The sequence below is a fragment of the Thermogutta sp. genome (assembly GCF_039793925.1).
Classification (GTDB): domain Bacteria; phylum Planctomycetota; class Planctomycetia; order Pirellulales; family Thermoguttaceae; genus Thermogutta.
In genome coordinates this window covers 7115-63897 of sequence record NZ_JBAMME010000059.1, presented here as the reverse complement: position 1 = coordinate 63897, position 56783 = coordinate 7115, and the positions used below count along the sequence as shown (strand labels likewise).

Sequence of the window (56783 nt, the reverse complement as noted above, 5' to 3'; positions counted from 1 at the left end):
TGTGGAAACCAGATGCAGTGTCGGATTCATAAACATCCAGCATAAGATGGCGACTGCATTGAGGCCGGCTGCCATGACAAAGAAAAGACCGGCCTGCCCGGTTGCGGAATCCTGAAGAATTGGGAAGACGATGGCGCCAAGCGCTGCACCGATGTTTCCTACCATGTTCATCGCAGCGGAGATCGTTCCCGAATATTTTCCACCCAGGTCGTTGCAAAACGCCCAACTTGGACTGAGCGTCATATCAACCCCGAACGTCGTAATACTGAAAAAGGTCACGAACCAGAAGAGGTTATCCGTCTGTGCGGCAAACAACAGTCCGACTGTCGCAAGTCCAAATCCGATGATGGCTGTGATGCGGCGCGACGCCACGGGATAACCGAGGGAGTGCAAACGGGTCACCATCCCCGCGGCAACCCAGTTTGCTGCTATCGCACACAGAAGGGGAACAGCCGACCAGTGGATGGCCGAACAATCATCAGACCACTGCCGCTTGAGGTAGGTCGGCAACCAAGTAAGCGTCACGAAGAATGCGACATTGCTTGCAAAATACTGAACCATAGCGATAAACATGCTGCCTGAGGTGATCAGTACCGCCAGCAGAATTGTTTCCGCATGACCTGCTTTGCTTTCACCCTTTTGGATGTGCTCAATTTTCTTCTCTGTCATCCAAGGATGAGCGCGCGGATCGTCACGATAAGTCCACAGCCACCAGGCCACCCAGAGCAAGCCCACCAGACCGTTCACAAGAAACATATCGCGCCAGCCCAGTTGGCCGATCAACCACGGCATCAGAAACAGCGAGACCGCAGCCCCCAGGCGGCTGGCAGAAAACGTGACTCCGTGGGCCAGCCCTTGCTCGTGAGATGGCAACCAGCGGTAGTATGCCTGAGCAATGCCGGGAAAGGCCCCGCCTCACTGGCCCCGAAAAGAAACCTTACCGCAAGAAGCTGCCAGAATCGCGAGACAAGACCCGTTACGGCTGTGAGCGCACTCCAAGCCGTCACCACAATGGCCACCGTCTTCTTTGCCCCGTACCTATCAGCAAACTAGCCCGCTCGCACCTGGAACAGAGCATATCCCAAAGCAAAGATACCCAGCACAGGCCCCATGACTTCGTCCGACAAGTGAAGATCATGACGAATCGCCTCAACCGCAGACGCGACGCTAGCACGATCCAGATAAGTGTTGAGACTACAGAAAAACAGGATGGTGACCACCCAGATACGAATACGTGATTGTCGCTGCGGGATATTCATCAGCCCAGACCTCGTCGCACGCTACGTTGGTCCCACTCTTCAATGGCCACAGCACGGACGGGAGGGCCATCACGGTCTTTGATCTTCAACGGAAATGCTGCAAATATCACCCGCGAGCTGGAGATCGCTTCCAGATTGGTTAACCCTTCGATAATGATGACGCCGCCGTTCAGGAGGATCGCGTGGATTTGTTCGACTTCCTCTCGGTTGTTCACATCCGCCACAGAAGGTGGTTCAACGCCCAGAATACGGACCTGACGATTGACACACCATAATGCCAGATCACGGCTGACGCGGGGCAGTTCGTCCCCATACTGAGGCGTTCCCCAACGGGAACCCCAACCGGTCGCAAGAAGCAGTCCGTCACCTGGTTGCAATTGTTCGGCAACGCTTCCCAGGCATTCGGTCCCAATGAGACTTTTTGGAGCTACATTCGGGATTCGCACGACCCAAGCCGGGCCATAACATCGATCCAGGGGAATTAAGTCAATCCCGCGGGCCCGATCATCCACGTGGGCTGGAGCATCCATGTGTGTGCCACAATGGGAATAGAGATTCAGCACCGTCGAATTCCAGGCATTCTGAGGACGTCGATGTCGCGGGCTTAACTCGACTCCAGGCATGTCGTTGCTGATTGTTAATGTCAGATCGTGGATGCGCAACACAGTTTTTCAATTTCTTTGCCGATCAGGTATCCCATCTCAGTTGTTCGCAACGATCCGCCTAAATCTGGCGTCCTCAATCCTGGTTCTTGAAGCGTTCGCTTGACCGCATTGCGAATCCACTTGGCCCCGCGAACGGTTGAGGGGTGTTTCAGCCATTCCAGCATCATGGCCGCCGAGAGAATCGCAGCCACCGGATTGGCAATGCCGCGTCCTGCGATGTCGGGCGCCGAACCGTGCGCCGGTTGAAAGAGTGCCCTTCTGTTACCGACATCGGTCGAGGGAGCCATCCCCATCCCTCCCACAAGCCCAGCCGCCAAGTCTGAAAGAATGTCACCGAACATATTCTCTGTGACAATCACGTCAAACCGCTGCGGCGACTTGAGAAGGTACAGGGCTGTGGCATCGACATAACAACAATCGGTCGAGACATCTGGGTATTCCGCAGCGACTTCTTCGAACACCTGGTGAAAGAACGCCATCGAGGGTAGAACGTTCGGTTTATCCACCAGGGTTAGATGTCGGCGGCGTGTCCGAGCCAGTTCGAAGGCCGCACGAAAGACCCTCGACGCGCCGGTCCTGGTAATCCGCAAGATATCCCAAACAGCCTCGCCGTTGGAACTGTTGTTGGCCGTTCGGCTCGAGAACAATCGTTCCGTGTTCTCCCAGACAATCACGAAGTCAATCTCCCCCGCACTGTATCCCTTCAGAGGTGTGTCCGAAGGATGATACAGATAGACTGGTCGAATCCCACAGTACAGGTCGAGTTTTTCGCGCAAATCGAGCTGGCGAGTAATATCCCGGCCATCAGGTAAGCGAACGGAAGGCAATCCCGTGGCCCCTAACAGGATTGCATCGGCCTGCCGGCACGCCTCGAAGGTCTCCCCCAACAAGGCTTCACCTGTGGCCAGGAAACACGACGCGCCGCAGGGATAATCAGTCAAGCTAAATTTGATATCTGGCAGATGCGATTCAACTGCCTTCAGAACCTTAACTGCCTCGTTAATGACTTTTGGACCGATCCCGCCCCGGGCAGGACAGCGATTGTGAATGTCGTCTCCATCATGTGGTTATTTCCGAATGAGAATGACCCAATCTTCTTTTTCCTCTGCTGGCGGCCAACCTAGGTCCACCTTGCCGCCGCCTGAAACTTCCTTTACCGAACCCGCCAGCAATTCTCCCCCACGACGGGGATCATACCACCTGACGGAGAAGATTCCCGATGTTCCGGAGAGGTCCAGTTGACATGTCCCACCAGTCGGCAGATAGACGACGTATACCTCACCCGGCAAGGCCAGGCAATAACGGGAGTTGTCGTTCTTTGCGTTGCCTACCAGCCCATTTGCATTCGTCATGCTCCAAAACGGGACATGGAACTTGGTAAAGAACTCGAGAGCAACACGACAGTAATCCCAGGAGCAGTCGCGACTTCGGTAGTCTTCACATGTTAGATCATTCTGAGGAAGCTTGTAACCGAAGTAATATTCGACCCCCGCACCACCCGCCATAAGATTCCCCCACAGCGTGTATTTGCGGATATCATGGAGGGTATATCCGGGATCTTCGGGTTTCGAGCGCGCCACGCCCTCGAAGCCTTCGTAGCCGGGATCGGGTGGAACGCCCAAATCCGCCGGCCCCTGTTCGTCATTCGCCACCACCCATGGACGACCCGCCTTGGCCGACGCCCGCACCCATTGCAGCGTACGTCGATGAACTTCGCGCCAACCATTTTGCAACGAAGCACCTGTTAACAGCGATTTGTCGCCCAAAAGCTCAGAATAAACCCGATCCTGCCAGTGTGGAAACGTGTGAACGACGATGTGATGTTTGTACGGGTCCGTCTCCCACAAATACTGAATCATCGCCCGTTGCTCTTCCGGAGACTGCGTGTTTTCCTCCCCGATATTCCAGTTCAGCGCCAAGTTGTGGGCGAACCTGGCGATCAATTCCCGGCAGTAGAGTTTGCGTTCCGGGCCGAGAGCTCCACCATCCAGAGACTCCGGGACAACCTTCTTGTCTGCCTTATCGCCCACGCGATTATCGTCCATTTCCTGTTCTTGGAGTTTGAAATGCAGATACAACCCCAGGGCCGTCGCGTGATCAAACACGATACCCCACTGGTCCAGTTTCGAACAGTCATAATGGAGCTTGTCATTGCGTTCCACAAACGGCCAGACATTATCACCATCTCCTCCGGCGTTGTAAGTTAAAAAAGAAACAGCATTAACGCCTTTGGATGCTAGATAGTTGAGTGCCCCGATGATCCCTTTGCCTTTGCCACCCTTCCAATTTGGGTCGCCTGGCCGCCAATCGCGGACATGAGGGGACCAACGGTGAAGGGGAACGTTCTTTTTCGTCGCAACCGTGCCATCAAAGTCTTCGTAGGCCAAGAAAGTTTCAGGAGCATCCGCCCCGGCCTTCAGGAAATATTCTCCACTACCCAGAAATTGCAAATGGTGTTTCCCCACGTATGCTAACCGCCCTTTGGCGCGAAAATCACGTCCTACCTTGTCCGTTTCTGTGATCGTAAATTGTCCGGTGATCCCATGATAGGGCGCCAACGGTTCTCCGGTTCCTCCAATCGCTGCGTGTTTGCCCTTCAAAAAGGAAATTCGATAACTCCAGCCCCCTGTTTTGTCAGGCGCTAAATGGGCACGCCAGCAATTCCCCGCCTCGGCTGAGCTCTCTGCGGCCTGACCATCAGCCGTAAAATAACCCGGTACATGGTACACCGGTTCGCCGGACTCATGCCGAAACTCCACCGTGAAGTTGTAATCGGTGAACGGATTCGGGTCATTGTCCCGCTCATGCGCAAAAGGACCCGCCAGAGTCAATGTGACCTTATGCCATCGCTTCAACTCCCCGGAAATTGTCACTGTCCCGTTGCCGTCGCGATGGTTTTCGCCAAGCACAGGATTTACCCGGGCACTCCAAATAATACCCCCTGCCACGACAAAACCGAGAACCACATGGACATGTTTTCCGCCGATCATGAGCACCTCTCCTTTCGATTCAGACATTGCCGCACCGCCGGCCAGCAATACTGTGGCTACGACATGGTTGGCCGTTCCACAAGCTGCGAAAGGCCCCGCTTGCTTAATAATCTATGAACTAATGTAATTTCCGCGAGCGCCACTGACCATGTAAAAAAGCCCAATTTTTCTACGATTTTTCGTCACCTCGCCTGATGCTAACCCGGGAGCATCTCATTGTCAGCCGGATTTTCCTCGATAAGCCTTGCGAAAATCCCGTGGTGCTTGCCCCATAAAACGATGAAAGACGCTACTCATGTACTCGGCCGAGGAGAAGCCACTGAGTGTTGCAACGTTCTCGATCGTCAGATCTGTTTGGATGAGCAACTCCTGAGCGCGGCGCAACCGCGTCCGAACGATCAGATCGTGCGGGGTACAATTGAGAAACTTCTTGAACTTTCGTTCTAACATGCTTCGAGAAATATTGACAGCCGTAACAAGATCCCCCACATCGATCCCCTGACAGGCGTAATCGCGTATGTACCGAACGGCCGCCGAGACATCTTCGTCCGGTACAGCCACCACGTCGGTCGAGCGCCTCGCCGCAACCCAAATCGGCGGAACACGGTAAACCTCACCGGGCACTCGTTACCCCTTCAACATCCGGTCCAGCAAAGATGCCGCCAAGTAGCCAGCCAACCGGGGATTGGGAATCACACTCGAAAGCAGTGGATCACAGAATTCGCAGATGGTCTCATCATTGTGCTGACCAATCACTGCCCGTTGGTCCGGGACGTGAATCCCCAGTTCCCGACAAGCGACCCAAAGCTGCTGACCGCGCAAGTCGTAACATGCCATCACCCCAATTAGCTTGGGCAAATGCCTTACCCAGCCAATGAGTTCTTCCAGGGCACGTCCCCAATGACGCGCAGCCGATTTCGTTCCCGATAACCGACGACACGAAAATCCCCGCTCCTCAACGTATCGGACAAAATGCTTTTCATGGCTTTTCGACCATTCAAATCGGGGATCTCCGCAATACCCGAATTGCGTGAAGCCACATTCCAACAGGTGATCCGCGGCAGCCTGTGCAATCGCCTCGCTGTCGCTGATCACTGTCGGGAAGACGAGGCCAAATCCGGAAGCACTCACGTTGACTACCGGCACACCGAGCGCAGGTATCACCAGCTGTCGATCCTGCCGATGATTCCATCGCCTTTCCATTTGGAAAGCCATGAAGGTACCGTCTGCCCCCGGGCTTGCTCACCCAATTGAAAAGACCAGGCTTCATCTTCGCGAACGCAGTCGCGAATCCCCAGGAGCAACCGTCGCCCGTATTCATTGGACGTTTGGATCAAAAGGGCGACTCGCGGCAAACGCTGTTTTCGTGAACCGCTAGTGCGATGAACATCTCGCCGGTGACTTCTCGTCCTGCTCGCCGTACGGATTGCAAACAAGTGCTCGAATTTGTTGAGCCGTAGGCCCCACCATCGCCTGGCACGCTGCCCTCTTGACGATTTTATTCGGTGCTCCTGTCAAGTCCAAATGGGGCGAAAAATGAAGCAAAATCTAAGAAAAAATACGTAGACATTTTACGAGGTCTTTATTCAATATTCGGGGATGTTCGATTAGGCCCTTATTTTGGAGGTTCGGTACATGAAATGGTCGCCCGTTGTTTCGTCGAATCGTGGCTTTACGCTTGTGGAGCGTCTAGTCGTCATTGCAGTTATTGGTATTCTGATTGCTTTGCTTCTTCCTGCGGTGCAAGCTGCGCGGGAAGCAGCTCGGCGGAGTCAATGCACCAATAACATGAAACAGATTGTCCTGGCGCCGCATATCAAGTCCCGAGCGGATGCCCTGATAGAAAAGGCAAACGCGCTTCCCGGAGAATTGGAAGAGGAAACGACAAGTTAGCGCCTCCGCTTGTGGTCATCCCCGCGATCGCTCGCCGGAAAGCTCAAAAGCCCCTGCGCTGCACCCGAGGTCCGAAACGCTTTCGGACCTTGTTTTTGTTTGCTGAAGTGTCTTATTGCTCGAATCGCAAGTCCCGTGCGAGGCTGTGATGAGTAGTTCAGCGCCCCAATGGCGAGGAGAGCCAGGAAGACCGAAAATCCGAGATCAGTGGGAGCCATAACTCAGGATCAATAGACACGAGGAGCCTGTGCATAACCGCTATGTAAGACGAGAACCATAGCTCAGCGGAACTCAGCTCCACCCGAAACAATTTGGCAAACCGGCACTTCCGTAGGCCGGGTGTGGGTGATCGTGTCCGACTCGTCTATCCCTGCACCGACATCTTGACACGAGCTTTCGGCGTCCGCGCGAATTTCATTGTTGAGAACACAAGGTACGTCAGGCGAAGCCCGGATGCACGACAACCTGTCGAGCATGGCAGTCCCAAACCACTGCATCCGTTGCCGTGTCACGCGGCTGCTGAAGAAGCCCATCGCCGAGTAAAAACGGCGTTCACGATTAAGACTTTCTGCAAGAAGGCCAGACTTTGCAGGGGGCCTAGGCCTCTCCGCTTCATGTTGCCGCATCAAGACCATTGAAGCTATGCTCAAAAATTTATGCCCGAAATATAAGCTGCCTATTTCTAATCCTTCCGACCGGTCTCGAACCATGCATGGTCCTCGGGTAAATTGTCAATGCGTTAGCTGAGATCAAGCATCTGGATGAGAACTCCTCTTTTGTGCTGCAGCATCGGAAAGTCATCTTGTTCTTTTCCACAGTCGTGTGCGCCGCGGGTGTGTACTGTGCGTATCACATGCCGTCTGCGGTGTTTCCTCAGACAGATTTTCCCCGGGTGGTGATTCTCATCGACAACGGTGTGATGCCTGCGGACGAAATGATGGCCACTATCACGCGACCTGTGGAGGAGGCCATGAAGAATATCCCGGGTACGGTCAATATCCGTTCCACGACGGGTTGAGGGTCGGCGGACATCAGCGTGTTCTTCGACTGGTCCACGGATATGGAACGCGCGGAATTGTATGTCTTGGGCCGTTTGGCCCAGATCCGGAGTGAATTGCCATCCACGACTCAGTTTGCGGTACACCGGTTGACGTTCGCAGCGTTTCCAATTCTCGGCGTCAGCCTCACCAGTTCTCAAAGAAAAACCACGGAGCTATGGGAGATAGCGCGTTATGAATTGAGCCCCGGCTCCTTCGGATTCCGGGTGTTGCTCAGGTCAAAATTGTTGGAGGACGTCAGCCCGAATACCACGTGGTGGTGGATACCGCAAAACTCGAGGCACGGCATTTGAGCCTGCAAGAGGTCGTCGATGCCCTGGAGAAAACCAACCAGCTCCTCCCCACCGGAATGCACGAAGAAAATCGCCAGCTTTATTTAGCAGTTCTTGACAATCGGGTCCGGCGGCCGGAGGAATTGGAAAATGTGGTGCTTGCCTGGACGGAGCACGGTCCGGTTTATCTGCGGGAAGTGGCGGAGATCAAACCAGGTGAGGCACCGCAGTTCAATGTGGTGACAGCCGATGGTCGTCCCGCCGTGCTCATGAACATTTACAGCCAGCCCAACAATGCCAGCACCACGCGAATTGCGGACGCCCTCCATGAGGAATTGAATCGTATCAGGCGAGACTATCCGTCCGATCTCCACCTGCCTTCTTCTACGATCAATCGGTGTTTGTTAAGGAAGGGGAGCGGAGCGTGTGGGAGGCAATTATTGTTGGACTGGCTCTCTCGGTGGTTGTTCTTTTCTTGTTCTTGCGCAATCTATGGACGACAGTTGTGGCAGTGGCAGTCATTCCGGCAACGGTTCTGATTACGCTGGTGGGGCTTCGCCTCTTTGGAATGGGTTTCAACCTCATGACACTCGGGGGCATCGCTGCAGCGGTGGGCATCATTATCGATGACGCAATTGTCGTTTCGGAAGCGACTTATGCGAAACTACTGGCAGGCTACCAGCCAGCTCGTGCGATCAATGCAGCGGTCGTGGAGGTGGGACGTCCCCTCGTGGGGAGTACGCTCACGCCTGTGGTCGTGTTTTTCCCTCTGACGTACCTGAACGGCGTGGCCGGTGTGTTTTTCAGGGCGCTCGCCCTGCGATGGTGTTTTCCTTGTTGACTTCCCTTGTTTTGGCTGTCACGTTCACACCGGCCTTGGCCAGTCTCCTGCTTCGGCGTCGGCCGGGAGTCATCCAGGAGGAATTGGAACAGGGCGGGCCTATCCTGCGAATCTTCATCACCTTGTACGAGGTTGTGGCACGTTTCGCCCTTCGATGGTGGGGCGCAACACTTGTATTCATCTGCGTCTTTCCGCTGGGGGCCGTATGGTTGTACAACCACCTGGAAACGGGGTTCTTGCCCGATATGGACGAAGGGCCCTTTGTGCTCGACTACTTCACACGTCCTGGCACGAGCCTGTAAGAAACGGATTGGATTCTGCGGCATGTCGAGGAGATTCTTCTCGACACACCTGAGGTGGAAAGTTTTTCGCGGCGGACGGGAGCACGGTTGGCACTCGCCATCGCCGAGCCGAACACAGGAGACTTCCTTTTTAAGTTGCGTTCGGACCGAAAGCGAACGACGGCCGACGTCATCGCAGATCTGCGGCACAGGATCCAGTTGGCGGAGCCCGCCCTTCACACGGAGTTTCCCGGTGTGTTAAGCGACCTGATTGGCGACCTGACATGGTCACCTGAACCTTGTGAGATCAAGATCTTCTCCACCGACACCCAGGTTCTAAAGTCCAAGGCTCCCGAGATCGCGAAACTCATCGAGACGATCCCCGGTGTGGTGGATGTCAATAACGGCCTTGTCGTCGCTGGCCCTGTATTACGCTTTATGGCTCGTGGTGAGGAGACAGCCCGACTGGGGCTTTCCCCAGCTGATGTCGGTAATCTTCTCCACACAGCCCTGTTCGGGAGCGAGGCCTCAGTCCTCGTGAAAGGAGATCGGGTGGTTCCCGTGCGGGTCATCGTTCGGCTTCAGGAACGGGATAAGGAGGTGCGAATTCGCCAGATACCAGTGCGGGCCGATTCCCAGCGGACGACAACCCTCGAAGATGTCGTAAATGTGCAGTACGAGCCGGGTATGCTGGAAATGCACCGAGAGGACCTGCGACAGTTGGTGGCCGTCACCGGCCGCTTCGAAGGCATTAATCTGGGAACGGGAATGCGGCGAATTCAGCAACATCTCCGCGATCGAGTCCAACTTCCTCCCAGAGCATGGCTCGAATATGGGGGACTCTATGAACAGCAACAACGCTCTTTCCATAATTTGACCCTTGTCCTGATAGCGGCGGTCTTCCTGGTCTTCACGGTGCTTCTCGTGGAATTTCGTGCCTTCCTTCGGCCGCTGGCCATCGCGGTAGGCTCGGTCCTTGCGCTCTTCGGGGTGCTTGTTGCTCTCTACGTAACGGGTATTACCCTGAATATCGTCTCGTTTCTCGGCGCCATCATTGGAATGGGAATTGTTGCAAAAAACGGAATTCTGATGATGGACTATGTCGAGCATCTTCAGAGCCGGGGACTGTCCCTTACAGAAGCCCTGGTTCAGTCCGGACGACGGCGTTTGCGACCTGTCCTCATGACGTCCGTCACGACTTTTTTGGGATTATTGCCCCTCGCTTACGGCATCGGTGCCGGGGCCGATATGCTGCGTCCCCTAGCGGTGGCGGTGATCGGGGCCCTTGCGTTTTCGCTCTTACTCTCTCTCGTGGCAACGCCGGTCCTCTATGAAACGTTGCTTCGAATCCTCGGTCTGGGACAAAACCGTTCTTCGTGAGTGGGAAAGTTCGTATGATGGCAAGCGGTATCCTTCGCAATCGTAGGCCTTATGTTGGATGGTTTGAGTTATTGGCTGTAATCTTCACGGTGACTCACACAATCATCACGGGCTGTCACTTTTGGAGTGATGAGAAAACCCGAGATGTGCTCAAGCCAGTGCCGGTCAAGGCGGTCAAGGTCACACGACAAAGTTTCGCACCAACACTGGAGCTGGTCGGACTGGTGAAGGCAATTCCCGAACGGGTGGTCGATATCTGTGCCCAGACAACTGGCTGGGTGGAGGAGTTGGCCGTGAACGAAGGGAGCGAGGTGCACACGGGTGATCTGCTGGTTCGCCTTGATCCCCGTCTGGCAGAAATCGAATTCAAGCGCGCCAAAGCCGAGCTTCAAAAAAAGAGGCCCATCTCGCTCGGCTTCGTCGCGGTTATCTTCCTCAGGAAGTGAGGATGGCCGAACAACAACTCCGCAAGGCGCAGGAAGAGCTCCGGTTGGCCGAGATGAAATGCCAGGCCTTGCGTCCTTTCCTGGAACGTCAGGAAATTCCATCGCTCCAAATGGAAGAGGCCGAAGCAGCTCGCCAGCAGGCCGAGGCGGCAGTCGGGGAGGCTGCCGCGCGGCTCGATCTTCACCGTACGGGGACGCCCCCGGAAGAAATCGCCGAAGCCGAGGCGGACGTGGCGGTGGCGCAAGCCCAGAGCGACCTCGCTGCGTTGGAACGGGACCTGTGCACAGTGACTAGTCCGTGCGATGGTCTCGTCACAATGTTGCCTATTCACCGCGGGATGTTTGTGGACAAGACGAGCCTCCTCTTGACGCTTACTGACCTCTCAAATGTTTTTGTCGAGGTTCGCGTGCCGGGAAACCACGTCGGACAAGTTGGCCTTGGTCTGCCGGGCGAAATCAACCTTCTAACAGGCCAAATGCAGGCTCAACCTGGCAAGATCACTCGATTGTCGCCGATCTCAGACCCAGCCACAGGAGACCTCATCGCGTACCTTGAGGTCGCCAATTCGGGGAAGCCTTTCCTTCGACCGGGAATGAGCTGCCGTGTGAAACTTACACTTGAGAACCGCGAAAATGTCCTTGTGATCCCTACTGCAGCGCTGGCCGATCATTCGGGAACCTCGGTTGTCACTGTTATTTCGAGAAGGCAAGGCGTACGAGGCCCCCGTCACAGTGGGTAGCCGCACCACCGAGCTGGTGGAAATCCTGTCAGGACTGTCCGAGGGGGATCTCGTTGCCGTGGAGGGTGGATACTCTCTCCCCGAGGGTTGCCCTGTAGAAATCAGCGAGAAGCCCAAAAGCGAGCAATAAGGACCGAACAGCTCTGTAGCCGAAGCCGCGTCTTGTTTTGTTCGTGCGCTGTCAGTGCGATAACAAAACATGCGTGTTATCCAATACCACCTAATCGTTGGGGCTTATTTTGCAAAGCCGAATCGATTTTCCAAAATCTTACGGCTAATTTGTGCCGAAGATGACGGTTAGGTGCTCTGTAGGGACAGCCAGAAGCTTTCTGCCCCTGAACATCAAGTTACATTTTGTCCTTGTTTGACGCACCCCACGTATCCATGTCCCGTCAACGACTTGGTCTGCCGTCACCGACAACAAATCCGTACGGCGGATCCTGGTCCTGACCATAGCAGGTTTTGTGGTCGGGATCTGTCTTATGGGGCCGACCGTTGTGGGACAGACGCTGACGCTCCAGGAGGCCCTTCAGGAAACTCTTACTCGGAATCCCAAGCTGGTTGTCCAACGCAGGGAGCAACGGGTGTCCTGGGCAGCATGGTGGGCGGCTCAGCGGTTTCCAACGAGTCTTAACCCGAGGATCTCGCTGGATGTACGCCCCTGGAACTTCGACCCAGAGACTGGCCAACCCCTCAGAACGAGTGTCACAGTGACCTTGCTGCAACCAGTAGACGTGAATGGAGCGCAGCGCCACCGGGTGGCCCAGGCCCGCGCCGAATATGACCTCGCTCAGTGGGAACTTGTCACCGCCGAATTGCAAGCCCTCATCGAGACGTACCGACTTTACGAGACCGCCGTTTACCGCCGGGAGCGTTATCGACTCACCGAAAAGTTGGCTGCGTTTCAGAAAGACTTGGTCGAAGCCATTCGCCGACGGGTTGAGAGTGGGTTGACAGCGCCATCCGACCTAGTCCTTAGCGAAACGGAAGCACAGTCCATGAAGTAAACACTGCTCCTTGCAAGGGAGGACTATTCTAGCGCCGTGGCAAACTTGCAACGACAGCTCGGATTGCCAGAGCTTGCGACTCACATCGAGATTGCGGATTCGTTTCTCCTACCTGAGAGGGAACCGGTGGCGGAAGTTCTCTTGCCGAAGGTCCTTCGTTGCCACCCCCGAGGTTGTCGCCGTCCAGGCACAGGTGGCCGCTGCACAAGCGGCTTGGCGTCTTGCTCGGGCAGAGCGAATGCCTTCAATCAGCGTGGGGCCAACCTACGAGCACAATGAAACCGGAACAACGTTTTACGGGCTCGCCGTTGAAACGAACCTTCCGATTCTCAACTCTGGTCGCGAGTTTGCCTACCAACGGGAGATGGAGTACCGGCGAGAACTCACACGGCTCGAGCAGCTCCGCCAACAGCTCGGCGTGCAACTTCAGGTCGCTGTGGAAAGACTCCGCGAGGCCCGATCCCACCTCACCGAGGCCCAGATTGTGCGGGCAGAAATAGAAAAGCAGATTGCAAAATTGGAAAGCCTTTATCACGCCGGACAAGCAGATTTACTGACACTCCTTTCTGTTCGTCGGCGGTTGCTTGAAGTCGGCTACAACGAACTGGAGATCACCTGGGCCGTTACACAGGCCTATGCGGACTTCCTGGAGGCAACTGGCGGCGTGGGGGTTCTGGACAATCATCTGGAGGACTCAATTCAAACGAGTCCGCAGTAGTTTTGAGGACTCCAATGAAAGGAAGAATCTTGGATCGCCAGCAGGAAAGCGGAAATTTTCGAGCCAAACACCGATCAAACGGATAAGACTTTAATCCGTGTCTCTCCCGTGTAAGCATCGTTTTTCCTGACAGGTTAACGTTTTTCCTTCTTAATCCTCTTCGTTTCCGGTTCCTGGGCAGCTTCTGTGGAATGGAAGGACAACATCTGTGAGGGACCGAACGTTCCGCATGCTTGGTGGCTACCCCAGCTTGGAGCTGGGAGGACACGCCAACACACAGATTGGACAGGTTTTGCCGGTTGATCCGGGGAATCGTGACATAGGACAAATAACCGGCCGATCCATTTCTATCCGAACGGACCTCCGACGGACGCCGGTACCCGATTCTCGCGAACATTCCAGGTTTCTCTCCGATGACACCGGGAACGAAGGACGACCAGCAGTTGCCGCCGCTGGAGGGGTGCACGCGTATGGGGCCTGCCAGGGACTTGGCAGCCTTCTGGCAATCTGCCCTGCCCATTGACACCGGAAAAACGCCCGTCCTGGCGACGATGCCTATGGGAACGAGGCCAAACGGCGGTTTTCACCGGCGATCCCACACGAAAATGGCAACAGATTTCGCGCGTCGTCGATCAGGAATTACCGTTTCTTCAGTTCTTGGGGCAATTCGCGCGATAGGCCGCGGACCGTCCGAGCAAATCGAAGCGACGGCCTTAGTCACAGCGGCGACCGACAAGGCTGCCTATCAACCGGATGAGGCGATTCAAATCTCCGCCGTGTGCGGGATCAACGGACAGAGGGAACTCACAACGCAAAAGTCACTGGGACGATTCGTCCACCGTCACGAGCCCTCGATAAGATTACACTGATCAGCACGCCAGGGCCAGGCGGTCACTATTTCGCCAGTTGCAAACCACGATTCCATGGGACGCTTGAAATCGAGGTCCAGACAGCGTTAAAAGATGATAAACTTGCCGCTGAAATAATCATCGTCGAAGTGGGACATCCCTAATTGGAGTTCGAAAAACTCGACCTCGATGAGAAGACTCGGGGAAATGGCCACAGCACGGCCAAACTTCGGAAAACGTGCCACGTCGAAAATGCGTCGCCGGAAAACTGTAGCGCGAGCTGTATTAGTGGCCGGGAAAGCCGCGACGCTCACAAGAGAAAGACAGCTGTGTGTCTCTTCTTTCACACAGACTTTCGGTATTCAGAAACTGATTTGGATCGCGTGGCCCAAGGGGTGCATGAGTTTTTCCGGGGTTGACGTCACACACAAGCCGAGCGCCGGCGTCGGCACAACTTCGGTCATTCCACTTCCTTACGGGCTTGGAACATACTAAGATCGATCATCACCCCAAGCAACTTCAGCGTTCAAAATGCGATGTACTGCTTTCGGAATGGCACATGTTTTAACTTGAATGCGCGGAAGGTGACCAGTGACTCTTGTAAATCAAAGGATCTATGTGCTGGCTGGTATGGCCCTACTGGTCGCATTAGGGCAAGGTCTTCAATCGGCTTCTACCCTGGAGGCAACCGAAGCAGCACCCGCAAATCTGTGGGATTTGTGCCGGGAGAAGTCGGCGATCCACCGCTTTGCCACCTTGTTTTCGGCCCAGGATGTTCGCGATCACCTTGCTACTGAAGAAGGCCGGCAGCGGGCCATGGAATGGTGCCGAGCGACCGGGGTCACCCATGTGTTCATCGAAAGTTTTCGCAACGGCTATCAGGCTCCGCGAGATCTTCTCACGACGGCACGGGACACATTCAGTCAAGCAGGGTTCAAGGTTTCCGGATGCGTGACCCCGACGAATGTGGGCAAGCTCTCGACCGGCCGGAAGTTGATCTCCTGCTACACGGACCTTAAAACACAGGATCGGCTGGCAGAAATATTTGCTTATACTGCCTCGCTGTTTGATGAGATTATGATTGACGACTTTCTTTTTACGGACTGCACGTGTCCGGAATGCCAGCAGGCCCGAACAAAACGCACTGTTAGAATCGGAGATCAGGAATTTCCCGTTAATGGCGATTCTTGGTCCGAGTACCGATGCGAATTAATGGTGCAGCTTTCGCGCATTAAGATTCTTCAAGCTGCCCGCAAAGTCAACCGCAACGTGCAGATTATTATTAAATATCCTCAATGGTACGACTATTTCCATGAACGCGGTTACGATGTCATCCGTCAAACCACTGACTTTGACCGCATCTGGGTGGGCACTGAGACCCGCGACTATGATGACCCTCGGTGGGGACGCACGGTTCAGTATGAGGGTTACTTCATCATGCGCTGGCTTGGCGGAATTGGTGGTGATAAATGCGGTGGAGGGTGGTTTGATCCATTGGGGACAACCGAGCACACCTATGTCGAGCAAGCTCGGCAAACAGTTTTGGGCGGCGCCCGTGAGACGCTCCTTTTCTGCTACGGCGCGCTTCAGCGCGGAACCGGCCCAAGAAATGTGGAGGTTCTTCGAGCACACATTCCGGAACTCCTGGACGTTGCCGAAAAGGTCCGTAGGCGACAGATTATTGGTGTCGCTGCGTATAAACCGCCTCATAGCCCGCCCGGGCGCGAACCGTACGTGTACGATTTCGTCGGAATGTTGGGCATCCCTCTGGTCCCCTGTCACGAGTTTCCAGAGAACGCGCAGGCTGCATTTTTCTCCGTGCATGCATTGACGAACTCACAATTCGAAGAGCGACTTGCGGGCCTGGTTGAACGCGGGGTCCCAATCCTCTTGACGGATGCACTTGCCGGACAACTCAAAAATAGAGAGCTACTAAATCGTCCGAACGTGCACGTCTTGTCCGTGCAGGGTGATCCGCACCGGCTCCTTCAATTTACCGAAAAGGAATTGGAGCCTTTACGCGCAGCTCTCCTACGACCTTTCGGGCTCACGTTCAAAGCTCCCAATAAGGTTGGGCTCTACCTTTTTGAAGATGGTAGCTACGTGATAGAGAATTTTAACAACGATCCCGTGAAGGTAGCGCTTAACGGGAAGGAACACGAAATACCGGGTCGAGGGTGGATTCAGGTTTGGAAATAATCGGCCCTTTCCATTTTTCCGCTCTCGCTCTGTTACTCTGGGCTGTTAACTGGGGATGCTGCAAGTCGAAGTACCGCTTTTCATCTTTGTGTCCTCGCACCACGAATAGCATTGTGGGTCTCAGTACCTCTCTGCTGGATAGTGGACCCCGGCACCAATTCATGGCGCACGGTCCAGCGTGATGACCGTAGCGATGGTAAGCCGGACGGTCATTGCCGCATTTTCGATGTCCGTGCGCTCCGGTATATCGCCTTCGGTGTGGTAATTCGGGTCTGCGTAGGGCCATGATCCAATCTGGAGAATTGCCGCGGGATAACCCGCTTGCACAAACGATCCGTCGTCATCTCCGGGACGTGCTCGTTGCGCTGTTCGCTGTTCGAGGCCAATGCTGAAGCGTTCATTGGCTGCGCTAACCAGACGCGCCAGAGCCTCACCTTCATAGGTCGTGAAGACTGTAACATTGGCCTTTTTGCCGGCAGCCGTGTCTTCAGCGGACTTCACCCCGATGCCATCCAGGTTGATGACGGCGATGATCTTATCACCTCTTTTCTTGGCTTTTTGCGCCGCTGTTACGCTGGTCCACGGCCAGTGTTCTTCATTGCACCAGAGGAAGCGGATGGTACGGTCGTTCGGATAATCCTTCAGAACGCGCGCAATTTCAAGCAACCCGCATGTGCCGATGGCATTGTCATTAGCCCCTGGTGAGTCCACCCAACTCTGGGAGTCTTTATGCGCAAGGAGGAGGATGATCTCTTCGGGACGCCGCCGCCCCTGTTTTTCTGAATAGAGGTTATACGCCGTGTACCAGGGATCCTCTGGGAGTGGCTGAGAGTACTGATGGGCCTTTGGTTTGCTCGGATCCCGCCGAAATGCCTGGACCTGCACCGGTTTCTGCACGACCTGGTAGCTCCATGCCGTGAGTTGAGCGGTCAGGTAATCGTCAGCTTCATAAAGCGAGTTCTTGTTTTGCCCCGGCCGACTATAGTTCAGCTTTCGAAACGGTAACGGATCTTTGGCAAGGTAGAAAAGGTGACGACGCATCTGCTCCGCATTAACCCGTACAATAACGGAGTGGATTTCCTCGACCACGGCGGGCTGGTTCCAAACGGCAGTCCACAGAACCTCGGGCGATGATTGCTGTTGCTCGCCCAGCGCTGCCGCCGATTCAGCTAGTATGACCAGCAAAAGACTTCCTACCATCAGTCTCGACCGTAGTTTTTTCATCGGAGTACTCCTTATTCCGTCGCTTTTCACTCGATAGCCGCCTTCAAAAGTTTTTTGTGGCACGAATTTTTCCTTCAGTGACCCCATCTCGGCATGGCGCTTTCTGACACGGCAGTTGATTTACCGGAGCGATGCTTGGGCACATCATGAGTGCGCTCGCCTGACGCCCGGAAATGAAATATCTCGCCCACGGTTCAGGCCGTCAATAACACTCCACCGCAATCGGTCGTGACTGAATTCGGGACTCCACCGTGTGGAGTTTCCAGAGCTAAGTTTCTAAACTGGAAAGTTATCACATAAGCGCGGCGGTCACCATACGTTACCCGGCAAGTGATACCAGCGCCGCCAGGTGCAGTCGATCGAGGAGGATCAATTCAATGGTCGCGACGGTTCGCGCAATTGCTGCGATTATTCTTGCAGGTATGCCCCTGAGCCTTGTGGGATGTCGGTCGTCAGAACCCACGGCGTCGCAGGAGAAATCCAATCGCAACAAGAAGCTCGTGATCGCTGTGATTCCCAAGAGCACCGGTGGTGAATTCTGGAAAACCGTTGAGATGGGCGCTCGCGAGGCGGCCCAGGAACTAGGGGTGGAGATGAAATGGGATGGCCCTCTTACCGAAACCGAACTGGCCGAACAGAACAAGATCGTAGAGAACATGGTCACCTTGCAGGTGGACGGCATCGCCCTTGCGCCGCTCAATCGCTCTGCTCAACGACGGACGGTAGAACGGGCCGTCGAAGCCGGTATCCCTGTAGTCATTTTTGACTCGGAAATCGATGGCCATGCCCACGTCAGCTTTGTAGCCACCAATAACAAACAGGGAGGGAGTCTGGCGGCCCAACATATGATTGAACTTCTGGGAGGCAAAGGGCGCGTCCTAGTGCTGCGGTTTGTGCAGGGTACGGGAAGTACTGAAGCTCGTGCCGAAGGGTTCATCGAAACAGCGAAAGCAGGGGGACTGGAGATCGTAGGTGATCCCTACCCGGAGGACGCCACCGTAGAAGGTTGCAAGAAGACGGCCACGAACGTCCTGGAAGGTTTTGTCAAAGACAACGAGTTGTCTCTCGACGGGATATTTGCGTGCAATGATCGATCCACACTGGGAATGCTAGCTGCGCTGGAAGACCTCCGAAAAAGCGGCGTCAAGGTACATGTCCGATTTATCGGCTTCGATTTTACCCCACGGTTGGTCGAAGCTCTTCAAGCGGGACTCATTGACGCGCTCATCGCCCAGAACCCGAGGAAGATGGGCCGTTTAGCCGTGGAGACGCTGGTTGCACACCTCCGCGGGCAAAAAGTACCTGAATATATTGACACAGGGGTTGTGCTTGTGACGCGCGAAAAGCTGGCGACCGACCCAGCTGTGCGGCAGTTAGTAGGACTGTCCGAAAAGCCCAGTCAGACCCAGAGCCAGCCGCCAAGCGCGGAGAAGTAGGTGGAGGTCGTCCACATTGCCTGCTGCAGGGTAGAAATTCGGATAATCATGCGCGACTCACCACCTCGATTGAAGATGGTCAATATCGCGAAACGGTTCGGGACCACCCAGGCCTTGAACGGAGTCAACGTGGAGGTGGCCGCGGGAGAAGTTCATGCGTTGGTAGGGGAAAACGGGGCCGGGAAGAGCACTCTGATGAAGGTCCTGGCGGGCGTCTACCGCCCGGACCGAGGACAGATGTGGCTGGATGGAGAACCGTTCGTGCCGCATCAGCCCCTGGATGCCCGCCGGCGGGGCATAGCCATGATCTACCAGGAACTGTCGCTGGCTCCCCATCTGTCGGTCATGGAAAACATTCTGCTTGGTGTGGAACCAGCACGCTGGGGAGTTATTCGGTGGCGCCAACTTCGCCAACAGGCATACGCCGCCCTTTCTGAACTGGGTCTGGCCGACTTGCCACTGGCAACCCCGGTGCAGAATTTGCCGCCGGGGTATCAACAGATGGTGGAAATCGCGCGGGCAGTGGTTTCTCAGGCTAAGATCGTTGTCCTTGACGAGCCCACAAGTAGCCTTACGCAACACGACGTAGATCGGTTATTCACGCTCATCCGCCGCCTCCGCGAGCGAGGTCTTGCCGTCATCTACATTTCGCACTTCTTAGAGGAAGTCCATCGAATCAGCGATCGTTTCACCGTTTTGCGCGATGGCGAAACCGTGGGAAGTGGCATCACTTCTCAGACACCGATTCCCAAAATCGTGGCGCTCATGGTAGGCCGTGAAGTGAGCGAGTTATACCCCAAACGTCGTCGGACTCGTGGGCCATGCATCCTGGAGGTGGAAGGACTCACCGGAACCAAAAAGCCAATCGGTGCAAGTCTTCGGTTGCATCGGGGAGAAATCCTGGGGATAGCTGGGCTGGTAGGGGCCGGTCGCACCGAGTTACTGCGGGCGATCTTCGGGTTGGATGCCGTTCGCGCCGGCCACATTCGCGTTGGTGTCTTTCAGGGGCCCGCTTCCCCCGGCCAGCGATGGCGACAAGGAGTGGGATTTCTGAGTGAAGACCGAAAACGGGAAGGACTCGCAGTGTCCCTTTCCATTGCCGAGAACATTACGTTGTCTCGCGTGGATCGCCTGGGACCGCTGGGACTCGTTCTTCCTGGCCGGGAAGAGCGCATTGTAACACGTTGGATCGAGCGGCTTTCCATCCGCTGTGAGCACTTAAGACAGCCCACCTGGACCCTATCCGGGGGTAATCAGCAGAAAGTCGCTTTGGCGCGACTGTTTTTTGCCGATGTGGACGTCCTCCTTCTGGACGAGCCCACACGCGGAATCGACGTGGGATCAAAAGCCCAGATTTATCGGTTGATCGCGGAAGCCGCCGACGGGAGTGGGGGAACAAGCCCGAAAGCTGTTTTGATGGTGTCCAGCTATCTCCCGGAGTTGCTTGGCCTCTGCGACACGATTGCCGTCATGTTTCGCGGACGCCTCGTAGCGTGTCGTCCGGCAGAACAATGGACAGAACACAGTTTGATGCTGGCAGCAACAGGTCAGAACCAAGTGAATCTCCTCAACGCACCATGAGAATGCCGAAACTTGCCGACTCCTTTCGTTTTACCCGGGATATGTGGTCGTCGCCCTGGATGACGGCAATCGGGCGATTTACGGCTCTCATCGCTGTGTTCCTGTTTTTCGCTGCGCTCGTAGAAGACGGAAAATTCTATACACCGCGTAATTTGGAAAACATCCTGAGACAGAGTGCCGTTTACGCGACCGCAGCACTCGGAATGACAATGATCATCATTGCGGGGGGCATCGATCTGTCGGTTGGTTCAATGATCGCACTGAGCGTGGTCACCGTGGCCTGGATACTCGACTATCACTATACGGTTTATGGGCCGAACGGGCGGGAGGAAACCGTGTATCTCATCCATCAATGGCCTGTGCTGCTTCCGTGGACGGCCCTTGTCGCGGGAGTTCTGGTCAGTGTTTTGGCCGGATTTATTAACGGTGCGACCGTGGTCGGCTTGCGACTCGTCCCATTTATCGTAACGCTGGGAACTATGGGAATTTTTCGTGGCCTGGCAAAGGGATTAGCGCAAGAGAAAGACATTTACCCTCGCGAGGATACCTGGCTCACTCGACTCATGGATCCGACGCTCACGTCCCATGATCCGCGTTGGCGTGTGTGGATTCTACCTCCGGGAGTATGGATATTGATCGTCTCCGCCGTAGTGGCTGCCCTTATCCTGCGGTACACCAAGCTTGGCCGATATATTTTCGCCATCGGCTCCAACGAGGAGACGGCCCGACTTTGCGGCGTCCCGGTCGGTCGCGTAAAGATTGCTACTTACACTCTGGGCGGGCTTTTTGCGGGGTTGGCAGGTCTCATGCAGTTCTCGTTTATCGGGGGCATCGGTCAGCCCACTTCGGCCATCGCCTACGAACTGTTCGTCATCGCAGCGGTCGTCATCGGTGGGGGAAGTCTGATGGGAGGACAGGGATCCATTTTGGGGAGTGTCATCGGTGCGTTGATCATCACAATCCTTTATATGGGCGGTCAGCAGATGGGCTGGCCCAAATGGGTGCAGGAGGCGGTTATTGGAGTGATTATCATCGCAGCCGTCGTGATTGATCGGCTGCGTCAGCATTCCGCTACGTGACACTCCCCACAATCGGAAAAGCATCCAGGGGCGTTCGACAAAAATAGAATTCCCGACACTTCGTCAAAAAACCTCGTGGACCAAGTGATAGCCTCGGTTAACACTGCAGCAAATGAGGAGGGTCGCATTTATCAGGCGCCAGTGGTTTTCGATGAATGACCCTTGGTCATGCCTTTTACAAGCCATCCGGCTACCAACAGTCCAACACAGAATCCCAGTGCAAACATCAGTATGACAAGAGTCGCCACACTACTGGAAAACTCCCAGAATAGAAAACGTATTGCCATCGTCGCAGTGTTTTGGAGAACGAAAACGATAATGAGCAAAGCAAGGAAGATCAAGACAGCCAGTTTGATTTTCGTGACCATCAATGAGAACTCCGCAGAGTCTGTCCTTTCAACGTCGGCCTTTAGTTCATTGTACCACACGCATTGGAGATAATATAATCCCTTGCCGAAAGCCGATAGCCATGGGGAGCCTGAGGATGAGGAGCACGCTTTTACCTGTGTTAACGTGGTTGCTTATCGCGTTAAGTTGCAAAGATACAGTTTTTCCCGCCGAGGCAAGCGTCCCAAAACATGCACAGTACCGGAAGCTCATAGAAGCGTCCCCGGGGCTCGTTTGGTATCTACCCTTGCAGTCGTTTGACGAGGTCCTCGCAAAAGAGTGGCGTGCAGAGGGCGATCGTCCCCAGGCTGTTCCTGGGCCCGACGAAACTATGGCGCTACGCTTTTCCGGCAAAACCACCCTCACGTTTGGCCCCACACCCGATTTGGATACCGAGGAAGCCACCATCGAGCTCTGGTTTCGTCCCGAATTCCCCGCTCCTGCCCGGTTCAATCCCTGTCTTATAGCCAAACGGGAGTCGGGGGATCATCGCCAGACACGGTGGAGCATCCACGTCCACGGGGACTATTCGGCCATCGACCTATGGAATGGTCAGGAAGTGGCCTCCTACCGACCCGCCACAGGACCGCTCCAACCTGGTCAATGGTATCACCTGGTTGTGGTAAGTACCAAGGAGGGAACGTCGGTTTATCTGAATGGCGTCCCCTGTTTGCCTCCCCAGCAAAGTTGGCAGATCAATCGTTCGGAGAAGAATCGCCCGCTCAATATTGGTTCCTCGCAACCTGCAGGAGCCGAGTTCTTCACTGGCACCATCTGTCAGGTGGCTTTATACAGCAGAGCTCTTACCGAAGAGGAAATTGCTACACATACAGACGCGATGGGTTTCCATGATATTCGTTTGGCAGCACAGACTCGATATGAACAGGTTCGTCGTGCCGAAGCAGAAGAACAGGCAAAACTGGAAGAAGCCCGGGAAAAGCGTCGCCGTGAGCTCATGGAAGATCCATCGCTTTTCGCACGGGGCGCGCCCACTGTCTATGAAAAAGATCGTCTCACAGCCATCGACCTTCCAGTAGGTGGTATTGGAGTAGGCGCCATCCACATGGATGGAACCGCTAGACGGCATGCCTGGCAGATTTTTGGACAGGTGGCCTATCGATTCGTTCCACACAGCTTTTTTGCCGTGCAGGTCCGGAGCGACGACCGCGCTGTCGAAAGGATTTTGCAGACCTTCCCCGAGGAAGGGCTTCCACCTATGGCAGAGGTCCGACTTGTCGCTCGGTACCCCCTGGCGCGCTATGAATTTATTGATCCAGATTTTCCGGTACAGGTCAGCCTGGAGACATTCAACCCCCTAATACCAACCAAGGTTCGCGACTCTGCCATTCCATGCGCCGTCTATCAGATCACGGTTAAGAACCCCACAGAACACCGCCTGTCCGTGACCGTACTCGCCAGTCAACTCAACGCCACCGGGTACCGTGGTGACGGGCCCATCGAAGATGTCCGTCACCCGAACTTCGGGGGCAATGTCAATCGGGTGGTCCGGACACAAGGATCCACCTGGCTGACTATGGCGCAGAGTCAATCCGCAAACTCGGGGGACGGCCTCGTACTGCTGATGAAAGGGGACCGAGTGCACGGGGTACCCGCCTGGACAGACATCGCCCAACTTCGGGCAGTTGTAGCCAAGCGCGATTCTCAACTCGACGCGAATCAACTCTCAGCGGGTCCCTCTCCTGCCGGGGAGACGCTGAAAGGAGCATTATGGCGCTCTCTTGATCTCGAGCCAGGCCAGGCCCAAACGGTGACTTGCGTGCTTGCCTGGTTCTTTTCAGACTTACCAGCTGGAACCGGCAAATGGAGCTGTGGAGGCCGTCGCTACGAAGCCTGGTGGCGGAGCGCGGAGGAAGTTGCGGCGGAAGTTGACGCACGGCTTTCCGAACTCGAAGCCGGTACCCGCCTTTACGTGGATTCGCTTTACGAGACGAATCTTCCCTACTGGTTTGTCGACCGGATCGCCTCACAGGTCGCAATTCTACGAAGTCCTACTGTGTTCTGGTGTCGAGATGGATACTTTGGCGGATGGGAAGGATGCAATATTGAAGCAGGGTGCTGCCCGGGAAATTGCAATCATGTCTGGCACTATGCTCAGGCTCACGCGAGACTGTTCCCTGAGCTCGGACGGCTGATGCGGGAACAGGAGTTTCGTTTCCAGAAAGAGGATGGAGCCATTCCCCACCGTCAGCCCGACGAGTTTCCAGCATTTGATGGTCAGTGTGGCGCCGTTCTCAACTCGTACCGCGAACACCTACTTTGTCGCGACTCAGGATGGCTCGCAAAAAACTGGCTGGCGATCAAGAAAGCGATGGATTACATCATCCAGCGATGGGATCCCAACGAAGATGGCGTTCCCAGTGGACCGCAATGGAACACACTCGACGGAGAACTGGGGGGCGCCTCTTCGTGGTTGGGCAGCCTGTATCTGGCAGCTCTTGTGGCTGCGGAAAAAATGGCCCAATTACAGGGAGAAAACGACGTTGCAGCGCGGTACCACCGCATCCGTGTGTCCGGCCAGACTAATCAAGACAAGCTGCTTTTCAATGGAGAGTATTACATACAGATCCCCGAACCGACGCCCTATGAAGATTACGGACAGGGATGCGGTATTGACCAGGTCCTCGGTCAGTGGTGGGCCCATCAACTGGATTTGGGCTGGGTGTATCCCCCGGAACATGTGCGGATTGCGCTCTCGAGTCTATTCCACTACAACTTTCGCGGGTTCATGAAAGGATTGCCACAGAAACCGAGAAAGTTTGTGGCTGATGAAGATGCCGGCATGCAAATGTTCACGTGGCCCCCTGGAACTAAGCCCCCAGCAAAGGTTATCCGCTATGCAAGCGAGGTGATGACCGGTTTTGAATATGCCGCGGCAGCAGCGATGATTCAGGCCGGTCTGCTACGGGAAGGATTCACAGTCGTGCGGGCAATTGCCGTCCGGTATGACGGCCGAAAAAGAACCGGACTAACGCCGGGGAATTTCACAAGTTGGGGATATTCCGGCAATCCATTTGGCGATGACGAGTGCGGCAAATTTTACGCCCGGGCCATGAGTTCCTGGTCGCTGCTCCTTGCCTGCCAGGGGTTCATTTACGATGGCCCTACCCAAACTATTGGATTTCAACCGATTTGGAAACCTGACGACCACATATCGTTTTTCACGGCCGCCGAAGGTTGGGGCGTTTTCTGTCAAAAGCGAGAGCCTGGTCAGCAAGTGAGTACCATCGAACTTCGGTGGGGCCGGTTGCCCTTGACGAAGTTCATTACCGAACTCCCAGATAGCGCTCTTCCCAAGCGTGTCGAGTGCCAAAAAGGCGGCAAGGCAATTCCCGTTCAATTGGAAGCTGACAAGGGACGGGTGGCGTGCTGCCTCGCCGAGCCGATAGTGCTTCAACCCGGAGAAAAATTGACCTTTATACTGACCTATTAGAAACCGCATTCCACGTCATAATACCGGGAGAGGATGAGACATGCGTTCCCCGCACAAACAGACGGCACTGAGCAACCGAACGGCATCGGTTCGCGGACAAAGGCGCGCTGGATTCTCAGTCGTCCTGACAGGGGTTCTGCTCGTTGCCTGTTTTCCGGTGTTGGTCGCAAGTGAATCGCTGGAAGGTGGGAATGTGGCTTCCCCACAAATATCCATTCTTGAAGTGATCCGCGAACCAACACTCGGTCAAAATCTGCTCAATGAAATAGCTTGGCGCGGTTATGGCGAGGGCTTCCTCAAAAAAGATAGCACGTTTATCTGTGATAACGGTAGTGATTCGACCGTGGTCCGCGGAGTCGTGCAAACAGTGGAACTTAACCACACGACGCCGACACCGCTGCTGGCCATTGCCGAGAGCTCAGCCGAAAACGTGGGTGGTTCGCGGGACAATGATTACTCCCTGTACTTAGATCTCCAGTACACGGACGGCACATCTCTATGGGGCCAGGCAACCCCGTTCGATGTAGGAACCCATGGCTGGCAAGAAAAACGGGTGATTATCTTCCCAGAAAAACCCGTTAAACGGCTCTCCTTCTATCTCCTTTTCCGTCGGCATTCTGGCACAGCATTATTTAGGTCGCCTCGGCTCTATCAGTTGTCGCTCCCACAAGGCGGATTTTTCGATGGAGTGCCATGCATCTGGCGAGAAAAGGAGTATTCCGGACTTGTTATCCGCGACGTCAAAGCAGGGACAGACTTCTACGCGCTCCATCAATCGGCACTGGGAATTGAATGTGAGCAAAAAGTAGACAAGCTACGCTTTGGGGACTGTATTGACATTCGTTTGAGATGGGCAGGAGCGGGCGATAGGCTCCTCACACTCAGCTATCTGTACCCCATCCGAGGCGATGGCCATTCACCTGTTGTGTGGTATCCAGACCCACGGCGAGAGGAACTTGTCTCCGGTAATAGAGAATACACGGTGACCACTCGCAGCCGGGCTGGGGTGGCACATCGCCTGTCCCGGTGGCCTTTCGCGGTGATACGGAGCGGAGATACTGGTCACGCTGTAGGCATTGATATGACGCTACCGGCCGTGTTTCGGGTTGGCTATCACGCCAGCTTGAGAAGTCTGTTTGTAAGTTACGACATTGCCCTCACCCCGGAACAGCCTGAAGCGCATTTGCGGCTCGTTAAATGGCAATTCCCCGGGCCGATGGGATTTCGCGGAGCGCTTCAATCCTACTACGAGATGTTCCCCGGAGTCTTTCGCGCGCGTATCGAAAAACAGGGGTTATGGATGCCGTTCGCCAAGATCTCCACCGTGGAGGCATGGGAAGATTTTGGCTTTCGTTTTAAGGAAGGTGATAACGAAACGGCATGGGATGACGCCCATGGGATTCTCACGTTCCGATATACAGAACCGATGACATGGTGGATGCCCATGGCCACAGAACTCCCCCGCACTTATGAGGCGGCTGTGGCAGAGGCAGAGCGGCTTGCCAGCTTGGGGCGCCCCCAGGCCCGAGCATGGCAAACAAGCAGCTTTCGGGATGAGCACGGACGAATTCCGGTGCGGCTTCTCGACACTCCGTGGTGTAATGGAGCTGTTTGGAGCATGAACTCCCTGCCGCAGATTTCAGGGGAGATTACCGATTTCCGCCTGAAGTGGAACCCCGAAATTCGGGACCGACTTTATGGACCAAGCCGCAAAGCCGATTTGGATGGAGAATACATTGACTCCAGCGAAGGTTATGTCACGGACGAGCTTGATTTTTGTCGAAACCATTTTGTCGGCGAGCGTCCGCTTACTTATGACGGCGATACCCTGCAACCTGCGGTCTTTCGGGGATTGATTGTGTTCGAATACATTCGTGCGATTGCTGAAGATGTGCATAAACTGGGGAAATACATGATGGCCAATGGAACCCCATCGCAGCTCTGCTGGCTGGTTCCATGGCTGGATGTGTTGGGGACGGAAACCAATTGGAATCGCGATGGAAAGTGGCAACCCATGAGCGATGGTGAACTGTTGTACCGTCGCGCTCTGTGCGGAAAGAAACCGTACTGCTTTCTCATGAATACAAACTTTGATCAGTTCGATCACGAGCGGGTGGAGAAATACATGGCAAGATGCCTGGCGTATGGCATGTTTCCAGGATTCTTCAGCCCGAATGCTTCTACCGGGCATTATTTCTCACGGCCGGAGCTGTACAACCGAGATCGTCCCCTTTTCAAAAAATATGTGCCGCTTTGCAAACTTGTCGCCGAGGCGGGCTGGGAACCAATGACTCTTGCTCGCTCTTCTCATCCAGGCGTCTATGTGGAACGGTTCGGTACGCGGTATTTCACTGTCTTTAATGACACGCCGGAGAAAGTAAGAGTGGTGATCACAATCGATGCTGCCATTAAAGTCGATCAATCCGTGCAGGAACTCCTTCGGGGAACGGCGCATCCTATTCAGAACCATCAGGTGGAACTCACCCTGGGGGGAGAAGAAGTGGCAGTACTGGATGTGTTTCCTGGTCGACCGAATTGACTCCAGATACCGTGAGAAACGTGAAACAGCTTTCCCTTTTTTCTGGCCTGGAAGACACTTCCCCTGCGAAGCACGTCCTGGTGGCAAAAGTTGTGTTTGAATCCGGTCCCGAGGGAGTTTTCGACTACCGGGTTCCAAAAACATTCGTTGGAAGAATTGCTCCCGGCCAGCGAATCCGCGTGCCACTGGGAAAATCCAACCGATTTGTAGTCGCATACTGCCTTGAAATTTGCGAACAAGCGGACAACCCCCAACTGAAAGACATCGCGGCCATTATTGATGAGGCTCCCCTTGTCACATCTGCATTGTTGCGCCTGGCCCAGTGGATGGCAGAATATTATCTCTGCCCACTGGGAACAGTTCTGGAAACCGTTATACCGGCCTGCGTACGAAATCAGGCGGGCACACGCCTGGTTCCCCATTATCGCCTGGCTCCCTGTTCCGACGGGTTTCCCTCCCTCACGGAGAAACAGGCCAGAGTGGTCGCTGCTCTTTTGGAGGCGCCTGGTCAACGGCTCTCGCGCGACGCACTTACCCGAACCGCCGGCTGCACGACGGCCGTTCTTGACAACCTCGTGAAACGGGGAATCCTGGTCAAAGAAATGGCAAGGATTCGGCACAGCCAACCAGATGCTACGACTCTTCCCCGGCAAGAGAGGTTGATTCTCAACAACCAGCAACAGGAGGCTCTGGAAATTATCCAAGAAGCGGTAAGCACCGGGGAATATCGGGGCATTCTCATTTACGGCGTGACGGGTAGTGGTAAAACCGAGGTTTATATCCAGGCCATCGAATACGTGGTGAAAAAAGGGAAGCAAGCCATTGTCCTCGTACCCGAAATCAGTCTCACGCCGCAGACTGTGGAACGCTTTCGCAGTCGATTTGATTATGTGGCCGTGCTCCATAGCCATCTCACAGATGCGGAACGGGCCGCGCAGTGGGATTGGATTGCTTCTGGACAGGTGCAGGTGGTCGTGGGTGCCCGAAGCGCGATTTTCGCGCCCACGCCCCACTTGGGCCTCATCGTGATGGACGAAGAGCACGAAACCTCATTCAAGCAGGAGGCCGCGCCTCGGTACCACGCCCGAGATGTCGCTCTCCGCCGTGCCCAGATCGAACAAATTCCCCTCGTCCTGGGGTCGGCAACACCATCACTGGAAAGCTGGTATCGGACTCAGCAGGGGGAACTCACGCTTATCCGATTGCCTGAGCGCATTGGTGGCCGAACGCTGCCGGCCGTCAAGCCGATCGACCTTCGTCAACCCAAGCATAGTCGGGCAAGCCGTGGTGTGATCACGCGTCAACTCCACGCGGCCATTCATGAGGCCCTGGAAAACGGCGGGCAGGTGATCTTGCTACTGAATCGCCGGGGATTCGCGACACATGTGCAGTGTTCGGCCTGCGGTTATGTGCTGATGTGCCCGGATTGCGAGATTGCCTTGACACACCACCGCAGTTTCAGCAAAGTGCTGTGTCACTATTGCGGTCACGAGGCACCCTCGCCAAAGGCCTGTCCCGAGTGTCAATCAGCGGCAATCCGGTTCAGTGGAGTCGGGACGGAACGGCTCGAGGCCGAGGTCAAGGCACGGTTCCCGGAGGCCACATGCTTGCGGATGGACGCAGATTCGATGCGAAGCCGCGAGGCCTACGAACGGGCATTTCGTCTCTTCCGTGAAGGCAAAATCCAAATCCTCTTGGGAACCCAAATGATCGCCAAGGGGCTGGACTTTCCCAATGTAACGCTCGTGGGCGTGGTCAATGCTGACACCGCCCTGCACTTTCCTGATTTCCGTGCGGCAGAACGTACATTTCAAATGGTGACCCAGGTAGCTGGGCGGACCGGCCGGGGGCCGCACGGGGGTCTCGTACTGGTTCAAACTTTCAGCCCCGAACATTTCGCCATTCAATCGGCGGTGCGGCACGACTTCGAAGGTTTTGCCGCTCAAGAACTGCCTATCCGAATGGCGTTCGGTTATCCGCCAATCAGCAGGCTGGTTCGGCTGATTATCTCGGCCGAGAAAGAACTGGAAGCGGCTGGCTGGGCGGAGCGGGTCGCCCGGTCGTTTTCAAAGTCCCTTTCTCAAACGGGTCGTCCCGATGCCGCCCGCGTGGTCGGGCCTGCCCCTGCTCCCTTGATGAAATTACGGGGAAAATACCGCTACCACATCCAAATTCTGGGTAAGGACGAAAGGCTCATCCGCACGCTCGTCCGCTGTGGCCTTCAGTGTCTCGAAGAGGCGCGTCAGGTGAGCTGGGTCGTGGACGTAGACCCCGTGGATATGCTGTGACCGGCGGCAAAACGAAAAGAAACGGGCGACTCGAAGGTAATCTATTGGCCCACGGCGTGCCCCGCGTAGAAACTCTCGTGTTTTCTGTTTGCTGCCGATCGACTAAGATAAAAGCATAGAATAGCTAAACCATGCTTTTTATGTAGCAGCAATGGCCTCTTCCATCAATTCAACGCGAATCCCACAACGACGTCTCAACCGGGCCCTCGTGGAAACCAGCCTCGAGGTCAAGTGCCTTTTCTTGTTCGGTGTCTTCCTGGTGTTGGTCATTGCTGTGAGTGTGCTTCTTTACTGGCGAGTCACGGGAGAGGTGGTCACCCGCCAGAATCCGGATACCGCGCGCCTTCTTGCCGATCAAGTGATGCTGACCAAGCATTACGCGGCGATGGAGCCCAACAAAGATTTCGTGAACTACTTGACAGAAGTGATCCGGAGTCGGACGCAACACGGATATCAATGGCGATTTGTCCAGCCTCCCGACCGTCCCGTGCGGCCGTCTCAAGACGTGGGACCTCCTGCCGACGCCATGGAGGCCGAACTCGTACAGCGCTTCACGCAGATGTCACCGGAAGAGCGGGCTCAGAGTGAGACTCCCCTGTACGCGGAACGGCTTGTCGATCAAGGGCGAACGTATCAATATTACCAGCCGATCTGGGCGGAACAGTCTTGCGTGGCCTGTCATCTGGCTCTGGAAGGCGCCGGCTACAATCCCGCCGCAAGTGTGGGCATGGGAAGCCCATTGCGCGAAGGGGACCTCATGGCGGTGCTCCAGGTAACCATCCCCAACGGTCCTACCCAGGCGGCCATCATGAAGTACTGGAGCATGCTCCTCGCGGTGGCAATTGTCACGGCCTTTCTGGCTATGATCGCGTTCTACGTGACTATTCGCTACGTGATCATTCGGCCGTTGCGACATCTGCGGGCAGTCAGTGAGGCAATCACCGAGGGCAATACCGCGTTGCGCGCTCATATCCACACGCGCGACGAATTTGAACTGCTGGCCAATGCCTTCAACCGTATGCTCAGTCACCTTGTCGCCGTCCAAGACGAACTGCGCCAGGTGAACGCTGAACTAGATGCCAAGCTGGACGAAGTGGCCCAGCTCAACATGCAGCTTTATGAGCTCAACAGAATTAAAAGCGACTTTATGGCCACGATGAGCCACGAGCTGCGAACTCCGCTCAATAGTATTCTGGGATTCAGCGAGGTACTGGCGTCGATCGATTCTCTCGATGAAAAGCAGCGCCGGTACGTCCAGAATATTCAAAAATCGGGGCGGATCCTTCTGGACATGATCAATAATGTTCTCGATTTGGCGAAGATGGAAGCTGGCCGAATGGAAATCACGCCAACCGAGTTTTCCATCGAGCAGGTTGTGCACGCGCAGTGTGATATGGCCCGGCCGCTCTCGGAAAAGAAAAACCTGCAGCTCACTGTGGATGTTCCTCCCAACCTTCCGCCTATGTTTCAGGATCAAAACCGGGTGGCGCAAATTCTCAACAATTTGCTTTCCAACGCGATTAAGTTCACGCCTGAGGGCGGTGCTGTTCGGGTTTCTGTTCGCCGTGACGCCAACGGAGACCTGATTCTTCGCGTGGCAGATACCGGCGTGGGAATTGCTGAGGAGGATAAGCAGATCATCTTCGAAAAATTTCGGCAGGGGCGGACGGCCATGCCCGATGGAGACCCGCTCAAGCGCGAATACCCCGGCTCCGGCTTGGGATTGAGCATCGTGAAAGAGCTCTGCCGACTTCTGGGTGGTGAAGTCTCCGTGGAAAGTGAACTGGGAAGAGGAAGCGTTTTTACCGTGCGTTTGCCCTGGACGCTTTCTCCCCAACAGCAGGAAGACTCCGGCCTGGGCCTCCGGCTATCTGATTTTGAGAAAATGCGATTCGACCGCGGTAGATCAGTGCGTCGCCCCCAATCAGCCGCCGCCGACAGCCGTGCAGGCTGAAGGAATGGCCCAAAGCTCCGTGGAATTCCGAAAGTGCCTCCCACACCCTCGGAGATGGCGGGTCGCGACGCAGCCCTGCCGTATTCCTTGAAGTGTCAGAAACGCACAAGCGTTCGTTGGACCGGCAGCACTACGGCATCGGCAATTTGGCCATTCATGGATTGTTACCGCATTCACCTTCCCGCTCAGGGGTTTCTAAAGAACGATGAGTACTTCCCGATCAGGCAAGAGTCCTAACCCGACCGACCGGCGCCCGGAGGTTCTTCTTTTTACCGACGGCGCGTGCAGCGGTAATCCAGGCCCGGGCGGTTGGGCATTTATCTTGCGACATCCGGCGTCGGGAAAGGAACTCATCAACTCCGGTGCGGAGTCCAGCACGACGAACAATCGAATGGAGCTCATGGCTGTTATCAAAGGCCTGGAGGCACTCCGCAAACCCAGCCGTGTCCGCCTGATTTCCGACAGTGTTTATGTGGGAAAAGGACTTACAGAATGGCTCCCCAGATGGAAGGCCAAAGGCTGGAAACGATCAGGAAATGAGGCTGTAAAAAACGAGGATCTGTGGCGGCGGCTGGACGAGCTTCTTTCCATCCACGAGGTGGAGTTTCAGCACATCCACGGCCACACTGGTCATAAGGAAAATGAACTGTGTGACCGCTTGGCAGTCCAGGCCTATCAAGAGCTGGTCCAATCGCAGAAAGGGGAGCCGAAAGCAAATAAAACCATCTAACCCGGCTGCGCGGTGCGGCCGCCTCGGAGCCTGCCAAGGGACCGCAACCTCACAACTGCACGCCGTTTAACCCACATCGGCCAACGCCATACTTTTTCCGTATCGCGCCAGAACGAGGCGGCGCAAGCGGCGATGTTCGGGACGGGCCAATCCGGGGTCTGCCGCTATCAACTCCCAGGCGTCCTGACGAGCCAGTTCCACAACCTCTCGATCGCGCACCAGGTCCGCAATGCGAAACGGTGGCAAGCCGTGCTGCCGTGTTCCGACAATTTCTCCAGGTCCCCGCAATGCAAAGTCGATTTCTGCCAGCTCAAATCCGTTAGTTGTACGACAAAACGCTTCTAATCGCCGTTTAGTCTCGGGCGACGTGGAATCCGAGAACACACAGCAATAACCTGGCACCGGGCCGCGGCTCACCCTCCCCCGCAGTTGGTGAAGTTGGGCCAGTCCGAATCGCTCGCCGTTCTCAATCGTCATCAAAGTTGCGTTGGGAACATCGATACCGACCTCGATGACTGCAGTAGAAACGAGTACGTCGATCTCACCCCCTCGAAAGCGAGACATCACTTCTTCCTTTTCTTCACTGGTCATCCGGCCATGGATGGCAGCCAGCCGAAATCCAGCCAACTCTCCCTGACTGAGTTCACGAAACGTCCCCTCGACGCTTTTTACTTCAGCATCTTCATCTTCCTCCACAAGGGGTACCACCACGTATCCCTGCCGTCCTTCCTGCAATTTACGGCGAAAAAAAGCCCACCACTGGCCTCGTTGTTCGGAATTGGCCAGAAATGTCCGTACCGGCTTGCGGCCCGGCGGTGCCTCGTCCAGAACGGTCACATCGAGGTCGCCAAAAAGTGTCATTGCGATTGTCCGAGGGATTGGTGTGGCGGTCATGACGAGGTAGTGGGGCTCTTCCCCCGCACCCTTCAGCGCAGCGCGCTGACGAACTCCAAACTTATGTTGTTCATCGATTACAACCAGTCCCAGTCGATGAAACTTGACCTCATCCTGAATAATGGCCTGAGTCCCCACCAACAAATCAAGGTTCCCTTCAGCAATTTGCTCGAGAATTTTATTCCTTTCGGCTGGTGACAAACCGCCTACGAGAAGTGCCCGGCGGACGCGACTGGCAGCCAGCAATTCGTCGATGGTCTGGAAATGCTGGCGAGCCAGAATCTCCGTCGGGGCCATGAGCGCTGCCTGATAACCGCACGCCACTGCCAAAAGCATCGAATAGAGCGCTACGACCGTCTTGCCGCTTCCAACATCACCTTGGAGAAGTCGATTCATGGGGACGGGCCGACCCATATCGGCGGCAATTTCTGCAACGGCACGGTCCTGGGCCTTCGTTAGCGAGAACTTAAACAACCGGCGGATTCTCGCATCAATCTTGGGAGTGAGCTGGAGAATGGGTGCCCGTTTCAATGTGATTTGCTGGTAGCGCTTAACGCCCAGCGCCAGCTGGAGGATCAACAGCTCCTCATAAATAAATCGACGTTGTGCCTCTTCTAAACGGTTTCGGTCGGTGGGAAAGTGAATCTGCTCGACAGCTTCCTGAATCGGCAAAAGACGGCGCTTGGCAAGCAGCTCAGGTGGCAGGGCCTCTTCCAGATAACATGTGTAGGTGCCCACGGCATGTTCCATGATCCTTCGCATTTGCCATTGGGCGAGCCCTTCTGTGAGCGGATATACCGGCAGAGGTGCAACTTGTGGTCGTTCCGCCTCGCCAAGTACGATCACCCGGGGATGAGCCATTTCCCAGAACAAGCCGTTTCGTCGCGGGCGCCCAGAGAGCATGACCCGCTGTCCTACGCGAAACAGATCGCGCCGATAGGGCTGTTGAAACCACAGCGCACGGACATAGCCATCTTCACACGCCACAGCCATCCCCACAACGGTCTGTCCACTGCGGGTCACACGGCTGTCAATATCTTCGATCACCCCGATGACGGACTGTAGTCTACCCTCTTCCAACTTGGAAACGTTTCGAACATCACTGATATCCTCGTACGTACGCGGAAAAAAGAAGAGTAGGTCGGCGACCGTTTCCACGCCCAACCGTCGCAAAAGTTCGGCCCGGCGTGGGCCAACCCCTTTCACGTACTGCACCGGCTGGTGGAGAGGACTCTCCTCTGCTGCCGACTGTGACCGGCGAACGCTGGGCTGTTCATTTCCCATGCGACTGACTGTCTTCCACAATGTCCCATTCCGTCGGACTGACCCTTCTCACCCGACGATACAGGCTATCCCGTTCCACCGGTTCCCGTCCGACTTCCCGAATCAACCTGCACAGCTCTTCCACGCTCAGAGCCTCCGGCGATTCTGCACCCGCATCATGATAGATCGTTTCATACCGGACGGTTCCGTCAAGGTCGTTCGCTCCATAAGCGAGGGCAGTTTGTGCGAGCCCGACTCCCAGAGCAATCCAGTAAGCTTTGATGTGCGGGAAATTATCCAGGAAGAGTCTTGCCACGGCAAGCGTCCGCAAACAGTCGAAGGCGGACGGTTTGGGAAGGTGGCTGAGAGCTGTCCCCTGTGGATAAAACGGAAGGGGAATGAACACCTGGAAACCGCCTGTTTCATCCTGAAGTTCACGGAGCCGCAACATGTGATCGAGCCGGTGTTCGGGCGTCTCAATATGCCCGAAAAGCATTGTGGCGTTGGTTCTTAGCCCCAAGCGATGTGCCGTGCGGTGAATATGAAGCCAGGTTTCGCCATCGGCCTTGCCGGGAGAAATCTTCTGCCGCACCTCCGGATGGAAAATCTCAGCACCGCCCCCTGGAAGACTCCCCAAACCGGCCTGTATGAGGCGTTCCAGCACCCTTTCCACAGACAAACCGGAAATCCGGCAAAACCAGGCGATTTCCACCGCTGTCCAGGCTTTCAAGTGAAGTCGTGGGAAATGGCTGTGGATAAGACGCAGAATTTCCACGTACCATTCAAACGGCTTGTCACCCGGCAGGCCCCCCACGATGTGGATTTCGGTACATCCGGATCGATCGGCTTCCTCTGCACGCTTGAGAATTTGATCCGCCGTCATGTAATAGGCGTCAGATTCTTTGCCTGTGCGATAGAATGCGCACAATTTGCAGCGATAAACGCAAACATTCGTAGGATTAAGATGCATATTGAGGTTATAGAAAACGTTTCGTCCGTGCCGCTTAACGCATACTTCTTCGGCTAGTCGGCCAACCTCATGGAGAGACACTTCAGGTTGAAACAAAAAGAGCCCATCCTCAAAAGACAACCGATTGCCTGCTGAGACCTTGTTTTGGATTTCTTCCAGTCGCTTCCGAATGGCAGAACGTGTGGTCAAAGTTGTGACGCTCATTGCCAGGTTCCCATATCAAACAGCGCTAAATGCTTTCACAGGATCCAAATATCGCAGACGCCGACGAGAAAAACTCCCAAGCTAACCACCGCGTTCACATGGAAAAAAGCCTCGTTCACGCGGCTGAGGTCCGTCGGGCGTACGATCAAATGTTCATAAATCAACAGCCCGGCGATCCCTATGATCCCCGCATAATACGCAGTTCCCAATCGCGAATAAACTAAGGGTAAACAGGCCAAAACAATCACCATCCCTGCGTGGAGAATCGCGGCGCAGCGGAGGGCCGTGGGCACACCCAGCCATACTGGTAGGCTTTTCAATCCGGCCTGGCGATCGAACTCATAGTCCTGGCAAGCATAAATCACATCGAAACCCGCCACCCAAAGAATAACCGCCCCGGCGAGCACAAAGGGAGGCCCGTCGAAGCGTCCCGTGATCGCCACCCACGCAGCCACCGGTGCCAGGGCGAGGGCTGTCCCAAGCCAAAAATGAGAGAGCCAGGTGAATCGTTTGGTATAGCTGTACGCCAGAAGAAACAACAAAACAGGCCCAGCACCCAAGATTGGCCAGACGTTGGGGAGAAACAACAGAGTTGAAAGAACGAAACCCACGCCGCAGACGACAGTGAAGAGTGCCACTTGCGACACCGTGAGAATCCCCCGCGGCAGGTGTCGCATAGCCGTGCGTGGATTCCGTGCATCGATCTCCCGATCCGCCAGACGATTGAATGCCATCGCAGTGCTTCTGGCAAATACCATGCACAGGAGGAATCCCGCCAGATCACGGAGTCGAAAGGGTGTTTCCGCCCACGCCATGGCCGCTGAAAGCGCTGCGAATGGTAACGCAAACAGCGTGTGGCTGAAACGAATCAATTCCAGGTAATTCCGTATGGCTATGAAAATCCCTCGGGCCTTTCCCTTTATACCGGAGTTTGCTAATTCCATACCTTTTATTCCGTCCGAGACGTCTCAAGCCCGTGCACAAAATACCAGATCAAACTTCTCAACCCGCGAACCCTACGTTCCCCACCGGCGAATCAGCTCATTTTCAATACCGAGCTGGTCGATAATTCGGGCTACGATAAAATCGACCAAGTCCCTAATCGTAACCACGCCATGGTAAAAGGCTGGCATTGCTGGGAGCACCACGGCGCCAGCTTCGGCCGCCAGCGCCATATTACGCAGGTGGATCACGGAGAGGGGAGTCTCTCGGGGCACCAGAATGAGTTTGCGTCGTTCTTTAAGGTGCACTTCCGCAGCTCGGTGGATGAGGTTAGTTCCTCCCCCGTGGACAATCGTGCTTAGGGTGCTCATCGAACATGGACAGATTACCATTCCATCTGTTGGGAAAGAACCACTCGCAATAGGGGCCGTCAAACGCTTATAGTGATAATAGGTGAGTTGCCCCGGTTCTCCCACCGGTGTTGCCAGGACATGACTCGACTCTCCGGTGACGCCGGCAATCGCTCGCATGACCTTTAATTTGGGGTCCTCCTCCCTTTCTGTATTGTCGAGGAGTAGCATGCCCGGGGCAAAGTTCTCCAAGTCCACAGAAAGATCAAGTTCCTCCTTGAGGACTGTGCGTCCCGCTCGACTAATGGTCAGGTGCACATCGCAGGCGGCCGCCAGGAGGACCTCAATCAGTCTGACGGCATAAGTCACGCCGCTTGCTCCCGTAATGGCGACAACAATTTGTCGTTTCATTTGGTACCCACGTAGAGTGTTGCCACACCGAAGGTAAACGAACGATGCCAAAGATGCCTTAACCCCACCCGTTCCATTTCCCGCAACAGGGAGTTGCCCTGTGGAAATTCAAGCACACTCGCCGGAAGATAGCCGTAGGCCTCATGCCGATTCGGCGCCACCCACTGGCCGACTCGCGGCAGGATGTGTTGGAAATAAAAGCGGTAAAGCTTTCCAAACACTGGGGCACGCGGAAGAGTGAATTCCAGGATGGCGATCTCGCCGCCCGCACGGCACACCCGATACATTTCCCCAAGGCCTCGTTGCAGATCGGCCATGTTCCGTAAACCAAAGGCAACCGCCACCACGGCAAATTGGTCGTCTGGAAACGGCAAGTTCAAGCCGTCACCCTCGATAAACCATATCTTTGCACTTTTTTTCTGAGCTTTCTTTTGCGCGAGTCGCAACATGGGGCGACAAAAGTCAATTCCCACAAGCGGCACACGGTGTTGGACCACGCGAAAAAACTCCAGGACAAGGTCTCCGGTGCCGCAACACACATCGAGCGCCGGCCCCTGTCCAAGGTTCTTCAATAGCCTCGCCACCTTGCGCCGCCACAGAATATCCTGACCGCAGGACAAGAAATGATTGAGAAAATCATAGCGAGGCGATATCTCGGCGAACATCTCGCGGATGCGATCCGCCTGCTTGTCCACCTTCGCCCAAGGCCTATCTCGCACTTCTATCGAAATCTCAGTCATCGGACGCTCTCACTGTTTTTCATGCGCCTCCCCATGAAGGATGCGTCCCGTCAGCGGAAGTACCTCCACGAGTTGCAAGAGCCTGGTGTGTTCCCGTGCAACAAATCCGGCTGAGGTACATCCGCCCGGCTCCCGAGTCTTATCTGTCGGGGTTGAATTGGTTTCGCCGTTTGCCTGCTGCTAATACCTTATTGTATCCTTCGGGTAAAATGGCGTGGTTGACCTGACCGCGCGGCTGAGCGGACATACTCAGTTTTACGTCCTTTAGCCAAACTGCCCATTCGGTCTTGTTAAGGAGCCGTATTTTACGTAATGTGTTGACCAGGAATGTCGTAGACCGCGCGGGAACCTGGGCAGGCACTCGCGGTAAACAGCTTTCCGTTAACAATTTCACTGGATGTGCCCCAACTCGAGTAGATCCCGAATGTGGGTTGCTTCGCTCAAACTGTTACGGTTTATGCCATCATGATACCGCGCATTAACGTTTATGCGTTGCCGAATCTTGTGGAACCAGATGAGCTCGCAACGGGCACCGTAGTGGTGATTGATATTCTTCGGGCAACCACGACGATTGTGCACGCCATTGCAGCGGGAGCTACTGCTGTTGTGCCGTGCGGCACGGTTGAAGAGGCCGAGCGGCTCGCAGAAATGCTGCGTCAAACGGATCCCGATGCTCACGTCCTATTGGCGGGTGAACGGGAATGCCTGCCCATTTCCGGGTTCGACCTTGGCAATTCGCCGACGGAGTTTCAGCCCGAACGGGTCTTTCGATCCGTCATTATTATGACCACGACCAATGGAACTCAGGCCTTTCGTCGGTGTCGGAAGGCTTCCAAGGTGATTGCAGGGGCTTTCGTGAATGCGTCGCGGGTCCTTCAGGAGCTTTTCGAGGAAACTTCCGCCATTCACCTGCTCTGTGCAGGAGCCGACGGCGAGGTAACTCGGGACGACGTACTTTTCGCGGGTTATCTCGTGGATCGCCTGGAACGCCGCAGTGGACTGCGATACGAAATGAACGCCCAGGCATTAACAGCGCGGGAGAACTGGCAGGCGAGTTTTGTCGAACCGTATGTGTCGGGAGCTGAACCAGTCCCTCCAGAACTTCTCGCCAATCAACTCAAACGCAGTCGGGCTGGAGAAAAGCTCATCGCAGCGGGCATGGAAAACGATATCCTGGAGGCTGCACGGTTGGATCGCTTTTCCTGCCTTCCCACATTTGATCCGGCTTCAGGAATCATCGTGGGCCGATGATTTCCCGGGATTTTCACTAGATCATTCGGAAGGACTGGCAGAAGGCTGTTGTCGGGCTTCTTCGGCGGAATGCTCGACGGAACCCTGATTGGCGTTGCGGCCCAGGACCACAAGGCAAATGTCGTCGGTCTGCGCTCGTGTCCCCACAAAACGGTGCACGGCGTTCACAAGCGCGTTTCCGATGTCTGTGGCCCGACCCGACGTTTGCCGAATGACCTCCAGCAGGCGATCCTGGCCGAAGCTTTCCCCTAACTCATTAAGGGCATCGAGCATTCCATCAGTATAAAGCACAAGCACGTCTCCGGGTTCAAAGACTCCGGTTTCGGCTACGTATTCTCCGTTTTTCGGATCACCGATTGGTAGCCCGGCATGGGTCTCGCCCAGAATCTCGATTTTTCCATCGGCTCTTCGCAAAATTGCAGGATAATGGCCCGCGTTGACCAGCCAAAACCGGTGTGTGATCGGATCGAGAATGGCCAAAATCATCGTGATAAACCGATCTTCCCACCGTTCGCTGCAGAAAATACTGTTGAGACGTTTCAGTGCCGCCTGGGGGCTGCCCTCACTCACCAAGCAATATCGCATTTCGGCGGAAAGTTTCGCCATCAGCAGGGCAGCCGCAATCCCTTTTCCAGAAACGTCGGCCAGAACAATGGCCAACCGCTTGGCGGGCAGAGAAACGTAGTCGAAGTAATCACCTCCAATTTCATGGGCAGGGTCATAATGATCAAAAAACTCATAGTTTTCAATTTTGGGGGGAGAGGACGGCAAAAACCCCTGCTGCACTTGGTGAGCAAGGGCTAGTTCCCGCCGAAGAAGTTCTTCACGTACAGACGCTTCATGCAAAATGGCGTTCTCAACAACGACCGCCACTAAACTGGCCACACTCACGAGCACCTCTAAATCCTCCTGGGTAAAGCGCGCCCTTCTTTGGCGCGTGTCCATCTGGATTACCCCAAGAACAGTGCCGTCACTGCCGATGAGAGGAACACACATCACTGAGTGAATGGGAAAATCGGCAATGCTTTGGCTCAGGTCAAAGCGTGAATCGGTAGCCACGTCAGCCGATAGAATGGCCTGTTTGCTCTGCACGACCGCATTGACGATCGTCTTGCTGATTCGCAAGTTTTCCTTATCTTCCGGGCGGCGAGAACGAACAGCCCGAGGAATCAATTTTCCGCTGCTCTGGTCTCGCAAAATGACGAAGCCGCGATCAGCCTGGATAAAGACATTGAGAAGGCTCTGCATGACTTTGTCCAGAACTTGCTCCAGACCGATGGCCTTCCCGAGGTTCTGACTAATCTCCATAAGCGCCCGCAATTTCGCCTCAGGGTTGACCTGGAGGCGATTGGTGGGGGAAGTGGCGTCCAGCCGCGACATAATGGTGGACCCCGACCGAAAACGTTCTTCGTCCTCTACCCACGCGGCCGCCGTGAGAGTGCTTTGTCCCCCCTCACCGGTATCCGAGGGTGCATCGTGAAAAACAAACACAAGGTCGCAAATCCGAATCGTGTCCCCATGTTTGAGCAGCTGCCGCCCATGCAGTCTGTGCTCATTCAGGAAGGTTCCATTCCGACTATTCAGATCTTCCAAATAATAGCCGGTGGGTGTTCTCACGATTTGCGCATGCTGTCTGCTCACGGCTCCGACATCCAGGACGATATTGCAGTGCGGATGCCGTCCCAAAATCACGCAGTCGGCATTGATGGGGAAAACTCGCCCCCGATCGGGACCTTCAATTTGACGCAGCTCGGCCATACTCAAAAACCCTGTTTGAATCGGTTGACGCCTATCCCCGGCGGTCTATTATCCCCGAACGTAACGTTTTTCACCAGAATGGCAATCGGCCATCCCATGATTGCCGGTGGCAGCCGAGCGGTTCATTGACGCTGGTGTCTCCGCGTCGGGTGGTGGTTCCCGTTCGCTGCTGTCGAGGGCAAAAAATATTATTTCGCTCCATCGTGTTTCGTGCGTTTGAGGTTAACACCATACCCGAATTTACCTCCAGATCGCAGGCTACCAAATCTTGCGCCAACCCGGTACCTCCCTTGCCTGCCGGTCTTGCGTTTTGGGAGAATCGGGATTAAAAACCGATTTTCACACTGTATTGGACCTGGTTTCCGGGATGCGTCGCTCACAGATCGCGGGTTGAGAAGGAGTGTCTGCCATCACTCGTTCAGATCCTGTCTACCAACGATGCATATTTCCCCAGTGCGCAGCCACTTTCGCAGTGGACGAAACGCACATCGCCTGCCCAAAATGCGGCGGCCTTTTGGAAGTGGCCTATGAGTGGGATAAACTGCCGCTTCCCCGGGCGCTCCGCGATTTTGAAGAACACTGGTGTCGGCGTGCTGATCCCCATTCTTTCAGTGGCGTCTGGCGATTTCATGCCCTTCTGCCATTTGCCCCTCGTCAAATGTGCGTCACAATCGGCGAAGGGCAAACAATCCTTCAAAGATCAGACCCGGTGGCCGAATATGTTGGACTCCGGCCGGGATCCCTGTTTCTCCAGTATGAAGGCCTCAATCCTTCGGGAAGTTTCAAAGACAACGGGATGGCCGCCGCATTCACTCACGCCCGGTTGGTCGGAGCCACCCGGGCGGCCTGCGCTTCGACCGGAAATACTAGTGCGTCCCTAGCGCTCTACTGTTCTGTGACGCGTCTGATGCGGGCTATTATTTTCATCGGATCCGGCAAAATTGCCTATGGAAAATTGGCGCAGGCCCTCGACTACGGGGCACTGACTGTTCAAATCGCTGGGGACTTCGATGATGCGATGAGACGAGTCCAGGAGGTGAGCCGCTCCTTGGGTATCTATCTTGTCAATAGTGTTAATCCATTTCGGCTGGAAGGGCAGAAAACGATCATGTTCCGGGTGTTGGAGGCACTCCGGTGGGAAGTCCCCGACTGGATTGTCGTCCCTGGGGGAAATCTGGGAAACAGTAGCGCATTTGGAAAGGCTTTTCGCGAGCTGCGGGACCTCGGATTAATCAACAAGGTGCCTCGCCTGGCCGTCATTAACGCTGTTGGCGCCAACACTCTCTATCGGCTCTACGAATGCGAGGGGCTTCGCTGGAACGGGGGTCGAGTCGATGTCGCGAAACTGTCCCAGTTTTATGGAGAAATGGATCGCGAGGGACGCCGGGCTTCGACAATTGCCAGCGCGATTGAAATTAATCGCCCCGTCAATCTTTGGAAATGTTTACAGGCTCTGGAAGTCTGTCAGGGAGTCGTTCGCGAGGTGACGGATCAAGAGATTTTGGATGCCAAAGCACAGGTCGGTGCTGGTGGATTAGGTTGTGAGCCGGCGAGTGCTGCGAGTGTGGCCGGTGCCAAGAAACTCGTCAGTGAGGGAGTCATCGCAAAAGACGAGCGCGTCGTCTGCATCCTTACCGGTCATCAGCTTAAAGACCCTACCGCGACGGTTGCTTATCACACCACGGATCAGCAAATGTTCAACGAGGTGCTCGGTAAACGAGGGGTGCGAAGAGCAACCTTCGCCAATCGCGCAGTGAGCGTGGCCAATGATTTGAATGAAATCATCAAAGCCATTCAGCTTTACGGATGAAATGCTTTAACTAGAGGTAAAAGGTGAAATTCAATTCGTGAGAATACCAACCGTTTTTGGCAACTTGCTGTGTTCTGATTTTGCAGAATGAAGACTAACAGGCAGGAAAACCTTTGGGAATGTTGTCCGCCTGTACCCGAAAGGCTGTCGTAGATTGGCTTGCGTGACAAGGTTTTCGGATCGCGAAGGGAAAAATATGGAGAAGATACGTGCGGTAGTCTCAGGGGCGGCTGGTCGAATGGGACAGCGGATTATCTCTCTTGCCGCTGAGGAGCCCGATTTTGTCATCGTCGGAGCCCTGGAAGCCCCCAATCATCCCAAGCTTGGTCAAGATGCTGGGATCGTGGCCGGCCGAGAGCCTCTTGGTGTCCCGCTCTCCGCGGAATTCCAAGGCGAAGCCGACGTGTTGATTGATTTCTCCCATGTCAGTGGGTTTGACAGCGTCATCAAGACGTGCCGCAACAACCGCCTCGCCCTCGTGTTTGCTACCACCGGGATCACTCCCGAGCAGGACCGCGCCCTCGCGGAACTAGCAGAATTTGTTCCCGTGATCCATTCCCCAAACATGAGCCTCGCGGTGAACATCGCTATGAAGTTATGTCAAATGGCTGCCGAGGCGCTCAAAGATAAGGATGCGGATGTCGAAATTATTGAACGCCATCATCGTTTTAAGGAGGATGCCCCAAGTGGGACAGCGCTGCAGTTTGGAAAATTGATCGCCCAGGTAATGGGGCAAATTGTGCATCGGCATGGTCGCCAGGGCCGACCCGGCCGCAGGCCACATGAGGAAATCGGTTATCACGCCGTGCGTGTGGGAGACAACCCGGGGGAACACACAATTATCTTTGGACTGCTCGGCGAAACGCTGGAAATCACGGTTCGCGCCACCAACAGGGATGCCTACGCCAAAGGAGCTCTGGCTGCTGCCCGGTTCGTGGTGAAACAGCCACCGGGGCTTTATGGAATGCGTGACGTGCTAGGGCTCTGATATTGCAGTCCACACGGGCGTTGCCCATCTACGTCGGGAAAATTCAGTGGGTACAATTTCCGCAGGACGGAAAACGTAAGCACGCCCACGTTGCGAAGGAATTCTTCTGGCAAATATTGGACCTGACAGAAGGATACAGCTCAATAAAAACGTCTCATTGACGCCAGGCAGTTACGTTGTACCCCGCGATCTCTATGGATTTTGAAGCCCTTTTTGTAACCAAGTCGAACGACGGGCAGACTAACATTTCTCTGGGTCGGGCGCAATCTGCCGAGCTTCCACCGGGAGAAGTGGTGATTCGGGTGGCGTACTCGTCGCTCAATTACAAAGACGCGCTTGCCGCACGCGGCCATCCGGGGATAGTGAAAAAATTTCCCCACGTTCCTGGAATTGATGTTGCCGGAGCTGTCGAAGAGAGCGGAGTCTATGAGTTCGTGCCGGGTGACCCGGTGATCGTGACGGGATACGAATTGGGGGCGGAGCGCTGGGGCGGCTACGCAGAGTTGGTGCGCGTTCCGGCTGACTGGGTGCTTCCGCTACCAGAAGGTTTGGATTTTGTGGACGCAATGACACTGGGCACGGCCGGTCTTACGGCAGGCCTCTGCGTCGACTCTCTTCTCTACCACGGTATCAGCCCGGAAAGCGGACAGGTCGTCGTCTCGGGGGCATCGGGCGGGGTTGGGTCAATTGCTGTCGCCATTTTGGGGAAGCTGGGCTTTGATGTCGTGGCGGTCACCGGCAAGGCACAGGCCCACGGGCTGTTGAGCGAACTTGGAGCTCGCTCCGTCGTAGGCCGCGATGCTGTGCTCGCGGATCCTGAAAAGCCCCTGCTATCCGCTCGCTGGGCTGGAGGAGTGGATACTGTAGGGAGCAACATGCTCTCCAGTATCCTCCGCGCGACGAAACACTCTGGCTGTGTGGCTGCGTGCGGTCTGGCCGGCGGTGCTCACCTCCGGATGACGGTCTATCCTTTCATTCTGCGTGGGGTTACCCTCGCGGGAATCGACGCAGCTTGGCAACCCCTGGCAAAAAAGGCTGCCATCTGGGAAAAGTTCGCGGGACCTTGGCGTATCGAAAATCTTGATCGCATTCGAAAGATCGTTCCACTCAAAGAGTTGCCGATGTGGTTCGACCGAATTCTCAACGGAGAAGTGATGGGTCGAATCGTCGTTGAGGTCGGCGGATCACGTGTGCCGCTGAGGCGGTAAATTCCAGTACCTTTCCCCGTCACTTCTTCATGAGAGATTACCCCGTCACCTGAGCAAAACGTGCCCAGCGACGATCCTTTGTCTTATTCCTGGACGGATGGGGAAAACATCGGCTCTCGGGCGTTGAACGATCCTGCGTCCTTTTGCAGGCCCGGGGTGCTGAAAACTTTTTCTTTTTACGGCGATCGTCGGCGCGGCAAAGCGAGTGTGTGCCCGACAACCAACCAAAGCAGCAAATTCGTGAGAATTGAGCCACTGCCCTACTCATTGCTGCCGTAAAGGGCAGCTTTGAAGCGTGAACCGGTTTTCCGTTCTTCGCAAATCCACTTGGACACTTCCGTCACAACCTTGTCCACTGGCATAAGCTGCGCGGTTTTGTCCCATCGCCATTTCACCTCGACATTTCCCTGGGCCAGTCCCCGTTCACCCACCACCACGCGCATTGGGAATCCAATGAGATCGGCATCCTTAAACTTGACCCCGGCCCTGACATCACGGTCATCCAGAATGACCTCGATGTTCTCCCTCCGAAAGGCTTCGTAAAGCTGGAATGCCACCTCACGCGATTTTTCATCGGCCACGTTGACTGGCACAATCACCACTTCGTAGGGCGCAAGTGCCACTGGCCAGATAATGCCATTTTCGTCGTGGGTGGTCTCGATGAGCGCTGCAAGAATGCGATTAATGCCGATACCGTAGCATCCCATGATAATCGGCTTAAGCTGCTCGCTGGGGTCAAGAAAGCGGGCCGACAAAGCTTCCGAGTACTTCGTCCCGAGTTTGAACACGTGTCCCACCTCGATGGCCGGCCGGAGTCGAAGGATCCCGCTGCACCGCGGGCACGGGTCGTTATCTTGGGCGCAACGAAGATCTGCAAACCGCTCAACACTGAAATCTCGCCCCAGATTGACCCCTTTCAGATGGGTATCAGCCTCATTTGCCCCCGTCACCGCGTTGCGCATGAACTGGATATCATAATCCGCTATTATTGTGAGGTTTTCCTTGAGTCCCACAGGACCTGCGAATCCAACCGGCGCACCAGTGACGCGCTCGATGGTGGTTGGGTCCGCGAGTTGGATCTCCTTCGCCTTCAAAGCACGACGGATTTTATTTTCGTTGGCCTCGTGATCTCCCCGAATGAGAACCGCAACTGGTTGACCGTCAGCAAGATAAATGAGTGTCTTGATCAAATCCTGGGGACGACAGTTCAAGAACCGGCTCACCTGATCAATCGAGCTTGCACCGGGAGTCGGAACTCGCTCAAGGGGTGCTGGCTCGGTTGTAGTAGGCTGCTCCGCCCTTCGCGGGCCGATCTCGGCACGTTCAAGATTCGCGGCGTAACCACACGCAGCACAGTGGACAATCTTATCCTCACCATTGTTGGCGGGCACCATGAATTCGTGACTGGCTTCCCCGCCGATAGGGCCGCTCTCGGCCTCCACCGGAAGGTACGCCAGGCAGCACCGGTCAAAAATACGGCAATAGGCGCGATACATTGCTTCGTAACTGCGGTTGAGGCCCTCTAGCGAAGTGTCGAAACTGTACGCGTCCTTCATGAGAAACTCGCTGGTCCGCAGGACACCGAACCGCGGTCGCTCTTCATTCCGGAATTTGGGTGAAATCTGATAGAGCGTGATGGGAAGCTGGCGGTAGCTCGAAATATGGTGGGCCACCAAATCGGTCACAATCTCCTCATGAGTGGGCCCAAGCACTGCATTCACTTTCCGGTTCTGCCGTTTCAGCTCAACACGAACAAGAACATCCCCGAAGGCCTTATCACGGCCTGTTCGTTCCCAAAGAGACAGCGGGCTCAGGCTGGGCATGAGCAATTCCACTGCTCCTGCGGCGTCCATTTCTTCACGGACAATTTGCTCAGCTTTCCGCAGTGCCCGCAACCCAAGCGGCAGGTACGTGTAGGCACCTGCCATGACCTGGTTGATAAGTCCCGCTCGCAACATGAGCACATGGCTGGGAATCTCGGCCCCTTCTGGGGTCTCTTTAAGTGTGGGGATGAAAGTTTTGGACCACAACATGCCTCGATCGCCTTCGGTGAAATTTTCAAATGAAGGACCAAAAATCTTGCAAATTCTCTTCCATCCAGCAAACCTGCAATAAGTTTTTCTCAGGTAACGCTGTTTCGGTTAAGAGCTTCCACATCGGGACTCCAGAACCGAGGACATTCTTTGATCGCTCTGCGTTCCCCGGCGAGCCTTAAGAAACTGTGATTTTAGACCAGCGGCCTACGTTCCTACAAGGTCACGTGGGTTGACCGGCGGGGAATGCCTATTCTACACTGAAGCGTTCCGCGGGCAGAAAAAGCCAACAGGTGGAGCGCGGTGGCCCAAAATCGGCAGCCCGATGTGTGTTGAGCCCCGGGCTAAGTCCTCTGCATGGTGCGGCGAGTTGGAAGTGTTCAGAAGCTCCAAGGCGGAACCAATGACTCGGAAATTTGTCAGTCATCTACGGCCGGAAGAGGGTGTGAACGAAATCTATCTCGTTTCCAGCCGTCAAATGCGGCCGAATCGTAACGGAGTACTGTATCTTCAGATGAGGTTGTCCGACCGCACGGGCTCCGTTGACGCGCGACTGTGGAACGCTGACCAGAGCCTCCTGGAATCCATTGTTCCCGGAGGTTATGTCCGAGTGGAAGGCGTCACCCAGGTTTACCAGGGAAATTTGCAGATCATTCTGTCTCGAGTAAAACCGGTTCCACCTGAGGAAGTTGACCCCGCCGATTTTCTTCCACTGACCCAGCAGAAACTCGACCAGAACCTTAATCACTTAGCCCAGATTCTTCGCTCCGTGGAAAATCCCCACCTGAGAGCACTTTTGGAAGTTTTCCTCACAGATGAACACTTTATGGCGAGACTAGCCAAAGTTCCCGCCGGTGTCAGATTCCATCACGCTTACCCGGGTGGTCTGGTAGTTCACCTGGTGACCATGCTGGAGCTCGCACTGAAAATGGCTCCGTTATATCCGGCAGTCAATCGCGACCTCCTATTAACAGGAGTTTTTCTGCACGATGTGGGAAAAACTGCTGAGTTATCACCCGACCCTGAATCTAATTACACGGATGAAGGTCAACTGGTTGGGCACCTGGCGTTGGGATTAGAAATGCTTAACGAAGCAATTTCCAAAGCAGAAGAGTTGGTCGGCGAACAGTTTCCCAGCGAGTTGCGCCTTCGTCTGAAGCACATGATCCTCAGTCACCACGGGGAGTACGAATTCGGAAGTTTTCGACTTCCGATGACCCCGGAAGCAGTGGCGCTCCACTGCCTGGATTACCTTGACTCCAGAATGGCAGCATGCTTGGAAAGGATCCAAGGCGATCCGCTCCCAGAGGGGACGTGGACCTCCTACTGCCCCGTGCTCAATCGGAGATTCTACAAAGGAACCGGGTGGTCGGACGGTGAAGGTCCTCAGACTTAGGCACTCCACAAATTGTGCTAAAAGGTTGCGCCCTCGCTTTCCATCTTTGGCGTGGCTTCTCGGGACCTAGAACCCGGTAGTGTCCCAGCTTGCTTTATCCTCGAAACAGTTGTAGGCGCCACCGGCGACTATTACACTGAAGGCCGTTGCGTCAGCGGTTCTGCCTATTTGGTTGATTGCGGGAGGCATCAGCAATGGTTGGCCCATGCCGTCGTCGTGAATTCCTCGCTCAAGTATCGCGAGGCGGGCTAAGTCTTTCTGCCGTAATCATCTTAAAGTCTGCGGCGAGTGCCACGACCTATCAGGCCAACGAGCGTCTCAACGTGGCTCTGGTGGGCGTATCCGGACGCGGGTCCTGGTTTGTGCAAGCGATCCCGCAGATCGGGGAAAACGTGGTCGCATTGTGCGATGTCAATGAACGCCGCGCCGCGGGCGCTTTTGGGAGATTCCCGTCCGTGCCCAAGTTTCGGGATTTTCGACGGATGTTCGACTCGATGGCCAATCGCATCGACGCGGTGGTGGTAGCCGTGCCGGACCACAATCATGCTATGATTTCGTACACTGCTATGAGCCTCAAAAAGCATGTTTACTGCGAGAAGCCACTCACCCACGATGTATGGGAGGCGCGTGTGCTTCGAGAGGCCGCTGCTCGGTTTGGAGTCGTCACACAAATGGGCAATCAAGGAACCGCAACACATGCCTTCCGCAGGGGAGTGGAGCTGATTCAAACTGGTGCACTTGGCGATGTTCACGAGGTGTATGTTTGGAAAGATAGCGGCGGGTCAGGCGATCGGCCGTTGCCGACTGGAGAACAACCCGTTCCTGACTACCTCGATTGGGACGTCTGGCTTGGCCCTGCTCCCAACCGACCCTTCCACGAACAGTGGTTGAACTGGCATGTGTGGCGGGATTTTGCCACCGGAAACCTGGGGAATTGGGCGTCGCATTCTGCCAACATGGCTTTTATGGGCCTGCGGATCGACTCGCTGTGGTCCCCCGGCAGCGCAGGGCGGATCCGCGTGGTGGCCGAGGTGGACAGCCGAACGCAGCACACTTTTCCCCGGTGGGAAATTGTTCGCTGGCAAGTACCGGCCCGGGGCGAGCTTCCCTCTGTCCGCTTTGAATGGTTCAACGGCGCGGGCTCGCCCGGACGCCGAGCACATGTTGAGGAGCTCATGGGGAAGAAACTTGACTGGGGAGATGCCGGGCAAAAGAAGTGGGAAGATCACGCAGGCTGTCTTATCTGCGGTACGCGGCAAATGATCCACGCCACAGGGCACAACTCGACATTTGTTCTTTTGCCGTCGGGCCGCACATCAGAGCAGGAAGGTCCGCCCCAAATTCTTCCTCGAGGAGGGAGTCACGAAAGGGAATGGACGGCGGCCTGCAAAGGTCGCGGTCAGACAATGTCACACTTCGGTTATTCCGGTCCGCTTACCGAATTCCTAATGCTCGGCAATGTGGCTACGCTGTTTCCGGGAGAAGAGCTGGAGTACGAGCCCAAGCGAGGGGAAATTGTCAACCATGCGGCAGCCAATGCTGCGCTTCGAAGAGAGCGCCGCAAAGGATGGGAGATAGGTAAGGAATAATTCTGTTTCAGTGAGGTCAAGCCGTGTGGAAGGTGCTTATCACAGTTCTTGTTATGTGGGCAATCTGTAACCGTGCTGCTAAAGCTGGGGAGGCCTGGCGCCTGATCAGTAGTCGCACCGGTGACCTTCCCCTCCCTAATGCAGGGGATCAACAAACGTGTCTCGTGCCAGGCGACTTCGACGACGACGGGAGGATCGACTTCGTTGTTGGAGAGAGAACGCAGGTCCCTTCGATCGTACTCTTCCGCAACACAAATAAGGAATGGCAGCGCGTCGTGATTGATGACTCGCATCTCCGGCCGGAGGCAGGTGGCGTCGCCTTCGACGTCGACCGCGATGGGGACCTGGACCTTATCCTGGGGCAGGACGCAAGCGGCTCCGAAATGTGGTGGTGGGAGAATCCCTTTCCCAAACTCGACGGCCCCTGGGTTCGGCGGACGATTAAGAAGACTGGTGGAAGGAAGCACCATGACCAAACAATTGGCGATTTTGATGGCGACAGTCACGCTGAGCTTGTAAGCTGGAACCAGGGTGCACGGCAGCTACTGCTTTTTGAAATTCCCGAGAATGTGCAGGCCGCAAGTGAGTGGCCTCGCAAAGAGATCTTCCGCTGGACTGCTGGTGCGGAATACGAGGGATTCCCGTCCCAGCCGGTTGATGTGGATAACGATGGACTCATTGACATCGTGGGTGGAGGCGCGTGGTTTAAGTACGGCAATGGAGAGTTTGTTCCGCACACGATTGATGACAGTATGCGGTTCACCCAGTGCGCCGCAGGACAGCTTGTGCCGGGCGGTTTTGCCGAGGTAGTCTTTTCCCCAGGCGACGCCGACGGGGATGCCAAATGGTATGAATGGAATGGGAAGCGGTGGCAGGTGCACATGCTGGGGGCGGTTCGTCACGGTCATACATGCGAAATTGCCGACCTCAACCTTGACGGTCATCTCGACATCATGATTGGAGAAATGGGGAGCCCGGGGGCCGGTGATGATGCGCGCATCATCGTCTGGTGGGGGGATGGAAAAGGGAATTTTCGTGACGAGGTCATTTACCGGGGACAGGGGATTCATGAAGGACGGCTCGCGGACGTCGATGGTGACTGCGATTTGGACATCCTCGTCAAGCCATATCACCATCATGCCCCCTTTATGGGGATTTTGATAAATCCGACGAAGTAGCAGAGAAGAATTTCCGCCGGTACTGGACGCCGCGTAGAGCTTTCGCACCGGCGAAGGTGTTAGAGGTCGAGACCACTAAATCGGGAAGCGACTGAGAGAGGCAAGAGCAAAAAGAAATCGGCCGCGCCAGTGGGGGCCAGCGCGGCCGATCGTCGAAGGAGGTGGGCTATGCTTTTATACTCTACGCTGCAATCAACGAAAGGTTCGCGGGTTGAAAAAATTTTTTTGTGGAAACTCTGGGGGGAGGAATGACAGGCAGCCGCGACTCACCGTTTGGAGAATTGCGTTCCGCGACGGGCACCGTGAAGACCGTATTTCTTCCGTTCCTTTTTCCGGCCATCTGCAGTCAACAGGCCCGCATCACGGAGAGTCTGCCGCAGCTCGGGATCCATACGCACGAGGGCACGAGCGATGGCCAGCTTACAGGCATCCGCCTGGCCTGATATTCCACCGCCTGCCACGCGCAGAATGACATCCACGGTCTCCAAACGGCCAGTAAGCTCTAGAGGTTGAAGCACACGCTTCTGATACAGTTCGTTGGGAAAGTAATCTTCCAGAGCCCGGCCGTTCACAGCAATCCGTCCCTGACCCGGCCGAATTCTTGCCCGGGCCACGGCCGTGGCCTTGCGACGCCCGGTTCCCAGAAAATCGTTTGTCCCTTTGCCCTCAATAACGACTTTTTTCACCATGACTTATTAACCCGTCAAGTTGATTCCTCAAATCAATAAACGTCGCCTTCCTGATCACCTGAGAAAGTCACACGGGCAAAAACCGACGAAATCGACCTTTCTCCTTGACACCAAGCTCAATTGGCGTGGGCTGCTGAGCCTGATGAGGATGCTCCGGTCCAGCATAAATCTTGAGCTTGCGAAGCATTTTTTTGGCAAGCCGATTCTTGGGCAGCATCCGGCGCACCGCCTCGTACAGAATCATTTCGGGTTTCCTTTCTTTCCGCTCGGCCGCCGTTTCGGACCGAAGCCCGGGAAAACCGGTATACCAGGTGTACTCTTTCTGCTCCCACTTTTTGCCCGTGAATATCACTTTTTCGGCATTCGTGACGATCACGTAGTCCCCGGTATCCACGTGCGGGGTATACGTCGGCCGATGTTTTCCCATAAGGATAGTAGCAATGTCGGACGCCAGTCGGCCGACCACCTTGTCGGTAGCATCCACCAGATACCACTTCGGCTTCAACGAACCGGGTTTCGCCAAATAGCTTTTTATCACGGCTAATTTCTTCCTCATGATGCCCCCCGTTCGCACCTAGTCTTGGGACAAACGGGTACTTCCAAAAGCCTGCCCGACGCGACGCACCAACACCATCGAACCTACCATTCGCGTTGGAGAGTGCCGAGGCCTGGTCCCGCGCGAGCTTCGTAACATTACGGAAAAAGTTAGTGTAGCAGTGAAAGACTCCCGTGCCAAGGGGTACCGCCACCTGACAGTAGCCCGGCTGTCATCTGTGGAGCGAGTTTTTGGCCTTAATTTGAGGCTCCACTGGACGGAGATCAATAACGAGCGGCCCGTCCAGCCCCACAAAGGACCCATGCTCTCGATAGTACTCTTCGAGCCATTGGAGCTTCTTAATGGTTCGTCCGCGGTCCTGTCCGCCATTTTCTGCATCGCCCCACAGGATAATACTCCCCTCTTTTGTAGCGATTTGGAATTCAACGTCCTGAGACGCTTGACTTTGCCGTAGAGGCATGATCGATCGAAACTGATACTTGGCCCACACGGGAAGTAGGTGAGCGGCAAGACTCGCCCCGTATTTCACGAGAGGATCTGCCCATTGACTACCCGCCGGTCCTTGGGGTGCGGATTCCACCCCTTCGATCCGTGGGTACCGGGCGGCTTCTAGTGGTGTGAAGTCGCGCGTGGGTAAAAGAACGCCGGTCTCGTCGACCGGTAGCAGCCCTCCCGGAACGCGGACCATCGCCACAGGTCGCCGCCACTCCAGTTGTACGACCACTACCCCAGGGAAGCGCTTCTCTACCCGGCTGACATGGTTGACCCACGGATGCTTTTCGATTGCAGTGACGAGCCTCCTCAAACAATCCCGGTCAGCAAGGGAAAGAGATCCGCCTTGAGCGGCATCCAGAATAAACTCAGGTCGGGGGTCCTGGTGAATCCACGGCGGAAGGGAACCCACGTCAACCTCTTCAGGAACCAGGCAGAATCGCGAATCGGCGAGCAATCGGTCTCGGTGCTCGTCCCACAGAATTCGCGTGGTAATGAATGCCACGACACCGAGCAATCCCCAAGCAGCAACCCTGCGAACTCCGCGGACGATTGGGGAATTACCACGCTCGGAGTCGTTCGTTTTTCCTTTTTTCGGTTTGGACCTAGCCATCATGGCGTTGAGCGAACTTGACTTTGCCCCACAAAGCGTACAGGAATACCGGCCCCCGCGCATATTTTCTCACAACGTGTTTCGGCTGCACATCGCGTAGGACTTGACCAGAGAGTCTGACAGTAATGTCTTTGGAACAATCGTCACAAAAGTGGCGCGGAGGGCTCGTGACCTGCTGACTGCGAGGCGCGTCAGGAACGGTCAGATGAGCAAAGCCCGCAACGAAACCACCCTACCAGATTTCCAACTCCATTTCGAGATTGACGCCCAGGCGATTGGAAACCTGTGTTCGGATGAGATCGATCAATCGGAGAATATCGGCCGTGGTGCAACCTGCTTCGGCAACAATGAAATTGGCGTTTCGGTCGGAGACCACGGCTCCGCCGATTCGCGTGCCCTTCAGGCCTGCCGCCTCGATGAGATCGGACGCGGCGGTCCCCCGGGGATCTCGAAACACCCTCACAGATGCCTGGTGTCCCAGCGGTTGTGCAGCACGGCGAACAATCCAAAGTTTTTGAAGTCGCCGTGCCAGCTCGTGGGGATCCTCCGGCTGGAGCTCAAACCGCACCTGGAGGATCACCAGATCATCAAGGCTGCTACGCCGGTAACCGAAAACAATCTCATTTCGCGGCCGGACGACAACCTCGCCGCTGTGCGTAACGAGTGTTACTTCTGCCACCCACTGACCGATATCCCCGCCGTGTGCTCCCACATTTCCGCGGACTGCTCCGCCAACAGTGCCCGGAATCGCCGTGAGAACTTCCAGACCGGCAAGTCCTTCGTGCACGGATGTGGTGACTACCTTCGGCAAACTCGCCCCACCTCCAGCAATTACCGCATTTTCAACGACCCGAATGTCTGCAAAAGCGGGATGATCGAGATGGATGACTAGCCCGGAAACCCCCTCATCCCGAATCAAAATGTTGCAACCGTTGCCAAGTACGCGAACGGGAATGTTTTCTTGATTAGCTCGCTGAACAAGGTCAATTAATTCGTCCTGGTTGCGTGGCTGGGCGTAAAACTCCGCCGGTCCCCCCACGCCCAGCCATGTATGCATGGCCAGCGGCTCTTGCTCTCGGACTATCTTTTCAAGTCCTTTCCACCTTGACATTCGCAGACTCCTTTTGGACCTTGACCGTTTAGCCTGATTGTCCAATTCTACCCAATTCGCCCGACCCAATCGAAGGGGGTTTCGCAGACCGCCCTTTACCCGCGTGGTGCAGTCTCAAGCGGCGATTGCGAGCCCTCGGGGCAGTCCGGTAGATTACAATTAGCCCATGGCAAAGAAGCAAGCGGCGGCAGTTATGACCTCGGCATATCCTGGATTCAACGAGCGATCCGGTTCATTGCACAGCAACACCTTGGCCCATCTCTGCCGCGTTTGAATTACCGTCCGTGGAATCCCAACCATCGGTCGGTAATAGCGCACAAATCCCAGGAGGTTACCACGAGTTCCTGGGCCGACGCACGGTCGAGAACGCTCGCTGCGACTCGCGGAGGCAAACGAGAATGAATAATCGAATCGATAGTCGTACTTTGCAAACGTTGGGGGAAAAAATGAATTGGTGGAATATCCCCAACACCATTACCTCACTTCGAATTATTTTGACAATCTTTCTGTTTGTGACGCTCGCTTTTCATAGACAGTTAGGGTATCTTCCGTCGTTAATATTATTTCTGGTCGCAGCGGGAACAGACTGGTTGGACGGCTTTTTGGCACGGCGGCTGCGTCAGGTAACCTCTCTAGGACGCGTCCTGGACCCATTTGCTGATAAACTCATCATCTGTGGGACATTCGTTTTTCTAGCCGCTGATCCAAAGATGCTCGAAACCCCTGGAGGGCTTCATCCTTGGATCGTGGTCGTCATCATTAGCCGGGAACTGCTGATCACGGGGTTGCGGAGCTTCCTGGAAGGCCAGACAGTGGATTTCTCGGCAAAATGGTCGGGAAAGTTCAAGATGGCGTTTCAATGCATTCTGGCCGTCGTTGCCTTTCTCTACCTTGATCTTGAAGCAACCCCCACAAAAGATCCGGGGCTGTGGACCCTCCTGGTCATTTTCACTTATGGCACGCTCATTTTGACCGTTTACTCCGGTGTGGCCTATGTAATTGTCGGTTTGCGGCAGCTTCGGCGCTTGGAGGCGTGATATTGTGGCCGTCCCACCCGAATCGCTGGTTTTC

Annotated in this window: 44 protein-coding genes and 3 pseudogenes; 26 read left to right on the top strand and 21 right to left on the bottom strand. The window is 55.3% G+C overall.

Translation table 11 applies throughout. The features are described from left to right. The 7 genes and pseudogenes from ABJK56_RS02025 to ABJK56_RS01995 form a co-directional block, all read right to left on the bottom strand. A pseudogene (locus ABJK56_RS02025) lies at positions 1–903 on the bottom strand (MFS transporter); the annotation flags it as partial. Between the two features lie 146 nt (positions 904–1049). Then, positions 1050–1259 carry a hypothetical protein gene (locus ABJK56_RS02020; protein WP_347242992.1) on the bottom strand — a complete coding sequence of 70 codons (210 nt, stop codon included), beginning with the start codon at positions 1257–1259 and terminating at the stop codon, positions 1050–1052. After that, on the bottom strand, positions 1259–1882 hold the full coding sequence (locus ABJK56_RS02015; RefSeq protein WP_347242996.1) for a cyclase family protein: 624 nt from the start codon (positions 1880–1882) through the stop codon (positions 1259–1261). Before ABJK56_RS02015 ends, ABJK56_RS02020 begins: the two co-directional genes overlap by 1 nt. Before the next feature lie 20 nt (positions 1883–1902). Then, the gene (locus tag ABJK56_RS02010; RefSeq protein WP_347242995.1) at positions 1903–2886 is read right to left on the bottom strand and encodes an isocitrate/isopropylmalate dehydrogenase family protein; all 984 of its coding nucleotides are present in this window, start codon (positions 2884–2886) and stop codon (positions 1903–1905) included. Between the two features lie 105 nt (positions 2887–2991). Further along, a complete protein-coding gene (locus ABJK56_RS02005; protein ID WP_347242991.1) occupies positions 2992–4941 on the bottom strand; it encodes a DUF5060 domain-containing protein in 1950 nt (649 codons plus the stop codon). A gap of 192 nt (positions 4942–5133) precedes the next feature. Continuing rightward, a complete protein-coding gene (locus tag ABJK56_RS02000; RefSeq protein ID WP_347242990.1) occupies positions 5134–5538 on the bottom strand; it encodes an AraC family transcriptional regulator in 405 nt (134 codons plus the stop codon). A 3-nt stretch (positions 5539–5541) separates the two neighbouring features. Then, the gene (locus tag ABJK56_RS01995; RefSeq protein WP_347242989.1) at positions 5542–6129 is read right to left on the bottom strand and encodes a substrate-binding domain-containing protein; all 588 of its coding nucleotides are present in this window, start codon (positions 6127–6129) and stop codon (positions 5542–5544) included. Between the two features lie 420 nt (positions 6130–6549). Here ABJK56_RS01995 and ABJK56_RS01990 point away from each other — a divergent pair. The 9 genes and pseudogenes from ABJK56_RS01990 to ABJK56_RS01950 all read left to right on the top strand — a co-directional run. Further along, positions 6550–6729: pseudogene (locus ABJK56_RS01990) on the top strand (DUF1559 domain-containing protein); the annotation flags it as partial. A gap of 856 nt (positions 6730–7585) precedes the next feature. Further along, complete coding sequence (locus ABJK56_RS01985) at positions 7586–7825, top strand: efflux RND transporter permease subunit (RefSeq protein ID WP_347242988.1); 240 nt, start codon at positions 7586–7588, stop codon at positions 7823–7825. 218 nt (positions 7826–8043) lie between these two features. Next, positions 8044–8676 (top strand): efflux RND transporter permease subunit, encoded by a 633-nt coding sequence (locus ABJK56_RS01980; protein WP_347242994.1) that lies wholly within the window; start codon positions 8044–8046, stop codon positions 8674–8676. Then, positions 8562–10639: pseudogene (locus tag ABJK56_RS01975) on the top strand (efflux RND transporter permease subunit). Before ABJK56_RS01980 ends, ABJK56_RS01975 begins: the two are co-directional and overlap by 115 nt. Before the next feature lie 14 nt (positions 10640–10653). After that, on the top strand, positions 10654–11085 hold the full coding sequence (locus tag ABJK56_RS01970; protein ID WP_347242987.1) for a biotin/lipoyl-binding protein: 432 nt from the start codon (positions 10654–10656) through the stop codon (positions 11083–11085). A gap of 2 nt (positions 11086–11087) precedes the next feature. Beyond that, positions 11088–11825, top strand: coding sequence for an efflux RND transporter periplasmic adaptor subunit (locus ABJK56_RS01965; RefSeq protein ID WP_347242986.1), 738 nt, complete (start codon positions 11088–11090; stop codon positions 11823–11825). A gap of 482 nt (positions 11826–12307) precedes the next feature. Continuing rightward, positions 12308–12832 carry a TolC family protein gene (locus ABJK56_RS01960; RefSeq protein ID WP_347242985.1) on the top strand — a complete coding sequence of 175 codons (525 nt, stop codon included), beginning with the start codon at positions 12308–12310 and terminating at the stop codon, positions 12830–12832. 73 nt (positions 12833–12905) lie between these two features. Further along, a complete protein-coding gene (locus ABJK56_RS01955) occupies positions 12906–13550 on the top strand; it encodes a TolC family protein (RefSeq protein WP_347242984.1) in 645 nt (214 codons plus the stop codon). 413 nt (positions 13551–13963) lie between these two features. After that, on the top strand, positions 13964–14419 hold the full coding sequence (locus ABJK56_RS01950; protein WP_347242983.1) for a hypothetical protein: 456 nt from the start codon (positions 13964–13966) through the stop codon (positions 14417–14419). 86 nt (positions 14420–14505) lie between these two features. On the opposite strand, the gene ABJK56_RS01945 is transcribed toward ABJK56_RS01950, so the two are convergent. Beyond that, a complete protein-coding gene (locus tag ABJK56_RS01945) occupies positions 14506–14643 on the bottom strand; it encodes a hypothetical protein (protein ID WP_347242982.1) in 138 nt (45 codons plus the stop codon). Between the two features lie 346 nt (positions 14644–14989). Here ABJK56_RS01945 and ABJK56_RS01940 point away from each other — a divergent pair, with 346 nt between their 5' ends. Next, a complete protein-coding gene (locus ABJK56_RS01940; protein WP_347242981.1) occupies positions 14990–16597 on the top strand; it encodes a hypothetical protein in 1608 nt (535 codons plus the stop codon). Between the two features lie 159 nt (positions 16598–16756). Here ABJK56_RS01940 and ABJK56_RS01935 read toward each other — a convergent pair whose 3' ends face one another. Beyond that, complete coding sequence (locus tag ABJK56_RS01935) at positions 16757–17821, bottom strand: M28 family peptidase (protein WP_347242980.1); 1065 nt, start codon at positions 17819–17821, stop codon at positions 16757–16759. A 377-nt stretch (positions 17822–18198) separates the two neighbouring features. On the opposite strand from ABJK56_RS01935, the gene ABJK56_RS01930 reads away from it, so the two are divergent. The 3 genes from ABJK56_RS01930 to ABJK56_RS01920 are packed head-to-tail and all read left to right on the top strand — an operon-like array spanning position 18199 to position 21917. Continuing rightward, on the top strand, positions 18199–19257 hold the full coding sequence (locus tag ABJK56_RS01930; protein WP_347242979.1) for a substrate-binding domain-containing protein: 1059 nt from the start codon (positions 18199–18201) through the stop codon (positions 19255–19257). A gap of 48 nt (positions 19258–19305) precedes the next feature. Further along, the gene (locus ABJK56_RS01925) at positions 19306–20838 is read left to right on the top strand and encodes a sugar ABC transporter ATP-binding protein (RefSeq protein ID WP_347242978.1); all 1533 of its coding nucleotides are present in this window, start codon (positions 19306–19308) and stop codon (positions 20836–20838) included. A 2-nt stretch (positions 20839–20840) separates the two neighbouring features. Next, on the top strand, positions 20841–21917 hold the full coding sequence (locus tag ABJK56_RS01920) for an ABC transporter permease (RefSeq protein ID WP_347242977.1): 1077 nt from the start codon (positions 20841–20843) through the stop codon (positions 21915–21917). Between the two features lie 131 nt (positions 21918–22048). Here ABJK56_RS01920 and ABJK56_RS01915 read toward each other — a convergent pair whose 3' ends face one another. Then, on the bottom strand, positions 22049–22285 hold the full coding sequence (locus ABJK56_RS01915) for a LapA family protein (protein WP_347242976.1): 237 nt from the start codon (positions 22283–22285) through the stop codon (positions 22049–22051). 116 nt (positions 22286–22401) lie between these two features. Between ABJK56_RS01915 and ABJK56_RS01910 the strand changes: the two genes are divergently transcribed. The 5 genes from ABJK56_RS01910 (at position 22402) to rnhA (ending at position 33266) form a co-directional block, all read left to right on the top strand. Then, entirely contained in the window at positions 22402–25755 is a 3354-nt protein-coding gene (locus tag ABJK56_RS01910) for a GH116 family glycosyl-hydrolase (RefSeq protein WP_347242975.1), read from the top strand. 40 nt (positions 25756–25795) lie between these two features. Further along, entirely contained in the window at positions 25796–28294 is a 2499-nt protein-coding gene (locus tag ABJK56_RS01905; RefSeq protein WP_347242974.1) for a hypothetical protein, read from the top strand. Between the two features lie 20 nt (positions 28295–28314). After that, a complete protein-coding gene (priA, locus tag ABJK56_RS01900; RefSeq protein WP_347242973.1) occupies positions 28315–30582 on the top strand; it encodes a primosomal protein N' in 2268 nt (755 codons plus the stop codon). 151 nt (positions 30583–30733) lie between these two features. Further along, positions 30734–32536 carry an ATP-binding protein gene (locus ABJK56_RS01895; protein ID WP_347242972.1) on the top strand — a complete coding sequence of 601 codons (1803 nt, stop codon included), beginning with the start codon at positions 30734–30736 and terminating at the stop codon, positions 32534–32536. A gap of 205 nt (positions 32537–32741) precedes the next feature. Next, positions 32742–33266 carry a ribonuclease HI gene (gene rnhA / locus ABJK56_RS01890; protein ID WP_347242971.1) on the top strand — a complete coding sequence of 175 codons (525 nt, stop codon included), beginning with the start codon at positions 32742–32744 and terminating at the stop codon, positions 33264–33266. Between the two features lie 66 nt (positions 33267–33332). Here the strand turns inward: rnhA and recG are convergent, their stop codons facing one another. The 5 genes from recG to ubiE all read right to left on the bottom strand — a co-directional run bounded on the left by recG (position 33333) and on the right by ubiE (position 39040). Then, positions 33333–35444, bottom strand: a complete 2112-nt coding sequence (gene recG / locus ABJK56_RS01885; RefSeq protein ID WP_347242970.1) for an ATP-dependent DNA helicase RecG — start codon at positions 35442–35444, stop codon at positions 33333–33335. Continuing rightward, a complete protein-coding gene (gene mqnE / locus ABJK56_RS01880) occupies positions 35434–36597 on the bottom strand; it encodes an aminofutalosine synthase MqnE (RefSeq protein WP_347242969.1) in 1164 nt (387 codons plus the stop codon). The genes recG and mqnE overlap by 11 nt, the downstream gene beginning before the upstream one ends. A gap of 35 nt (positions 36598–36632) precedes the next feature. After that, positions 36633–37541, bottom strand: a complete 909-nt coding sequence (locus tag ABJK56_RS01875) for a 4-hydroxybenzoate octaprenyltransferase (RefSeq protein ID WP_347242968.1) — start codon at positions 37539–37541, stop codon at positions 36633–36635. 72 nt (positions 37542–37613) lie between these two features. Then, positions 37614–38300, bottom strand: a complete 687-nt coding sequence (locus tag ABJK56_RS01870) for a flavin prenyltransferase UbiX (protein ID WP_347242967.1) — start codon at positions 38298–38300, stop codon at positions 37614–37616. After that, complete coding sequence (gene ubiE / locus ABJK56_RS01865) at positions 38297–39040, bottom strand: bifunctional demethylmenaquinone methyltransferase/2-methoxy-6-polyprenyl-1,4-benzoquinol methylase UbiE (protein ID WP_347242966.1); 744 nt, start codon at positions 39038–39040, stop codon at positions 38297–38299. Before ubiE ends, ABJK56_RS01870 begins: the two co-directional genes overlap by 4 nt. Before the next feature lie 465 nt (positions 39041–39505). On the opposite strand from ubiE, the gene ABJK56_RS01860 reads away from it, so the two are divergent. Further along, complete coding sequence (locus ABJK56_RS01860) at positions 39506–40291, top strand: 2-phosphosulfolactate phosphatase (protein ID WP_347242965.1); 786 nt, start codon at positions 39506–39508, stop codon at positions 40289–40291. Positions 40292–40312: 21 nt separating this feature from the next. Here the strand turns inward: ABJK56_RS01860 and ABJK56_RS01855 are convergent, their stop codons facing one another. Continuing rightward, entirely contained in the window at positions 40313–42049 is a 1737-nt protein-coding gene (locus ABJK56_RS01855; RefSeq protein WP_347242964.1) for a SpoIIE family protein phosphatase, read from the bottom strand. A gap of 400 nt (positions 42050–42449) precedes the next feature. Between ABJK56_RS01855 and thrC the strand changes: the two genes are divergently transcribed. From thrC to ABJK56_RS01840, 3 genes are all read left to right on the top strand, one after another. Further along, the gene (gene thrC, locus ABJK56_RS01850) at positions 42450–43859 is read left to right on the top strand and encodes a threonine synthase (RefSeq protein WP_347242963.1); all 1410 of its coding nucleotides are present in this window, start codon (positions 42450–42452) and stop codon (positions 43857–43859) included. A gap of 196 nt (positions 43860–44055) precedes the next feature. Continuing rightward, entirely contained in the window at positions 44056–44847 is a 792-nt protein-coding gene (gene dapB / locus ABJK56_RS01845) for a 4-hydroxy-tetrahydrodipicolinate reductase (RefSeq protein WP_347242962.1), read from the top strand. 194 nt (positions 44848–45041) lie between these two features. After that, the gene (locus tag ABJK56_RS01840; protein WP_347242961.1) at positions 45042–46055 is read left to right on the top strand and encodes a YhdH/YhfP family quinone oxidoreductase; all 1014 of its coding nucleotides are present in this window, start codon (positions 45042–45044) and stop codon (positions 46053–46055) included. Between the two features lie 260 nt (positions 46056–46315). Here ABJK56_RS01840 and ABJK56_RS01835 read toward each other — a convergent pair whose 3' ends face one another. Beyond that, positions 46316–48088 (bottom strand): proline--tRNA ligase, encoded by a 1773-nt coding sequence (locus tag ABJK56_RS01835; protein WP_347242960.1) that lies wholly within the window; start codon positions 48086–48088, stop codon positions 46316–46318. Positions 48089–48491: 403 nt separating this feature from the next. Between ABJK56_RS01835 and ABJK56_RS01830 the strand changes: the two genes are divergently transcribed. The 3 genes from ABJK56_RS01830 to ABJK56_RS01820 all read left to right on the top strand — a co-directional run bounded on the left by ABJK56_RS01830 (position 48492) and on the right by ABJK56_RS01820 (position 52251). Continuing rightward, on the top strand, positions 48492–49484 hold the full coding sequence (locus tag ABJK56_RS01830; protein WP_347242959.1) for an HD domain-containing protein: 993 nt from the start codon (positions 48492–48494) through the stop codon (positions 49482–49484). 194 nt (positions 49485–49678) lie between these two features. Further along, positions 49679–51073: a Gfo/Idh/MocA family oxidoreductase gene (locus ABJK56_RS01825; RefSeq protein WP_347242958.1), complete on the top strand. Its 1395-nt coding sequence runs from the start codon at positions 49679–49681 to the stop codon at positions 51071–51073. 23 nt (positions 51074–51096) lie between these two features. Further along, positions 51097–52251 carry a VCBS repeat-containing protein gene (locus ABJK56_RS01820; RefSeq protein ID WP_347242957.1) on the top strand — a complete coding sequence of 385 codons (1155 nt, stop codon included), beginning with the start codon at positions 51097–51099 and terminating at the stop codon, positions 52249–52251. 266 nt (positions 52252–52517) lie between these two features. On the opposite strand, the gene rpsI is transcribed toward ABJK56_RS01820, so the two are convergent. From rpsI to murB, 4 genes are all read right to left on the bottom strand, one after another. Next, entirely contained in the window at positions 52518–52940 is a 423-nt protein-coding gene (rpsI, locus tag ABJK56_RS01815) for a 30S ribosomal protein S9 (RefSeq protein ID WP_347242956.1), read from the bottom strand. Between the two features lie 67 nt (positions 52941–53007). Further along, positions 53008–53475: a 50S ribosomal protein L13 gene (gene rplM / locus ABJK56_RS01810; RefSeq protein ID WP_347242993.1), complete on the bottom strand. Its 468-nt coding sequence runs from the start codon at positions 53473–53475 to the stop codon at positions 53008–53010. A 232-nt stretch (positions 53476–53707) separates the two neighbouring features. Next, positions 53708–54493 (bottom strand): hypothetical protein, encoded by a 786-nt coding sequence (locus ABJK56_RS01805; protein WP_347242955.1) that lies wholly within the window; start codon positions 54491–54493, stop codon positions 53708–53710. Positions 54494–54833: 340 nt separating this feature from the next. Next, positions 54834–55712 (bottom strand): UDP-N-acetylmuramate dehydrogenase, encoded by an 879-nt coding sequence (murB, locus tag ABJK56_RS01800; RefSeq protein WP_347242954.1) that lies wholly within the window; start codon positions 55710–55712, stop codon positions 54834–54836. Positions 55713–56110: 398 nt separating this feature from the next. Here murB and pgsA point away from each other — a divergent pair, with 398 nt between their 5' ends. Beyond that, a complete protein-coding gene (gene pgsA, locus ABJK56_RS01795) occupies positions 56111–56749 on the top strand; it encodes a CDP-diacylglycerol--glycerol-3-phosphate 3-phosphatidyltransferase (RefSeq protein ID WP_347242953.1) in 639 nt (212 codons plus the stop codon). The last annotated feature ends 34 nt before the right edge of the window (positions 56750–56783 follow it).

Excerpts from the sequence above, each read along its gene's own strand:
- ABJK56_RS02020 (WP_347242992.1), bottom strand. The coding sequence starts at position 1,259 with ATGAATATCCCGCAGCGACAATCACGTATTCGTATCTGGGTGGTCACC.
- ABJK56_RS02015 (WP_347242996.1), bottom strand. The coding sequence starts at position 1,882 with ATGCCTGGAGTCGAGTTAAGCCCGCGACATCGACGTCCTCAGAATGCC.
- ABJK56_RS02005 (WP_347242991.1), bottom strand. The coding sequence starts at position 4,941 with ATGTCTGAATCGAAAGGAGAGGTGCTCATGATCGGCGGAAAACATGTC.
- ABJK56_RS01995 (WP_347242989.1), bottom strand. The coding sequence starts at position 6,129 with ATGGCTTTCCAAATGGAAAGGCGATGGAATCATCGGCAGGATCGACAG.
- ABJK56_RS01970 (WP_347242987.1), top strand. The coding sequence starts at position 10,654 with ATGATGGCAAGCGGTATCCTTCGCAATCGTAGGCCTTATGTTGGATGG.
- ABJK56_RS01965 (WP_347242986.1), top strand. The coding sequence starts at position 11,088 with ATGGCCGAACAACAACTCCGCAAGGCGCAGGAAGAGCTCCGGTTGGCC.
- ABJK56_RS01960 (WP_347242985.1), top strand. The coding sequence starts at position 12,308 with ATGGGGCCGACCGTTGTGGGACAGACGCTGACGCTCCAGGAGGCCCTT.
- ABJK56_RS01950 (WP_347242983.1), top strand. The coding sequence starts at position 13,964 with ATGACACCGGGAACGAAGGACGACCAGCAGTTGCCGCCGCTGGAGGGG.
- ABJK56_RS01935 (WP_347242980.1), bottom strand. The coding sequence starts at position 17,821 with ATGAAAAAACTACGGTCGAGACTGATGGTAGGAAGTCTTTTGCTGGTC.
- ABJK56_RS01930 (WP_347242979.1), top strand. The coding sequence starts at position 18,199 with ATGGTCGCGACGGTTCGCGCAATTGCTGCGATTATTCTTGCAGGTATG.
- ABJK56_RS01925 (WP_347242978.1), top strand. The coding sequence starts at position 19,306 with ATGCGCGACTCACCACCTCGATTGAAGATGGTCAATATCGCGAAACGG.
- ABJK56_RS01920 (WP_347242977.1), top strand. The coding sequence starts at position 20,841 with ATGCCGAAACTTGCCGACTCCTTTCGTTTTACCCGGGATATGTGGTCG.
- ABJK56_RS01915 (WP_347242976.1), bottom strand. The coding sequence starts at position 22,285 with ATGGTCACGAAAATCAAACTGGCTGTCTTGATCTTCCTTGCTTTGCTC.
- ABJK56_RS01910 (WP_347242975.1), top strand. The coding sequence starts at position 22,402 with ATGAGGAGCACGCTTTTACCTGTGTTAACGTGGTTGCTTATCGCGTTA.
- ABJK56_RS01905 (WP_347242974.1), top strand. The coding sequence starts at position 25,796 with ATGCGTTCCCCGCACAAACAGACGGCACTGAGCAACCGAACGGCATCG.
- ABJK56_RS01895 (WP_347242972.1), top strand. The coding sequence starts at position 30,734 with ATGGCCTCTTCCATCAATTCAACGCGAATCCCACAACGACGTCTCAAC.
- rnhA (WP_347242971.1), top strand. The coding sequence starts at position 32,742 with ATGAGTACTTCCCGATCAGGCAAGAGTCCTAACCCGACCGACCGGCGC.
- recG (WP_347242970.1), bottom strand. The coding sequence starts at position 35,444 with ATGGGAAATGAACAGCCCAGCGTTCGCCGGTCACAGTCGGCAGCAGAG.
- mqnE (WP_347242969.1), bottom strand. The coding sequence starts at position 36,597 with ATGAGCGTCACAACTTTGACCACACGTTCTGCCATTCGGAAGCGACTG.
- ABJK56_RS01875 (WP_347242968.1), bottom strand. The coding sequence starts at position 37,541 with ATGGAATTAGCAAACTCCGGTATAAAGGGAAAGGCCCGAGGGATTTTC.
- ABJK56_RS01870 (WP_347242967.1), bottom strand. The coding sequence starts at position 38,300 with ATGAAACGACAAATTGTTGTCGCCATTACGGGAGCAAGCGGCGTGACT.
- ubiE (WP_347242966.1), bottom strand. The coding sequence starts at position 39,040 with ATGACTGAGATTTCGATAGAAGTGCGAGATAGGCCTTGGGCGAAGGTG.
- ABJK56_RS01860 (WP_347242965.1), top strand. The coding sequence starts at position 39,506 with ATGATACCGCGCATTAACGTTTATGCGTTGCCGAATCTTGTGGAACCA.
- ABJK56_RS01855 (WP_347242964.1), bottom strand. The coding sequence starts at position 42,049 with ATGGCCGAGCTGCGTCAAATTGAAGGTCCCGATCGGGGGCGAGTTTTC.
- dapB (WP_347242962.1), top strand. The coding sequence starts at position 44,056 with ATGGAGAAGATACGTGCGGTAGTCTCAGGGGCGGCTGGTCGAATGGGA.
- ABJK56_RS01840 (WP_347242961.1), top strand. The coding sequence starts at position 45,042 with ATGGATTTTGAAGCCCTTTTTGTAACCAAGTCGAACGACGGGCAGACT.
- ABJK56_RS01835 (WP_347242960.1), bottom strand. The coding sequence starts at position 48,088 with ATGTTGTGGTCCAAAACTTTCATCCCCACACTTAAAGAGACCCCAGAA.
- ABJK56_RS01830 (WP_347242959.1), top strand. The coding sequence starts at position 48,492 with ATGACTCGGAAATTTGTCAGTCATCTACGGCCGGAAGAGGGTGTGAAC.
- ABJK56_RS01825 (WP_347242958.1), top strand. The coding sequence starts at position 49,679 with ATGGTTGGCCCATGCCGTCGTCGTGAATTCCTCGCTCAAGTATCGCGA.
- rpsI (WP_347242956.1), bottom strand. The coding sequence starts at position 52,940 with ATGGTGAAAAAAGTCGTTATTGAGGGCAAAGGGACAAACGATTTTCTG.
- murB (WP_347242954.1), bottom strand. The coding sequence starts at position 55,712 with ATGTCAAGGTGGAAAGGACTTGAAAAGATAGTCCGAGAGCAAGAGCCG.
- pgsA (WP_347242953.1), top strand. The coding sequence starts at position 56,111 with ATGAATAATCGAATCGATAGTCGTACTTTGCAAACGTTGGGGGAAAAA.